The sequence below is a fragment of the Mycobacterium neumannii genome (assembly GCF_048452905.1).
GTDB lineage: Bacteria > Actinomycetota > Actinomycetes > Mycobacteriales > Mycobacteriaceae > Mycobacterium > Mycobacterium neumannii_B.
The window spans coordinates 321,829-377,364 of record NZ_JBCGVF010000003.1 but is presented as its reverse complement, the minus strand read 5'-3'; the positions used below and the strand labels follow the sequence as shown (position 1 = coordinate 377,364).

Genomic DNA, 55,536 nt, shown 5'->3' with positions numbered 1-55,536 from the left:
CATCCATTCGGTGATTGTGTATGGCGGCCACGAGATCTTCTCCGCCGGCGACGACGTCCCCGAACTGCGCACCCTCAACGCCGAGGAAGCCGACACCGCCACCCAGACGTGCCGCGCAGCCGTCGACGCCCTGGCCGCCATCCCCAAACCCACGGTCGCGGCGATCACCGGTTACGCGTTGGGTGGTGGGCTGACGCTGGCGCTGGCGGCCGACTGGCGGGTCTGCGGCGACAATGTCAAGTTCGGTGTGACGGAGATCCTGGCCGGGCTCGTGCCCGCGGGCGGCACGGCCCGACTGGCCCGCACCGTCGGCCTCAGCAAGGCCAAGGAGCTGGTCTTCAGCGGCCGGTTCGTCGACGCCAGGGAGGCGCGCGCGCTGGGTCTCGTCGACCAGATGGTGGCGCCCGACGGCGTCTACGACGCCGCGCTGGCCTGGGCGCAACGGTTCGTCGAGCATCCGCCCCAGGTACTGGCTGCGGCCAAGGCGACGTTTGACCTCTAGGCTGCCCTGTTATGAGCTTTGAGGAAACCGACACTGTTTCTGATGTCGCCGGCTCCGCGGCTCCGGTGTCCGATGTCGCCCGCTCCGCGGCTCCGGTGCCGAACCCGCACGCCACCGCCGAACAGGTAGAAGCCGCCCGCCACGACTCCAAACTGGCCCAGGTGCTGTATCACGACTGGGAAGCCGAGAGTTACGACGAGAAGTGGTCAATCTCCTACGACAAGCGCTGCGTTGACTACGCCCGCGACCTGTTCGACGCCACCGTTCCGTTCGACGAGCAGCGCAAGCTGCCCTACGACCGGGCGTTGGAGCTCGGGTGCGGCAGCGGGTTCTTTCTGCTCAACCTGATCCAGGCGGGCGTGGCACGGCGCGGTTCGGTCACCGACCTGTCCCCGGGCATGGTCAAGGTCGCCACTCGCAACGGCGAGAACCTCGGCCTCGAGATCGACGGCCGGGTGGCCGATGCCGAGGGCATTCCGTACGACGACGACACCTTCGACCTCGTGGTCGGCCACGCGGTGTTGCATCATATCCCCGACGTCGAACTGTCGCTGCGCGAAGTGGTGCGGGTGCTCAAGCCCGGCGGAAGGTTCATCTTCGCCGGCGAGCCGACGAACGCGGGGGAGAACTATGCCCGCCCGCTGTCGACGCTGACCTGGCGGGCGGTGACCAACGTGACGAAGCTGCCCGGGCTCTCGGGTTGGCGTCGGCCTCAGGCCGAACTCGACGAGTCCTCACGCGCGGCCGCATTGGAGGCCGTCGTCGACCTGCACACCTTCTCTCCAGCTGACCTCGAGCGCATGGCAAGCAACGCCGGCGCCGTCGAGGTCTCGACCGCCACCACCGAGTTCACCGCCGCGATGCTGGGCTGGCCGCTGCGCACCTTCGAGGCCGCCGTCCCACCCGGCCGATTGGGTTGGGGTTACGCGAAATTCGCGTTCCACAGCTGGATCACGTTGAGCTGGGTCGACGCCAACCTCTGGAGCCGTGTGGTGCCGAAGTCCTGGTACTACAACGTGATGATCACAGGGGTCAAGCCAGCCGCGTGACGGTGGCGTTCGGCGTCGAGGACGTCGACTATCTCCGCAGCCCGGCAGGCATCGACGCTCTGCGGGAAACCGCCACGCTGCGGTTGACCGGTAAGACGCTCGTCGCCGACATCGCTTCGGCGCGTGAGAGATTCGGTAATCGCGCCGCCGTGCTGGTCGAGACCACGCTGCTGCGTCGCAAGGCGGCGGCCAAACTCTCGCATCCCGATGGCTGGTTGTTCACCGACGAGGCCCTACAGCAGGCCACCGCCGAACCGGTCGCCCGGCACCGCGCCCGTCGACTCAGCGGCGCCCGGGTACACGACGCGACGTGCTCGATCGGCACCGAGTTGGCCGCGCTCCGCGAATCGGCAGACCTCGTGATCGGCAGCGATATCGATCCGGTGCGCCTGGCGATGGCGCGCAACAACGTCGACGGTGTCGACCTCTGCCGCGCCGACGCGCTTCGGCCCGTCACGCACGACACGGTGGTCGTGCTCGACCCGGCGCGGCGCAGCGCCGGACGCCGCCGGTTCGACCCGCGCGACTACGCACCCCCGCTCGACGAGCTGCTCGATGTCTACCGCCGATACGACACTGTCGTGAAGTGTGCTCCCGGAATCGATTTCGACGCGGTGAGGCGGTTGGGCTTCGACGGTGAGATCGAGGTGACGTCGCTCGCGGGCAGCGTGCGTGAAGCGTGCCTGTGGTCGGGTGAACTCACCGAGCGTGGGGTCAGGCGTCGAGCTTCGTTGTTGGACACCGGCGAACAGGTCACCGACGACGAACCCGACGACTGCGCGGTGGCACCCGTCGGGAAGTGGATCGTCGACCCTGACGGTGCCGTCGTGCGCGCAGGACTGGTCCGCCACTACGCGGCACGGCACGGACTGTGGCAGCTCGATCCCGACATCGCTTACCTCTCGGGCGACCGACTCCCACCCGCTGTACGCGGCTTCGAGGTGCTCGACGAAGTGGCCTTCAGCGAACGGCGGTTGCGGCAGGTGCTTTCGGCGCGTGACGTCGGGGCGGTCGAGATCCTCGTGCGCGGCGTCGACGTCGACCCCGACGCGCTGCGGCCGCGGCTTCGCCTGCGCGGCTCACAGCAAGCTTCGGTGGTGATCACCCGTCTCGGCACCGGAGGCGCAAGCCGGGCAACGGCATTCATTTGTCGTCCGTCTCGCTGAGCGTCCACGTATCCTTGCGGAGATGCGCCGGTATCCAGACCGGCGCCGGCTGCGAGGACGTCGATGCGCAATTTCAGGTGGACCGCTCTGGTTGCGGTGGCCGCCGTCACCGGTGCCCTCGCCATCCCCGCGGCAGCCGCCCAGCCCGGGTGCGCCGACCTGCAGGGAACGGTTGGGCCGGATCAAATATGCCGGGTGTACGTCGAAAAGCCGAACTACACCTACGAATTGAGTTTCCCCGACGACTATCCCGACCAGGCGCCGCTGGTGGCCTACCTGACGCAGGCGCGCGACGGTTTCGTCAACGTCGCCGAGAACCCGGGCGCGGACGGGATGCGGTATGAACTTGACGCCGAAGGCGCCGGCTACCGCTCGGGGCCGCCGACCACCGGCACCCGCAGCGTGGTGTTCACCGTCTGGCAGAACGTCGGCGGGGTGCGTCCGCAGACCTTCTACCAGTCGTTTAACTGGAACCTCGCCACGAATACGCCGATCACCTTCGAAACCTTGTTCAAGCCCGGCTCCGAGCCGATGGATGTGATCTACCGCGAGGTCGACCGGTACCTGGAAAGGCAGGGCATCATGGCCCCGGTTCCGCCGGGCCAAGGCACCGATCCCGCGAACTACCAGAACTTTGCGCTGACCGACGATTCGCTGATCTTCTTCTTCAGTCAGGGCGGACTGTTCCCCGAATCAGCAGGCCCGGTTCAAGCGACGGTTCCGCGCGCGGCGGTGGCGCCGATGCTCGCGCTGTAAGGCTCAGGTCCGCGCCGATTCCCGCTCCTTGCCGGCGAGCGGGTCGTAGTTCTCCCAGAACGTCGCACCGGTGATCGCCAGCGCGTCGGGGTCGAATACGGGATCGAGTCCGGCCTTCTTCTGCTTCTCGTAATCCCACAGCGCCCGGTACGCGGGCTGCTGGAGAATGATGATGCCGACGATGTTGAGCCAGGCCATCAGGCCGACACCGATGTCGCCGAGCACCCACGCCTCGGTCGCGGTCGACACCGCTCCGAGGACCACCGACACCAGGATCAACGCCTGAAGCAGCATCGTCGCGTTGGATCCCACCGTGCCCCGGATGACCGGCATCGAGGCAGGAGAGAACCGGCCGAGGATGAAGCGCAGGTTGGTCTCGGCCATGTAGTAATAGGCGATGATCGTCGTGAAGCAGAAGAACGCCAGCGACACCGCGATGAAGCTCGATCCGGCACCGCTCCAGAGGCTGTCGAATCCGGCTTGCGCATAGGCGGGGCCGACCTCCACGTCTCCGGAGAGCAGGCCACCCTCGACGATCACGGCGCCGGTCGCGCTTTCCCCTTCGAAGACCCGGTAGGCGCCCGTCGTCAGGATCAGGAAGCCTGTGGACGAGCAGATGAACAGTGTGTCGACGTAGACGGCGAACGCCTGCACGAGGCCCTGCTTGGCGGGATGGGAGACCTCGGCGGCCGCGGCCGCGTGCGGACCGGTGCCCTGCCCGGCCTCGTTGGAGTAGATGCCGCGCTTGACGCCCCACATCACCGCGGATCCGATGATCGCCCCGAACGCGGAATCCAGGCCGAACGCGCTGGCGAAGATCATTTCCAACACCCCGGGGACCCGTTCGGCGTTCAACAACACCACCACCAGCGCGAGCGCGATGTAGACGACCGCCATGAACGGCACGACGATCGAGGCGAATGCCGCGATGCGCTTGACGCCCCCGATGATCACGAAGGCCAGCACAATGACCGTCCCGACGGCCACCCACCATTTCGAGAATCCCCAGGCCGAGTTCATCGCCGACGCCATCGAGTTCGACTGGACGCTGGGCAACAGCAGGCCACAGGCCAGCACGGTCACGGCGGCGAACACGAAGCCGTAGACCTTGAAGGCGCCCGCGGCCTTGGTGTGCGCGAGCGCCCGGCTGAGGTAATAGGCGGGCCCACCGCGGTATTCGCCGGTCAGCGGGTCGCGTGTCTTGTAGACCTGGCCCAGCGTGCACTCCACGAACGACGTCGACGCGCCAAGGAACGCCACCGCCCACATCCAGAACAGCGCGCCCGGGCCGCCGAAGGCGATCGCGGTCGCGACGCCGGCGATGTTGCCCGTGCCGACGCGCCCCGCCAGCGACATCGTCAAGGCCTGGAACGAGGACACTCCCGACGGCGACTTCTCGCCCTTGAGCATCAGCCGGACCATCTCCCGTACCTGGCGTACCTGGACGAACCGGGAGCGAGCAGAGAAGTACACGCCTGCGGCTAGGCACAGGTAGACGAGCGCGTCGCTCCATACGTAACCGTTGACTGCGTCGAGGAACTCGGACAATCCGTCTCCTTAGCTCGGGTGCGCCCGTCGGCGCTCGCTGGGGTTACACGCGCACGGTGGCATGCTGGCATGCTCGCGCACTTCGTGTGTTTCGTTGCGGTGACGAATACGATTCGCGACCGGTGTCGTGCACTACGCCGGTGCGAAGCCGTACACCATGCCGTCGCTGGTGGCGGTGACCACGCGGCGGTCTTTTCCGATGGAGACGCCGACCGGCCAACCCGTCGCTCTTGGCAGCTGGTAGCTGTTGAGGGTGCGCCCCTCGGCGGGGTCGAACACCAGCAGTGCCTGACCGGCGTCCTCCCCGTCGCCGTCGCGGACGACGGTGTAGGCGAGATCGGCGCCGGATCGGCTCGAGGTCGACAGCGGCGTGACGTCGTCGCGGGTCCACTGCACCTCGCCGCGGTCGCCTTCATCTTTGATGCCGGTCAGCTTGGCGCCCGGCCCGCCGCCGGCGATGATCAGCCCGTCGGGCGATACGGACGGTGGGGTTTGGCCGAGGTAGTCGAGCGGCACCGACCACTTGGCCTTGCCGTCGGCGGCGTTGAGCGCCCACAGGTGATTGTCGCGGCCGTTGACGTAGACGGTCGACCCGTCGGCCGAGAACACCGGGCTGGCAAGGGGACCGCCGCCGACGACGTCGCTGGTCCACTCGCGGGTCAGAAACGGTGACTGCCCAGGCCGGTAGCGCAGGCCGACGAGGATGGGCGCGTCGGCACCCGGCTCCCACAATGAGAGGACGACGGTCCCGGTGGCGGAGGCGAACGCCGGCGCGGCGGCCACCGGGCAGCGCGGGCGGGCGGGCCGGCAGTCGGCGAGGCCGCGCTCGGAGTCCTTGGGGTCGACACCGGCGACCAGGTCGATCGGGCTGCCTTCGACCGTCCCGCGGTGGGCGTCGAAAACCAGCACCTGACCCAGGTGCGTCACGACCAGCAGGTGGCCCGGGCTCAGAATCCGCGCCGTGGTCGGCATCCCGATGACCGGTTGACGCCAGCGGATCCACTGCGTCGGGGGAAACGACAGCATGGCGCCGGGCTGTCCGACATACAGGTTGTCGAAGCCGTCGAAAAGAGGACTGGACGCACCCCCGCCCTGTACGAGGCGCGTGCACCAACGCTGCCGCGCCTTATTGTCGGCCTCCCAGACCATCAGCGAGCATCCGTCGGGGGTCTGCGCGTTGACGGCCAGATAGCTGCCGGTGCCGAGTGCCACCGCGGCGGCGAGGTCACCCTTGACCGACCTCATCCATTCGAGGCGCAGCGTGTCAGCACCCGCCACCGGTTGGTAGCTGCTGTTAGCGGCATCGCCGTATTGGGCGGCCCAGCCGTCAGCGGCCTTGGCGTCGACCCAGGAGGTGGTGTCCTGGCAGCCTGCCAGTGTGGCCGTGATCAGCGCTGTCAGTAAGGACACTGCCAGCACGGTCAATCGCCGGAACACTCGATCCTTCCCGTTCCTCGTCATCGGTCCACGTGAGGGTAACCGTTGCCGATTCGGTCGCTCGCGTAGGCTTTCCGGCCATGACGACCATGTGGGGCGCGCCGCTGCACAAGCGCTGGCGAGGGTCGCGACTGCGTGACCCGCGGCAGGCGAAGTTCCTGACGCTGGCGTCGGTGAAATGGGTGCTGGCCAACCGCGCTTACACCCCGTGGTATCTGGTGCGGTACTGGAGATTGCTGAAGTTCAAGCTGCGCAATCCGCACATCATCACCCGAGGCATGGTCTTCCTCGGTAAGGGCGTCGAAATCGAGGCGACGCCGGAGTTGTCGACGATGGAGATCGGCCGCTGGGTGCACATCGGCGACAAGAACACGATCCGCTGCCACGAGGGGTCGCTGCGGTTCGGCGACAAGGTGGTGCTCGGCCGCGACAACGTCATCAACACCTACCTCGATATCGAGTTGGGTGATTCGGTGCTGATGGCCGACTGGTGCTACATCTGTGATTTCGACCATCGCATGGACGACATCAACGTGCCGATCAAGGACCAGGGAATCGTCAAAGGGCCGGTGCGAATCGGGCCGGACACCTGGGTCGGCGTCAAGGTCACGGTGTTGCGCAACACTACGATCGGGCGTGGTTGCGTGCTCGGGTCGCATGCGGTTGTGCGCGGCGACGTGCCCGACTTCTCGATCGCCGTCGGTGCGCCCGCGAAAGTGGTCAAGAACCGCCAACTCGCATGGGAGACATCGGCGGCGCAACGCGCGGAACTGGCCGCGGCCCTCGCCGACATCGAGCGCAAGAAGGCCTCCCGCTAGCACGCACTCTGTTTTGCGCGAGCGCGCACTCTGGTTGCGCGAGCGCGCGTGTCGGCAGACGACACGCCGCTGAAATTCAACAGTTTGCGCATGCTCGTCGCCGTTCGGCGACCACGAACTGCTCACGACGAACCGCCCCTATCCCCCTAACAGGGGCTTGAGTCAGCCCTGTATCCGTACGCCGGAGGGAGGGGGCTTCGACCCGTTTTGGGGATGTCCGCGGATTCGTAACGTTCGCATCAGTTCGCCGGAGGTCGGCGACCAGACATCCGAAAGGACCACTGAGATGAACGTAATCGACTGGATTCTGAACCTGTTCCGTGACGAGGTCTCGGCTCAGGCCTTCGTCGACGATCCAGAACGGGCCATGTGCGGTGCCGGCGTGCAGAACGCGTCTGCAGCCCAACTGCAGCAGGCCGCCGCGGCGGTCGCGCCCGCGGCGGTGATGCATGGTGGTGGTGATCCGGTGGTGGGTTTGCAGCAGGCGGTGGCCCAGACGCACGGGATCGCGTTCGCCCCGCAGCGGCAGACCGAGGTGTTGTCCAACAACGACACCCTCAGCCATAACGACACCCGGTTCTTGAGCCCGGAGACCAACACGCTCAACCACGCCGGTGAGGACCAGCAGCAGGGCATCGGCAACTTCGGGCTGGAGTTCGGTGACATCACCTTCGGTGACAAGACCACCAACACCGCCACCGACGGTGGGGTGGTCAACACCGGCACCGCAGGCGATATCGATGCCACCAACGTCGAGGGCGACGGCAACGTCGTCGGCGATGACAACGAGAACGTCAACACCGGCGACATCGAGGACTCCAACGTCAACATCGGCGAGGACAACGAGATCGACGACAGCGGAGACCAGACCGCCGGCGGGGACATCATCTCCGACAACGAGGGCCCGGTCATCAACGACGTCGATATGAGCGGTGGCAGCGGCGGCAGCGCCTCAGGCGGAGACGGCGGCGGCGGCCTGATCGGGGTCGGCAACGACGGCGGCAACGCCACCGGCGTTGCGGGCGGCTCGGGTGGAGGCATCGTGATCAACGACAACGACACGACCACCACCACCGTCGGGGGCAACCAGACCACCGTCGGCGACATCGACGGCAGCGTGTCCGGTGGGATCTCCGGCGGCACGAGCATCGAGGACAATTCGGTGGACAACTCGATCGACAACTCGGTCGACAACTCCGGGCAAGACAACTCGACTGACAACTCCGGTCAGGTCAACACCGACGTCGATGTGGACACCACCGTCGACACCGGCCTGTTCTGAGCCCAACCACACAACGCCACTGGCGGGGATCAATCACGATCCCCGCCAGTCGGCACGTCTAATCAGCGACCGGGCAGGGCGTGTTCGATGATGGGGCGGCGCCGATGTGGTTCGCGCTCACGGCGTTTGACGGCCAGGTACACCTGGGCGGTTTCGTCTGCGATCGCGTGCCATTCGAACTGCGAGGTGAGCCGCTCGCGCGCGGCGATCGCGCGTTGTTGGGCGGCGTGCGGGTCGTCGAGAACCGAGCGGACGGCCGCCGCCAGGCGACCGGTATCGCGTGGCGGAAAGGACATTCCGGTTTCACCGTCGATAACCGCCTCGCCCAACCCTCCGACGTTCGAGGTCACCAAGGGGATCCCGGTCGCCGCAGCTTCCAGTGCGACGATGCCGAACGGCTCGTAGTGGCTGGGCAATACGGCTGCGTCGGCAGTGTGCAGCAGATTCACCAACGCGTCGTGGTCGAGGTGTCCGGCGAACGCGGTCGCCTTGAGCACCTTGTGCTTTCGCGCCTGCTCGACGAGCCAATCGAGCTGGGTGCCCTCGCCGGCGATCGTCAGCGTGGTACCGGGGTGGGTGCGCCTGATTCGGGGTAGTGCGGCGATTGCGTCGTGGATACCTTTCTCGTACTCGAGCCGACCCAGGTACAGCAACCGGGCAGGTCCGGTCCGGGGCTTGCGTTTAGCAAACGGCCAACGACCGCAGTCGATTCCGTTGCGGATAACGTACGACTCGGCCAGCCCCGGCCCGAAGAGCTCCGAGACCTCATCGCGCATCGAGGCCGAACAGGTGATCAGCGAATCGGATTCGCGCACCAACCACGATTCCACCGCGTGGACCTGTCTGCTGATACGGCCCGACACCCATCCGGAATGTCTGCCGGCTTCGGTGGCATGGATCGTGGATACCACTGGTACATCGAAGAATTCGGCCAGGGCGATCGCGGGATGTGCGACCAGCCAGTCGTGTGCGTGTACGACGTCGGGGCGCCAGGGGCGGCCGCGTCGAGACTTCAGCGTCAAACCGGTTCTGACCATCGCGTGGCCCATCGCCAACGTCCAGGCCATCATGTCCTTGCCGAAATCGAACTCGTGCGGATCATGCGCCGCCGCGACCACGCGCACGCCGTCGGCGATCTCGTCGGTGGTCGGATGCGTGCTCGGGTCGGTGTTCGACGGTCGCCGGCTCAGCACGACGATCTCGTGGCCCGCTTCGGCCAGCGCGGTGGCGAGATGATGGACGTGCCTGCCGAGTCCGCCGACCACGACCGGCGGATACTCCCACGACACCATGAGGATCTTCACGGTCGCTGACTCCTGCGCGAGTGACCGGGAAATGTACGCGCGGAGCGGCGTGTCGGCGTACTGGGCCCACTGCTTGCGAGGGGAACGCGGTCGCTCGAAGAAGTGAAGGTTGCGAGTGGAGTCATCGCGGTAACCGCCGGGCGTCCAGCGCGCCGAACAGACCGTCGGCGCGGTTCCAGCCGGCGGCGAGACGCTGTGCATGCTCATGGCGACCGGACGCCGCGGCGTCGGCGATCTCGCGGGTGGCGTGGGCGTGCAGATGCGCACGGTAGCGGGCATAGTCGGCCGCTGAGTCCTTGCTGACCATGAACGGCCAGTCGCTCGACACGGTCAGCAGCGTCTCGCGCAGGATCTGGTCGGCGACGAAGTTGCGTGCAGGCGGAGCGTCGGTCTCGCCGAGCGCCTTGTCGACGGTCGCCAGCGCGGTGTCGACTACCTCGGTGTTCAACTGGACCAGATCGGCGACCTGCTCACCGGCCCACACCTGCCAATCCTTGCCGGAACCCCATGAGCTGGGCGGTAATTCGACAGGTGGGCCGACGAAGCCGTCGGCCTTGGCGTCGCTCAGCGTGCCGACGCGCACACCGGCCTCGGGTAGCGCGCGCAGCACCCGCTCGAGCCACACGGGGCCCTCATACCACCAGTGGCCGAACAACTCGGTGTCGAATGCGGCGATGACGTGTGCGGGGCGCCCGATGCGTTCGCTCTCGTCGCACAGACGCTGCCGGACCACCGCGACGAAATCGGCGACGTGCGCGTCGATCGCACGGTCGGCGCGCTCCGGGTCGTACGGCGCCTTGGCCTCCGACGGCACATTGCGGCCCGTCACCCGGGCCGGCTTGAGTCCGGTTGTGTGATCGTAGGTGTGGAAGTCGCGGTAGGCGACGTGCCCGGGGTAGCCGGACTTCGGCGACCACACCCGATAGCTGACGTGCAGGTCCCGGCCGAAAGCCACCACGTCGGACGATCCGACGGGACGGCCGAGCGCGGTGTCGCCGTGCAGGGACGGTCCGTCGACCATGAAGTGGCCGACACCTGCTGCGGCGTAGTCGGTTTCCATGCCTGGCGCGTAGGCGCATTCCGGGGCCCAGATGCCGACTGGTGTGTGCGCGAACCGCAAGCGGGCATCGGCGAGCCCCTCGTGCAGCGCGAATTCCCGCAGCCTCGGGTTGAGTAGCGGCTGGAACGGATGCGCGAGCGGACCGCCGAGCAGTTCGATGGTTTCGGCGTCGATCACCTCGCGCAGCAAGGGACTGCCGCCGTGCGCCCACAGCGTGGCGAAGTCCTCGATGGCCTGCTCGGCCTCGGTATGCTCGCGAACACCGAACTGGCGCAACGGATCACCGAGAGTTGTCGCCTCGAGCGCGCGCAGCTGCCAGTTCGCCAGCCAGTGGTGCATGCCCGTCAGGCAGTACGGGTCGTCGAGTTGTGCGGTGACTACCGGCGTCATGCCCAGCGTCAACTGGTGGCGACGGCCTTCGGCCGCCAACGTGCGCAGCACCCGCATCAGCGGGAGGTAGCACGCCGACCACGACTGGTAGAGCCACTCCTCACCGACGGGCCACCGGCCGTGATGAGCCAGCCAGGGCAGGTGGGTGTGCAGAACGAGCGTGAAGAGGCCCGGAGCCGGGTCGCCGGCGACATTGGACCGGGGAGCCGGGTCGCCGGCGACATTGGACCGGGGAGCCGGGTCGCCGGCGACATTGGACCGGGGAGCCGGGTCGCCGGCGACATTCAGCCCCGGGGGGTCGGCGGATGTCACGGCCGCACCGCGATCGCGACCAGATCGAGGCTGTCGTCGATGTTCCGATCGCGCGCGTCGACCAGATCGAAGTCGTCGCTGCGCACGGAGGCCACGTCGGCGAGCAGGTCCGCGGGCCACGGCGCATCGGCCAATGCCCGCGCGATCTGGGCGTCGATGATCGAGCCACCGTGTCGGGCGTCGAGTTCGACGAGCCGCGGCCCGTGAAAGACCCCGTACACGCACTCGACCTCGAAACCTTCGGTGGTGAGCAGTTCGGTCAGCTCGGCGGCGTTGAGTTCGCGGGTGTGGAACGGGTTGATCGGGGTGTCCCGGCCCGGGGAGAACGTGATCCGGTTCGGCGTCGACATCAGCAGACACCCACCCGGACGCAGCACGCGCAGGCATTCGCGCACGAATTGGCCCTGATCCCAGAGGTGTTCGATGACCTGGAAGTTCACGACGACATCAACCGAGCCGTCAGCGAGCGGCAACTCGGCCAGGTTGCAGTGGCGCATGTCCACGCGCGGATACCGCGCACGGACGTGGGCGACCGCTGTCTCGTCGTAGTCCAGGCCGATCACGCGGCGGGCGACGTCGGCGATCAGGTTGGCCCCATAGCCCTCACCGCAGCCGGCCTCGAGCACGTCGCGATCGGCGCAGCGGTCGGCCATCTGCTCGTAGACGACCTCGTGGCGGCGGAACCAGTAGTTCTCCTCCGCGAGGTCCGGAACCGTGCGTTCCCCGGTAAGGGGGAGGTCGGGTCCATCAGTAACAAAAGCGCTCATTGGAAGGCAGGCTAACGTGAAACGGCCCACAGACGAATGGTTCACCCCCTACGTGCTGCTAGAACACGAACTTCGACCCGCTACAGTGTTCCTGCGAACCGCCACAAGTTACCCGCGAGTAACATGGTGGTTGTTGCTCAAAGCGTGCTATGCGGGCCGATCATCGGCCCCTTCGAGGAGGACGAACCACACTCATGACGAACATCGTGGTCCTGATCAAACAGGTCCCTGACACCTGGTCGGAGCGCAAGCTCACCGACGGCGACTTCACTCTCGACCGCGAGGCGGCCGACGCGGTGCTCGACGAGATCAACGAGCGCGCGGTCGAGGAAGCGCTGCTCATCAAGGAGAGGGAAGGCGGCGACAGCACTGTGACGGTGCTGACGGCCGGCCCCGAGCGCGCGACCGAAGCGATCCGCAAGGCGCTTTCGATGGGTGCCGACAAGGCCGTGCACCTCGTCGACGAGGGCATGCACGGCTCGGACATGGTCCAGACCGGTTGGGCCCTGGCACGTGCGCTGGGGACCATCGAGGGCACCGAGCTGGTCATCGCCGGCAACGAGGCCACCGACGGCACCGGCGGCGCGGTCCCCGCGATCATCGCCGAGTACCTGGGCCTGCCGCAGCTGACGCATCTGCGCAAGGTGACCGTCGAGGACGGCAAGGTCAGCGGCGAGCGGGAGACCGACGACGGCGTGTTCTTCGTCGAGGCTCCGCTGCCCGCCGTGGTCAGCGTCAACGAGAAGATCAACGAGCCTCGCTTCCCGTCCTTCAAGGGCATCATGGCCGCCAAGAAGAAGGAAGTCACCAAGCTCACGCTCGGCGAGATCGGTGTCGAGGCCGATGAGGTCGGTCTCGCCAACGCCGGGTCCAAGGTGCTGTCGTCGACGCCGAAGCCGCCGAAGACCGCCGGCGAGAAGGTCACCGACGAAGGCGACGGTGGAACCAAGATCGCCGAGTACCTGGTCGCCCAAAAAATCATCTAAGCCCGAGACCGAGACTGCGAAGAACAAGAGACGAGAGAAGAACTCATGGCTGAAGTACTCGTGCTCGTTGAGCACGCCGAAGGTGCACTGAAGAAGGTCACCTCGGAGTTGATCACCGCGGCTCGCAAGCTCGGCGAGCCCTCGGCCGTCGTCGTCGGCGCGCCGGGTACCGCAGAACCGCTCACCGACGGCCTGAAGGCCGCGGGCGCGGCCAAGATCTACGTCGCCGAGTCCGACGACGCGGAGAACTACCTGATCACCCCGCAGGTCGACGTGCTGGCATCGCTGGTCGAGTCGGCGTCGCCCGCCGGTGTTCTGCTGTCGGCCAACGCCGACGGCAAGGAGATCGCCGGCCGGCTGGCCGCCCGCACCGGTTCCGGTGTGCTCACCGACGTCGTCGACGTCAACGAGGGCGGCAAGGCCGTGCACTCGATCTTCGGTGGTGCGTTCACCGTCGAGGCCGAGTCCACCGGTGAGGTTCCGGTCATCACGCTGCGCGCCGGATCGGTCGACGCCGAACCCGCCGACGGTGCGGGCGAGGTCGTCAACGTCGAGGTGCCCGGCCAGGCCGAGAACGCGACGAAGATCACCAAGCGCGAGCCCGCGGTCGCGGGTGACCGTCCGGAGCTGACCGAGGCGACGGTTGTCGTCTCGGGCGGCCGCGGTGTGGGCAGCGCGGAGAACTTCAATGTGGTCGAGGAGCTCGCGGACTCGCTCGGCGGCGCCGTCGGCGCGTCCCGTGCCGCCGTCGACTCCGGCTACTACCCGGGCCAGTTCCAGGTGGGCCAAACCGGTAAGACGGTGTCGCCGCAGCTCTACATCGCCCTGGGCATCTCCGGCGCCATTCAGCACCGCGCGGGCATGCAGACGTCCAAGACGATCATCGCGGTGAACAAGGACGAAGAGGCGCCGATCTTCGAGATCGCCGACCTCGGCATCGTCGGCGACCTGTTCAAGGTCACACCGCAGCTGACCGAGGCGGTCAAGGCTCGCAAGGGCTGATTCTTCCGCGCGAAGGGCCCCCGGACACTGTTCGGGGGCCTTTTGCATGCCACAAGCGCGCAGGTATGTACAGATTCGGGGCCCCGTAGGTGTACAAGGGTGGACGCTCGGCGGCTCCGGACTACGGACTTTCAAGGGCTCGATCACAGCCACCGGCGTGCCAGTCTTTTCGTGACAGGCACGACGAAAGGTTTCGAGATGAAGATCACCGTGTTCGGTGCGACCGGCCTCATCGGCTCGAAGGTGGTTTCGATCCTCACCGCGGACGGCCACGAGGTGGTCGCCGCGGCGCGCTCCACCGGTTTGGACGTTTTGACCGGCGCCGGGGTGGCCGAAGCGGTCGCCGGCGCGGATGTGGTGATCGACGTGACCAACTCGCCGTCGTTCGAGGACGACGCGGTCATGGACTTCTTCATGAGGTCGACGACGAATCTGGTGGGCGCCGCGACGGCCGCGCGGGTGGGTCACGTCGTGGCGCTGTCGATCGTCGGCGCCGACGGGCTTCCCGAAAGCGGTTATCTGCGTGCGAAGGTCGCGCAGGAACGCATCATCAAAGACTCCGGACTGCCGTTCAGCATCGTGCGCGCCACGCAGTTCCACGAATTCGCCGAGGCGATCACCGAATCGCTGAGCAGCAACGGCGAAGTGCGGGCGCCCGATGCGCTGATCCAGCCGATCGCAGCCGATGAGGTCGCCGCCGAGGTGGCCCGGACAGCCGTGGCGACCCCGAGCAATGGTCACGTCGATATCGGCGGGCCCGACAAGATGCCGTTCGCCGAGCTCGCAGGTGCGGTGCTGGCCGCACGCGGCGACGAGCGGCCGGTCGTGGTCACCACCGAGGCGACGTACTTCGGCACTCCGCTCGACGAGCGGAGCCTGGTCACCGGCGACGGCGCCGTCATCGCGGCGACCCACTTCACGGATTGGCTGGCACAACGATGACCTTAGCGGCGCCCGAGAGCGACCTGGACCGGACTATTAGCGAGCGGCACTGCACACGGAAGTTCCTGCCCGACAAGCCCGTACCGCGCGTACTGCTCGACGAGGCGCTGGAGCTGGCGATGCGTGCACCGTCGAACTCCAATATCCAACCCTGGCGGCTGTTCCTGGCCACCGGCGCGCGCCGCGACAAACTCGTCGAATCATTGCTGCACCGCGCGTCCGCCGGTTTTCCCGCGATCATGGGGATTCCGGAGAGCTTCGCACCGCTGCGGCAGGAGTTGGGGGCGTTGGTCTACGGCTCGATGGGTGTGGCCCGTCACGACGCCGAGGGGCGACGTCTCGCACAGCTGCGCAACTTCGAGTTCTTCGGTGCCCCGGTGGCGGGAGTTGTCTGCATGCACCGCGATCTCGGACACGCGGACAGCCTCGCGGTCGGGATGTTCCTGCAGACGCTGGTGCTTGCGCTGACCGAACGCGGTCTCGACACGTGTGTGCAGGTTTCGGTTGCACACTTCCCAGAGGTGCTGCGCGAACAGCTGGACATCCCCGCCGAACTGCGGGTGTTGTGCGGACTCGCGATCGGGTACGCCGACCCGAACTTCCCGGCCAACCACGTGCGCACACCCCGCAACGCGGTAGCCGACAACGTCGTGCTGCTCGGCGACTGACGTTTCGCCGGGGCAATTCGTCACCTGGCGCTCATCGACACGTCACGCCTCCGATGCCGTCCGGAGATGCGGCTGGGCGAGCGTGCAGCCATGAGCACTGATTCTGTACTCATCGCCCCCGAAGAGATCGACCGCAGCCGGACCGGGTCCGCACGACCCGCACCGCGCTACACCCTGCTGCTGACGACGAATGCCACGCTCGTCGAAGCGGCGCAACGGTTGCGCTACGAGGTGTTCACCGCCGAGCCCGGATTCACGCTGACCGGTTCCGCCGACGGCCTGGACGCCGACCGCTTCGACGAGCACTGCGATCACCTGCTGGTACGCGAGGACATCACCGGCGAACTCGTCGGCTGCTATCGAATGCTGCCACCCGCGGGCGCCGTCGCTGCCGGAAGCCTCTACAGCGCAACCGAATTCGATGTGCGTGCGCTCGATCCCCTGCGGCCGGGCCTGGTCGAGATGGGCCGGGCCGTGGTGCGAGCGGATCACCGCAGCGGAGCTGTCGTGCTGCTGATGTGGGCCGGGATCCTGGCGTACCTCGACCGCTGCGGGTATGACTACGTCACCGGCTGCGTGTCGGTGCCCGTCCACGGCCCCGACGGTTACCCGCCGGGCGCACAGATCCGCGGAGTCCGCGATTTCGTCCGTCGTCGCCACGCCGCACCGGCGCTCTACACCGTGCACCCGTACCGGCCGGTGACTGTTGAAGGCAAGGGCGTCGACGACATCGAGCCGCCGGAGAGGCTCGTCGTACCACCGTTGATGCGCGGCTACCTGCGGCTCGGCGCGCAGGTGTGCGGCGAACCCGCCCACGATCCCGATTTCGGCGTTGGCGATTTCCCGGCGTTGCTCGACAAACGCCGGGCCGACACGCGCTACCTGCGCAGGCTGAGGTCCGTCGAGGGCGCCGCCCTGGCCGGCGGAATCGCGCCGTGAGCACCCTCGGCACCTGGATACCGAAGGCGTCGTGCGATGCGAGCTGCGTCGGCCCAGGCGCCGCGCGGTCCGGGCCACGGGTGATCGTGACCTGCCGTGCCGCGGTACGGGTCACCTCGGCCCTGCTGCTCCTGCTGCTCGCGCCGATGCTGGCCGTCCCCGCCCCCGGCCGATCACATCTGCAGCGCGGCTACTGCCGGTTGCTGCTGTACTGCCTGGGTGTGCGGACCAGGGTGTCGGGGGGCCCGATCCGCAACCTGAGCGGCGTTCTGGTGGTCAGCGGCCACATTTCCTGGGTGGACGTCTTCGTGGTCGGTTCGGTGCTGCCAGGCCGGTTCGTCGCCAAGTCCGAGCTCGTCAGCTGGCCGGGCCTCGGACTGCTGGCCCGACTGCTGAAGGTGATCCCTATCGAGCGGTCGAATCTGCGGCGCCTGCCCGACGTGGTGGGCGCCGTCACCCGCAACCTGAGTGCGGGCCGTACCGTGATCGCCTTTCCGGAGGGCACCACCTACTGCGGACTGGCGTACGGCCGCTTTCACCCCGCCATGTTCCAGGCCGCTATCGACGCCGGCAGGCCGGTCCAGCCGCTGCGTTTGGCGTACCACCACCCCGACGGCGCCGCCTCGACCGTCGCGGCCTATGTGGGCGAAGACACACTGGTCGACTCGATCCGGCGACTGGTCACCACGAAGCGCACGGTCGCGCGGGTGCACGTGGAGTCGCTGCAGCTACCCGGAACCGAGCGTCGCGACCTGGCCTATCGCTGTGAGACGGCGGTGCGGGGCGACACCACCAAACACCCGTCCGGTCACGCGCTCGTGGCCTGAGCGAATCGGGGGAGCCCCGGGTCGACGGCTATTCTGGACTGGTTATGACCTCGGATCAGCCGGTCTACCTCGATCATGCCGCCACCACCCCGATGCACCCCGCTGCCATCGAGGCGATGACGGCCGCGATGGCGACGGTCGGCAACGCGTCGTCGTTGCACGGCACGGGCCGCACGGCCCGGCGGCGAATGGAGGAGTCGCGCGAGACGTTGGCCCAGTTGCTGGGCGCCCGCCCGTCGGAGGTGATCTTCACCGCGGGTGGCACCGAGAGCGACAACCTCGCGCTCAAAGGCATCTTCTGGGCCCGCCGTGATGCCGATCCGCGCCGCAGGCGGATCGTGACCACGCCGGTCGAGCACCACGCCGTGCTCGATTCGGTCGAGTGGTGCGTCGAGCACGAGGGCGCCGAGGTTACCTGGCTGCCCGTCGAGAAGGACGGTTCGGTCACGCCTGCGGCACTGCGACAGGCGCTGCAGGACCACGACGACGTGGCTCTGGTGTCGGTGATGTGGGCCAACAACGAGGTCGGGACGATCATGCCGATCGCCGAGCTCGCCGCTGTGGCAGCAGAATTCGACGTGCCGATGCACAGCGATGCCGTTCAGGCCGCCGGCCACATTCCGGTCGACTTCGCCGCGAGTGGGCTTTCGGCGATGAGCATCGCGGCGCACAAGTTCGGCGGCCCCACCGGGATCGGTGCGCTGCTGCTGCGCCGCGACACGGCCTGCGTCCCGCTGTTGCACGGCGGAGGCCAGGAGCGCGACGTCCGCTCCGGCACACCGTATGTGGCGGGAGCCGTCGCGATGGCCGCAGCGGCGATAGCCGCGGTCGACGGGCTCGAGGCCAACGGTGCGCGGGTGTCGGCGCTTCGTGACCGCTTGATCGAAGGCGTGTTGGCCGCCATCGACGACGTCGAGGTGAACGGCGCGACGGGTGCCGCTCGGCTGCCCGGCAACTGCCACTTCACCTTCCGCGGCTGTGAGGGCGACTCGCTGCTGATGTTGTTGGACGCCAAGGGTATCGAATGCTCGACCGGTTCGGCCTGCACGGCAGGCGTCGCGCAGCCCTCACACGTGTTGATCGCGATGGGTGCGGACCCGGCGAGTGCGCGGGGTTCTCTGCGACTCTCGTTGGGGCACACCAGCAGTGAGGTCGACGTCGATGCCGCGCTCGCGGTGCTGCCCGCCGCGGTCGAACGGGCCCGGCAGGCGGCGCTGGCAAGTTCGGGAGTGGTCGAGTAGTGCGGGTACTCGTGGCGATGAGCGGCGGCGTGGACTCTTCGGTCGCCGCCGCCAGGATGGTCGACGCCGGTCACGACGTCGTGGGTGTTCACCTGGCGCTGTCACCGTCTCCTGGCACGCTGCGCACCGGTTCGCGCGGCTGTTGTTCGAAAGAGGACGCAGGCGACGCGCGTCGGGTCGCCGACATCCTCGACATCCCGTTCTACGTCTGGGATTTCGCCGACCGGTTCAAAGAGGACGTCATCGACGACTTCGTGTCGTCATACGCCCGCGGGGAGACCCCGAACCCGTGTGTGCGCTGCAATGAACGGATCAAGTTCTCCGCATTGGCCGCCCGCGCGCTGGCGTTGGGATTCGACGCCGTGGCGACCGGACACTATGCCCGGCTGTCGGACGGTCGACTGCGCCGCGCGGTCGACGCCGCCAAAGACCAGTCCTACGTGCTCGCGGTGCTGACAGCCGAGCAACTGCGGCACGCGGTGTTCCCGGTCGGCGACACCCCGAAGCCGCAGATCCGCGAGGAGGCTGCGCGTCGCGGGCTCGCGGTCGCCGAGAAACCCGACAGTCACGACATCTGCTTCATTCCCTCCGGTGACACCCGCGCGTTCCTCGGCGCCAAGATCGGCGTGCGACGCGGTTCGGTCGTCGACGCCGCAGGGACGGTGCTGGCCGAACACGACGGCGTGCACGGGTTCACGGTGGGTCAGCGCAAGGGTCTGGGTATCGCCGGGCCGGACCCGGACGGACAGCCGCGCTATGTGACGGCTATCGACCCGCAGACCGCGACCGTGCGGGTCGGCGGCGCCGAGGACCTCGACGTGTGGACCGTGACCGGAGAGCGGCCGATCTTCACCTCCGGTGTCGCGCCTGCGGGCCCGATCGAATGTCAGGTGCAGGTCCGCGCGCACGGCGGTGTCGGAGACGGCGTGGTCGAAGTGCGCGACGGCCGGCTCGTCGTCGAGCTGCGTGCACCCCTGCGCGGCGTGGCTCCCGGCCAGACGATGGTGCTGTACCGCCCCGACCCGGCCGGCGACGAGGTGCTGGGCAGCGCGACGATCACCCGGTAGCTATCCGGGTACGTTGGCCAGGATGTTGGACATGACGATCTCGGGCACCGACTCGGGGAACCGGCACGCGGTCACCTCCACCAGCACGACCGACTTGACGCGGTAGTCGCGACCGCAGGCACCCGAGGGCCGGGTCTGCAGGGTGTCCGCGCCCACCCTCCACTCGCCGACGAACATCGGCCCCAAAGGCGTTGCACTGCAACCGTCGACGAGACTGACGAGCGAGTCGAACGCCCGCCGGGCGGTCGCGGCGTCGCGATAGGCCGCCGCACCCTCGGAGATCAACCCGCCTTCGGGCGGGTGTTGAAACGTGGTCTTGCGGAACTCCTCGACGTCGGGTCCGAAGGTCTGGGTCTCGGCGAAGATCCATTGGCACGGCAGGGGAGTGGTGTCGGCGAGCGGCTCGATGTCGACCGGGATCTTGCCGTCCATGGTCGGGATGATCGTGAGATCCTCGCCGGCTCCGGTGATCGCGCGCATCTGCGACTGGTCGAGCATGATCGGCTCCACATCGACCGGCGACAGCGACCCGTCGTCGATGCCCGGTGCCGCCCGCATCGCGTGTCCGTCGATGACCTGAGTACAGCCCGAGGTGATCGCGACCGCCACGCACCACAGCACGATCGACCGGAGCGCTGCGGGCATGACCTGTCCTTCCCCAACCCTTTCGGGATGAGGTTAGCCCCATCGAATACTGTCAAACGAGTGAGTGCTTTCGCCGCAGCCACCGGCATCGGGTCCTGGCCCGGAACGTCGGCGCGCGAGGCCGCCGAGGTCGTCGTCGGCGAACTGCACACCTTGCCGCATCTGGTGGAACTGCCGGGCCGTGGCGTGGGTGCGGACATGATCGGTCGGGCCGGCGCGATCCTGGTGGACATCGGTATGGACACCGTGCCCCGCGGATATCGGATCGCCGCGGGCCGCACAGCAGTGCTCAGGCGGGCGAGGAGCCTGCTCGAGGAGGACCTCGACGCGCTCGAAGAAGCTTGGGAGAGAGCAGGTTTGCGCGGCGGTGGGCGCACAGTCAAGGTTCAGGCGCCGGGGCCGGTCACGTTGGCGGCGCAACTGGAGCTTCCCAACGGCCATCGCGCCCTGACCGATCGAGGCGCGGTGCGGGACCTCACTGCCTCGCTGGCTGAAGGGATCGCAGCGCACCGCGCGACTGTCGCTCGGAGGCTGGACGCGGCGGTCGTCGTTCAATTCGACGAACCGCTGTTGTTCTCCGCGCTCGGAGGCCGGCTGACCGGAGTCACCAGTTTGACACCCGTGCACCCCGTCGACGAGGCGGAGGCCATCGGTTTGCTCGACGAATGTGTCATCGCGGCGGACGTCCCGGTGGGCGTGCACGGCTGCGCCGCGGGTGTGCCGTGGAATGTGTTGCAGCGCAGTTCGATCGACGCGATCTCTGTCGACGTGTCCGCGCTGGTGGCTGACGACCTCGACGGTATCGGGGAGTTCGTCGACTCGGGTCGCACGGTGGTGTTCGGCGTCGTGCCCTCGACAGCGCCGGAGACGCGTCCCTCGGTCGAAGAGATCGCCAAGGCCGTGGTGTCGCTGACCGACCGCCTCGGTTTTTCCCGATCGCTGCTCAGGGAGCGGACCGGCATCTCGCCCGCGTGCGGTCTGGCGGGCGCCACCCCCGAATGGGCGCGCATCGCGATCGGGTTGGCGCAGAAGGCGGCCGACGCCTTCGCCGAGGACCCCGACGCGATCTAGCTGGACCCCCGGCGAATTCTGCGTCAGGGTCGTGGCCGACCGAAAACCACGACCCTGCCGAAGAATTCGACGCGTCCACAGAAAGAGCAACCAAAAAGTTGCGTTAGACGCTGGCGCCCGCTACATTGAGGCGCAACCAGGAGGTTGCATATGAGTAGCGATCGGATCGAGAAGCAGGCTGTGCTGAAGGCACCGCTCGACCGCGTCTGGCGGGCGATCAGCGACGCCGACGAGTTCGGGCAATGGTTCGGGGTGCGCTTCGACGGGCCGTTCGTCGCGGGCACTTCGTTGACCGGTGTCCTCACCCCGACGGCGGTCGACGCCGACGTGGCGAAGGACCAGGAATCGTTCGCAGGCATGGCCGACGTGTGGCATGTCGAAGCGGTCGAACCGCAACGCCGGCTGGCGTTCCGCTGGCATCCCTACGGCGTCGAAGAGGGTGTCGACGCTGCCGACGAACCGACCACGCTGGTCGAGTTCACGCTCGAAGAGGTCGCCGAGGGTGTGCTGCTGCGCATCGTCGAGTCCGGATTCGACGCACTTCCCGCACACCGCCGGGCGTCGGCGTTCGATGCCAACAGTCAGGGCTGGGCCACACAGACCGAACTGGTGTGCAAGTACCTCGCCGTCAGCGAGGCCGTATGAGCACATCGACGGCGGATGTGCCGCTGTCGTCGTTCTTCAACGCCTTGGGCGATCCGAACCGCCTGCGCATCGTCACCCGGTTGTGCGATGGAGGGCCGTGTTCGACCAGCGAAGTCGCCGAGGTGATACCGGTCAGCCGGCAGGCAACGACCAAACACCTGCTGCTGTTGGAGTCGGTGGGTCTGGTGAGCAGCGAGCGCAGTGGCCGTGAGCGCATCTGGCGGATGCGGCCCGCATCTCTTGTCGACGCCGGCGAGTATCTGGCGAAGATGTCGCAGCGGTGGGACCGTGCCATCGACCGACTGCGGGCGCACGTCGAGGATCGGTGATGAGCCGCTTCGCTGGACAATTTGCGGCGTTCCTGTCGGACACCTCGTATTGCGCGCCTACCCATGCGAGAATGCTTCGCAGGCGGCGTCGATCGCCTTTGCCGAGAAGGGAATGGTGTCCGGATGAACGCGCGCCTCGCCGCAGGTGCCGGCGTGGTGTCCGTATTTCTCCTGGTGAGCGGATCGGGTGCAGCAGTCGCATACGCCCACCCCGGAGATTCGCGCGGCTCGGACCGGGGACACAGCGCCGACCGCGGCGGCCACCACAGCCGTGGGTCCGGCAACGGCAAGCACGACAACGACCGTCGCGACGGCAAGCGCCCCACCGGCAGCAAACGGGGCGGGGACACTAACGGGCCCGGCGCGGCCCCGAAGTCGCGGGTCGGATCCGGCCGAGATGGGCTCACGCAGCCGTCGCCGGATAACCGGCCTGGCGCTGTTTTCGGCCCGGAATCGGTCGGCCGCACAGCGTCGCCCGGCGCATCGGTCGGCCGCACAGCGTCGCCCGGCGCATCGGCCGGCCGTGCGGCTGCGCCCGACGTGTCGGCCGGCCGTGCGGCTGCGCCCGACGTGTCGGCCGGCCGTGCGGCTGCGCCCGACGTGTCGGCCGGCCGGTCGGCCGTCGCCGGCGCGACGCCCCCAGTCGAAGCACCCGTGAACACCGCGTCGTCGGACGCCCCGGTTGCCTCTGGCGGATCCGGCGCTGCGAGTGCGCCGGCCCCCGCCTTCGAGCCGCCGCAGGTGGCGTTCGGCAACGGGCGCGCGCCGCAGAGCCGCGATTCCCAACCCGAAACCCATTGGCAGCCACCAGCACTGGCGTCGCCCTCAGCGCCGGTCGCCGCGCAACCGGTCCTGACGCCGCCGCGCTCACCGGCACCGCCTGCTCCGGCTCCGTTGGACCCGCTGGCGACCCCGCCCGCGGTGGTGCGCCAGTTCGTCGTCGCGCCCGGCGCCGGGACCAGCGACCCGCTGTGGGGCCTGGCCGGGTTGCTGCTCATCCCCGTGGCGGGTGCCGCGCTGGGCTATCGGCAGGCCCGAGCGGCGCAGGCCGCCGAACGGATCGGCCGGCCCCGATCAGCCGCGTAGGTCCTTGCGCAGGATCTTGCCGGACGCCGACTTCGGCACCGCGTCGATGAACGCCACCTGGCGGACCTTCTTGTAGGGAGCCACTTCGCCCGCGACGAACTCGATCACCTGCTCCTCGCTCAGCTCCGCTCCGGATCGCTTGACCACGAACGCCTTAGGCACCTCTTCGCCGTCGGCGTCGAGCACTCCGACCACGGCTGCGTCGGCGATGTCGGGATGAGTCAGCAGCACGGCCTCCAGCTCGGCGGGCGGCACCTGATAACCCTTGTACTTGATCAGCTCCTTGAGCCGGTCGACGATGTAGACACACCCGTCGGCGTCGACCTGTGCGAGGTCACCGGTGTGCAACCAACCCTGGTCGTCGATGGTCTCCTCGGTGGCCTTCTCGTTGCCGAGGTAGCCCGCCATCACGTTGGGACCCTTGAACAAGAGTTCGCCGGTTTCGCTGAGACCCTCTGTGGGCGGGTCGATCTCGTCACCGGTCTCGGGGTCGACGATCTTCGACGCGGCGTTCGACACCGTCCAGCCGACCGAGCTGAGCGGGGCCACCATGTTCATCTCGTGTTGGCCGCCGTCGAACGGCGTGATGTGGCTGACCGGGCTGAGCTCGCTCATGCCGTAACCCTGGACCACACGGCAGCCCAACCGCTCGGCGACGGCGTGGCCGAGGTCGGCGTCCAAGGGGGCCGCACCCGACATCACGACATTCAGCGACGACAGGTCGTACTCGTCGACCAGCGGATGTTTGGCCAGCGCAACCGCGACGGGCGGGGCGATGAACGCGATGGTGCATGCATGGTCGGCGATGTTGCCCAGGAAGTCGCCGAGATCGAAGCTCGGCATGATGACCAGCCGGGCCCTGGCGTGCAGTGCCGCGTTGAGCAGCACGGTCATCCCGTAGATGTGGAAGAACGGGAGAACGGCCAACACGGTGTCGTCGGCGACCATGCCGTGCAGCGGCCGGATCTGGGCGACGTTGGCCACCAGGTTGCGGTGGGTGAGCATGACGCCCTTCGGGTTTCCGGTCGTCCCCGAACTGTAGGGCAGCACCGCCAAGTGCGACGAAGGCGCGAAGCTGACCTCAGGCGGTGGATGGCCCGGCCCCATGAGGTCGGCGGCGTTGGGATGCCCGTCGGAGGACAAGCCGGGTCCGTCGAGCACGATGAGCCCGTCGTCGGGAATGCCGACCGCCGCGGCCGCTTCCTCGGCTTGGGCCAGCAGTGGCGACACCGTCACGAGCATCTTGGCGTTCGAGTCGGTCAACTGCTTGGCGATGTCCTTGGCGGTGAACAACGCGTTGACGGTCGTGGCCGTCGCGCCCGCACGCAGGATGCCGTGGAATGCGACCGCGAATCCCGAGCTGTTCGGCGAGAGCAGGCCGACCACATCGCCGACGCCGATCCCGCGCCCGGCGAGCGCACCGGCGAACGCGTCGACGCGCGCGATCGTTTCGCGGTAGGTGGTTTCGCGCCCCGATTTCGCATCGACAAGCGCCACGCGGTCGAGGTCGTCTTCTGCGATATCACCGAACAGGTAGTCGTAGACACTGGTGGACGGGATGTCGACCTCGGGGAAGGGGCTCGCGAAACTCATGGCGTCTCCGATCGAATCATGGCCTGCCTGCTACCTGTTCAGCCTTCGTCGAGCTGTTTGACGAGTTTTCCGGGCGCGGTCAACCGAAACGACGCATCGATCAGCTCGCGGACCTCATCCCAGTCGATCTTCTTGCGTGCCGACAGGTCGAGCCCGAGCCACCCCGACGGTCCAAGGTATGCGGGCGAGAAGAATCGGGCGTCCTGCTGCAGCGCCTGGCGTTCACTGTCGTCGACCTTGACCAGGATCGACTGCGGGTACTGGATGTAGTCGCCCCTGGTTGCCGGTTTGACGCTGCCGCCGTACATGGCGAACATCTTGGCGACGAAGAACGCGGGCCGTCCGTGCGAGACCTTCTCGTAAGCCTCGGGGAACGCCAGCGCCACCGTCCGTACCCGGGCCAGCACCGGGTCGTCGTCGCGGAACATGATCGGGTGCGGCATGGGGCCAGGGTAACGGTGCGGTGCTGTCGGGCCGCTCGGTTAGCCTGCGAAGGTGACCTCCAAGGGTGCGAAAGACGCGCTGGCCGCACAGGCCGACGACGCCCCCGACGCCGACGTGCGTCGTCGCTGGCAAGAGCTCGCTGACGAGGTGCGTGAGCACCAGTTCCGCTACTACGTGCGGGACTCGCCGATCATCACCGACGCCGAGTTCGACACGCTGCTTCGCGAACTGCAGGCCCTCGAGGACGACCACCCCGAACTGCGGACCCCGGACTCGCCGACGCAGTTGGTCGGAGGGGCCGGCTTCTCCACCGACTTCGCCTCCGCCGAACACCTCGAGCGGATGTTGAGCCTGGACAACGTATTCACGCCCGACGAGCTCTCGGCATGGGTGGGCCGGCTCAAGAGCGAGCTCGGCCCCAACGTGCTGCAGGAGGCGAACTTCCTGTGCGAACTCAAGATCGACGGGGTGGCGCTGGCCCTGGTGTACCGCGACGGCCGGTTGGAGCGCGCGGCCACCCGCGGGGACGGCCGCACCGGTGAGGACGTCACGCTGAACGCCCGCACCATCGGCGATGTGCCCGAAAAGCTCGCGCAGAGCGACGAATTCCCCTTGCCGAAGGTCCTCGAAGTACGCGGCGAGGTGTTCTTCCGAGTGGCCGACTTCGAGGACCTCAATGCCGGCCTGGTCGCAGACGGTAAGCCACCGTTCGCCAATCCACGCAACAGCGCCGCGGGCTCGCTCCGGCAGAAGAACCCCGCCGTCACCGCGCGTCGCAAGCTGCGGATGATCTGCCACGGCGTGGGGCGCGCCGAGGGTTTTCGGCCCAAAACCCTGCACGACGCCTATCGCGCGCTGGCGGCCTGGGGATTGCCGGTTTCCGAGCACACCGCCCAGGTGACTGGAATCGACGCGGTCACCGAACGCATCGCGTACTGGGGCGAGCACCGCCACGACGTCGAACACGAAATCGACGGTGTGGTGGTCAAAGTCGACGATGTCGCGTTGCAGCGCAGGCTCGGCTCGACATCGCGGGCGCCGCGGTGGGCCATCGCCTACAAGTTCCCGCCCGAGGAGGCGCAGACCAAACTGCTCGACATCAGGGTCAACGTCGGACGTACCGGCCGGGTCACGCCGTTCGCGTGGATGGAACCGGTCAAGGTGGCCGGCTCGACGGTCAGCCAGGCCACGCTGCACAACGCCTCGGAGGTCAAGCGCAAGGGCGTACTCATCGGCGACACGGTGGTCATCCGCAAGGCCGGTGACGTGATTCCCGAGGTGCTCGGCCCGGTCGTCGATCTGCGCGACGGCTCCGAACGCGAGTTCGTGATGCCGACCCACTGCCCCGAGTGCGCAACCTTGCTCGCCCCCGCGAAGGAGGGTGACGCCGACATCCGCTGCCCCAACACCCGGTCCTGTCCGGCGCAGTTGCGCGAGCGCGTGTTTCACGTCGCCGGCCGCGGCGCGTTCGACATCGAGGGTCTGGGCTATGAGGCGGGAACCGCTCTTTTGCAGGCCGGTGTCATCACCGACGAGGGCGACCTGTTCACGCTGACCGAAGAGGACCTGCTGCGCACCGACCTGTTCACCACCAAGAACGGACAGCTCTCGGCGAACGGTAAACGCCTGCTGGCCAAGCTGGACAACGCGAAATCCCAACCGCTGTGGCGGGTGCTCGTCGCATTGTCGATCCGGCATGTCGGGCCGACGGCGGCGCGCGCACTGGCCACCGAGTACGGCAGTCTCGACGCCGTCATGGCTGCTTCGGAGGAGGAGCTGTCGGTCGTCGAAGGCGTGGGCCCGACGATCGCGGCCGCGGTGACCGAATGGTTCACCGTCGACTGGCACCGGGCGATCGTGGACAAATGGCGTGCCGCGGGCGTGCGGATGGCCGACGAACGCGACGCGAGCATCGAACGGACCTTGGAGGGGTTGTCGATCGTGGTCACCGGGTCGCTGGCCGGTTACTCACGTGACGAGGCCAAGGAGGCGATCGTCGCGCGCGGTGGCAAGGCGGCCGGCTCCGTGTCGAAGAAGACGGCGTACGTGGTCGCCGGTGATTCGCCGGGCTCGAAGTACGACAAGGCCGTCGAGCTGGGCGTGCCGATCCTCGACGAGGACGGGTTCGCCCGGTTGTTGCAGAACGGGCCCGACGGCGTCTGAGTCGCTGCCTTTGGCTGCTGCCGCGTTTGTCGGCACCGCTCACCGGGCACTCGACTGGGTGAATCGACAAGGAGTTGTGATGGCGATCTGCGATACCTGTGGCAACGACTACGACAAGGCGTTCACCGTGACGTGGCCCGACGGCCGCGGCGCGACGTTCGACAGCGTCGAGTGCGCGGCGGTCCAGCTGGCCCCGGAGTGCGCGCACTGCGGGTGCCGAATCCTCGGTCACGGCATCGAGACAGAAGAAGCGATCTTCTGTTGCGCGCACTGTGCCCGCAAGGACACCAACGCCGACGTCAACGACCGCTGGCCGGTGCCTGCGGGCGGCTGACGGGTCAGCGGTATCCACGCCGCACGTCGTCGACGACGCGCGGGTGGTCGAGCGTCGAGGGCTCCAATGACTGGGGCCGAATGTCGCCACCGAACACAGTGGCGGCATCCAGCGTCCGCTGATCGAGGTAGCGCAGCGGCGGGGCGTCGGCCGGGATCGTCGGCTTCGGCGCAATCGGGCCCCGGCGCGCCAGTACGAATCCCCAGTCACCGAATGTCGGCACGTGCACGTGATACGGGGTCACCGAGTAGCCGGCGGCACTGATCGTCGACACCGTGCGCCAGAACGCGGCCGGGGTGGAGAAGGGACTACCCGCCTGCACGGCCAGCAGACCGTCCGGCGCCAACACGCGGGCGATCGATGCATAGAACTCCACCGAGTACAACCGCCCCAGCGCCGGGCTGTCGGGGTCGGGCAGGTCGGCGATCACCGCGCCAAAGCCGCCCGGCTCGACGGTGCCCCCGGCGTCGCGCAGCCACGTCATCGCGTCGTCGATGACCACCTGCATCCGCGGATCGTCCAGGGCACCGGCGTTTGCGTCGCGCAACGTGGTACGCCCCACCTCGACCACCGCGGGGTCCAACTCCACCTGCACGATCGTCTCGATGTCCCCGTCTCGCAACACTTCACGTGCCACCAGGCCGTCACCGCCGCCGAGGATCAATACCGAGCGCGGGTCGCCACCGAGTGCCGGGTAGACCAGGCTCTCGGTGTAGCGGTACTCGTCGCGGGTAGAAAACTGCAGGCCGCCATCGAGATACAGCCGAACGTCGTCACCGCGCCGGGTGACGACGATCTCCTGGTACGCCGACTGCTCGTAGGTGATGATCGGATCGGCGTAGAGGCGCTGCCGGGTCGAAGCCTGAATGCCGTCCGCGCGCACCAGAAGCGTGACAAGCACCGCCAGCGCAGCGGCCAGCACCGCCAGCGACACCGCCAGTTCGCGCGTACTGACGATGCGTCGCAGCAGGAGCACCGCCACGACGGCCGCCGCGGCGAGGTTGACGATCCCGGTGGCGGCCGCACCCCGGATCATGCCCAGCTGCGGCAGGAGGAGAAACGGCCAGACCAGCCCGCCGATGAGCGCGCCCAGGTAGTCGGCGGCGTTCAGGTTGGCCAGCACCCGACCGGTATCGGTGGCGCCCGCGGTGCGTCCGCGCTGCAGCAGGGTCATCAGCAACGGCACCTCGGCGCCGACCAGGCAGCCGATCACGGCGGTGCCGATTGCGAGCACCCACAGCGAGCCTCCCACGAAGGCGAACGCGACATACAGTGCGGCCGCAGACAATCCGCCGACGATCGCCAGCGTCGTCTCGACGGCGATGAACGTGACCGCCGCGCGATGCAGCAGCGGCTTCACCAGGAGCGCACCGACGCCCAACGCGGCGACGTAGCCGGCGACGATCAGTGACATCGCCACGACGCCCCCGCCGTGCAGGCTGGTCGACAGGGTCAGCAGCGCCAGTTCGTAGATGATGCCGCACGCCGCGCACGCCGCCACGGCGGCGAACAACACCGCGCGCCAACGCCTGACCGATCCGGCCAGCCGCGGTGCCGGTGCGGGTGCGTCGTGTTCGGTCGCCGTCATGACAGCGCGGCGGCGTTCACCCCTCCCACGGCGAGCAGCGTCACGGCGGTGGCGATGGCGGCCGGGTGCAGCCGCTCCTCGGTGATCAGGTCGCGGAAACGCCCGGGCACCGCCACTTCCAGCACGATCAGCGCCAGTCCTTGCAGCACAACGCCGACGAGGCCGTACACCGCCGCGTCGACGAGCCCCTGGCCCAGTTCGTTGGAACTGGCCACGATCGCCGAGATCACCACGATGGCCAGGGCTGCATACATTCCCGATGCGACCGCGACGGCGTTGGGCCGCCGCTCGACGAACACCAACCGACGCAGATTCCCCGGGGTAAGCAAGTCGGCCATGGCGAATCCGGCTGCCAGGACGCCGACCCCGACCAGGAAGTACAAGATCGCTGCGACCACATTCTGGGCGAGGCTCTCGCCGCTGATGGTGCCGAATTCGATCGTCAGATTCATGGGGTTCTCCTTACCTGATTGGCTCTGGTGCGCGCGTCATTTCGTTCCACCCGGGCCGCCGGAGCTACCGCCCGCGCCGCCGGCCGGTGCACCGGGGAAGAACCCGGGCCCGAGGAAGATGAACGCGCCCCCGCTGTATCTGCTGCCGCGAACGTCCTCGACCCGGATGGTGCATGGTCGGTTGCCGTCCGGCCCGATGATCACGATGTCGTCGTCGTAGCGCAGGTACTCGATGCCGCGGTCGGTGGCCCGCGCCTCGGGAGCCTGATAGTCGGCAAGACGGTCGGCCACTTCGCTGGGCGACCCGCTGCACTCGTAGCTGCTGGCCTCCGAACCGTGCGAGTACGCGGCGTAGTTCTCGGCCACGTACGTACGAATGTCGCGGTTCTGCAACGAGATACCGAGAACCAGGCATGCGATCCCCGCCACGGCCAACCCGCCCGCCAGCCAGAACAACCCGGTTCGGCTCACGCTCGCCACCGACTGCGGGTGTAGACGACGGTTCCGCCCGCGGCTTGGTCGGGGTACAGATGCCATGTCCGCCAGCGCCATCCGGGCCCGTCCGGTTCGGCGGCCAGCGCGGTCAGTGCGGCGTCGTCGCCTGGGAACGCACCACCGAGCCAGCCGTCCTCGCGCTCACAACTGACCCGCAGCATCTGCGCGAACCTGCGAAACTCCGCTTCGCCAAACGTTTCCGTCCAGGACTCGATCCGGTATCCGGGCGCTTCGGCGCGGCCCGGAAGCGCGGTGTCCGTGCGCGCGGTGCACGAAACCTCTTCGGAGAAGGTGTGTTCGGCTTGCTCGACGGCGACCGCGTGCGACGCGCCGAGCACGCCGAGCACCAGCGTGCCGCCGCCGGGGTGGGGCAGTGAGTACGCCGCCAGCGGTGTCGGTACGCATGCATTCAGCGCCAGCCGAAGCCCCGCTCCGGACACGTCGGCCGGATCTACTACCAGTCGGTGAAAGGGCACCCGGTTTCCTATTCGGTGGGCGGTGGCGCGGGGTAGACCGTCAACTCGCCGGCCCGCACGGGCTTGCCGGTCGACACTTCCCACGGCATGTCGGGCGCCCAGCGTTCAAACCCGAGAAGCGCCGTCTCGTCGGCGTTCGCGTAGTCGACGAACTCCATCTCCCCACCCGCGGGGAGTCCGGTGGTGCCTTCGGTGGTGAACGAGGCGCTGCCGCGTTCGGTCTCGCGGTAGGCAACCCCGTCGACGGCGAGTTCGCCGCCCGGCTGCAGCGCCGCATCCTTGCGCCGTGTCCACATCACCAACTCGAGTCGGCCCTCGTCCTCCTCGACGCTGAACCACAGCGGCTCCGAATCGGAATCGCCTTCGAGCAGGTGCTCCCACCACACGAACGGGCCCTGCCGCAACGTCACCGTGCCGCGGACCACGTAGTCGATACCACCGTGGGAGACGATCGCGCCGGGTCCGAGTTGGCGGGGACCGAACTGCGGCATGGTGGCGGCGAACTTGAGCGGGTCTTCGCGCCTGGTCGGGGTCTTCGGCTTCTTCGGCCGCTGAAGGGCCTTCACCAGCACGACGATCGCCGCGATGAGCAGGATGGCGGCCAGCACGATCAGCAGCGTTTCCACGCGAAACCTTCCGGTCGACGTTGAGCGGTGCGGTTGATGGGATTGCCGCCCACCGTAACAGCCGCCCGGCCGCGTGAACTCAGCGCAGAATCGTGGCGACGATGCCCGCCAGGTAACCCAGTCTGGCGACCTCGGAGGGCCGGAACTGCGGCCCGCCGGGGCGGCCCAGCACCACCGCGGTGCGCGGATCGCCGAGCGGGGCGGCGGCCAGGGTCGTCGCCATGTCGCGCCAGACCTGCGGCACCCACGTGGCCTCGCCGTCTAGGGCCTCGGCCTGGCTGAGTGGCAGCCACGGGATCTCGGCCGCTTGCGTCTCGGGCGCCCCGGAGCTGCCGACGACACGTTGCGGCCCGCCGTCGGTCAGGTGCATCACGGTGGCCCAACCCACCCGCAGCACCCGAGGCGCTTCGTCGGCCAGGACCTGCAACTTGTCCTTGCGGTCCGCCGCCGCGATGTGGTCGATGAGCTCGAGTTCGCGATGTGCCTCGAGCAGGCCGGTGTGCGGCCGGACCGAGTCGACGTAGACACCCTTGATTTGTTCGGCGGCGGTGATCAGCATGTCCGGCATCGCGCCGGCGGGCAGTTCGACCACGAGATCGTCGACGGCGTAGCCGACCGAACGTTCCACCACGTCGAGCGAGAGAATGTCGGCGCCCACCGACCCGAGCGCCACGGCAAGAGAGCCGAGGCTGCCGGGCCGGTCCTCTAGCTGGACCCGCAGCAGGTACGTAGGCACGCGCAACACTTTTGCACAGCGGGAGGGCGCGGGCATTCCGGCCTCGGCGGCCGCAACGGCGATGACTAGGCTTGCGTGTCGTGTCGCAGATCTCCCGAGACGAGGTAGCCCATCTGGCGCGTCTGGCCCGCCTCGCCCTGACCGAAGACGAGCTGGACAGCTATGCCGGGCAGTTGGACGCCATCCTCGGTCACGTCAGCCGAATCCAGTCCGTCGACGTTGAAGGGGTCAAACCGACCGGAAACCCGCTCACCGACGTCAACGTGTTCCGGCCGGACACGGTCGAGCCGTGCCTGACGCAGGAGGAGGCGCTAAACCAGGCGCCCAAGGCGGCCGAGGGCCGGTTCGCGGTGCCGCGGATCCTGGGGGAGGCGCAGTGAGCGATCTCACCCGGATGGACGCCGCGACGCTGGGGCGACAGATCGCCGCCAAGGAGGTGTCGTCGACGGAGGTCACCCAGGCGCACCTGGACCAGATCGCCGCTACCGACGACCGTTACCACGCGTTCCTGCACGTCGCGGAGGAGCGTGCGCTGGAGGCCGCGGCGCGCGTCGATGCGGCCGTCGCGGCCGGAGAAGATCTGCCCTCGCCGCTGGCCGGGGTGCCGGTGGCGCTCAAGGACGTGTTCACCACCACCGACATGCCGACGACCTGCGGATCGAAGATCCTCGAGGGCTGGACATCGCCCTATGACGCGACCGTCACCATGCGGCTACGCGCGGCAGGCTTGCCCATCCTCGGCAAGACCAACATGGACGAGTTCGCGATGGGTTCGTCCACGGAGAACTCCGCATACGGGCCGACGCGCAACCCGTGGGACGTCGAGCGCGTACCCGGCGGCTCCGGCGGCGGGAGCGCCGCGGCGCTGGCGGCGTTTCAGGCGCCGTTGGCCATCGGCACCGACACCGGCGGCTCGATCCGCCAGCCGGCCGCGCTGACCGCCACGGTCGGCGTGAAACCGACTTACGGAACCGTCTCGCGCTACGGGCTGGTCGCCTGCGCGTCCTCGCTCGACCAGGGCGGCCCGTGCGCGCGCACCGTGCTCGACACCGCACTGCTGCACCAGGTGATCGCCGGGCACGACGCGAAGGACTCCACGTCGGTCCGCGCGACGGCGCCCGACGTTGTCGGCGCCGCACGGGCGGGGGCGGCCGGTGACCTGGCGGGCGTGCGGATCGGTGTGGTCAAGCAGTTGCGCGGCGACGGGTATCAGCCCGGTGTGCTGGAGTCGTTCAACGCCGCCGTCGAACAACTGACCGCGCTGGGCGCCGAGGTCAGCGAGGTGGACTGTCCGCACTTCGACTACTCGCTGCCGGCCTACTACCTGATCCTTCCATCGGAGGTCTCGAGCAACCTCGCGCGCTTTGACGCCATGCGCTTCGGGATGCGCGTCGGCGACGACGGTACGCACAGCGCCGAGGAAGTCATGGCGTTGACCCGCGCCGTCGGCTTCGGCCCGGAAGTCAAGCGCCGCATCATGATTGGCACCTATGCGCTGTCGGCGGGGTACTACGACGCGTATTACAACCAGGCGCAGAAGGTGCGCACGCTGATCGCGCGCGATCTCGACGAGGCATACGAGAAGGTCGACGTGCTGATCTCGCCGACGACGCCGACCACGGCATTCCCATTGGGGGAGAAGGTCGACGACCCGCTGGCGATGTACCTGTTCGACCTGTGCACGCTGCCGTTGAACCTGGCGGGCCACTGCGGAATGTCGGTGCCTTCGGCGCTGTCACCCGACGACAAGTTGCCCGTCGGACTGCAGATCATGGCGCCCGCGCTGGCCGACGACCGGTTGTACCGCGTCGGTGCGGCCTATGAGGCGGCGCGCGGGCCGCTGTCGACGGCGGTTTAGGCGCCGCGAGCGCACGTTTGTTGGACGCAAACGCCGACAGAGGGCGCAAACATCCGCGCGCTCGGGGAGGATGTAGCCATGCGGATCGGAGTGCTGACCGGTGGCGGTGACTGTCCGGGACTGAACGCGGTCATTCGGGCCGTGGTGCGCACGTGCGACGTGCGCTACGGCTCGTCGGTCGTCGGATTCCAGGACGGCTGGCGCGGTCTGCTGGAGAACCGTCGCATCCAACTGGCCAACGACGATCGCAACGACCGGTTGCTGGCCAAGGGCGGCACGATGCTCGGCACCGCCCGCGTGCATCCGGAGAAACTGCGGGCCGGGCTCGACCAGATCAAGCAGACGCTCGACGACAACGGCATCGACGTGTTGATCCCGATCGGCGGCGAGGGCACACTCACGGCAGCGCACTGGCTCTCCGAGGAGAACGTTCCCGTCGTCGGCGTGCCGAAGACCATCGACAACGACATCGACTGCACCGATGTCACGTTCGGACATGACACCGCGCTCGGGGTGGCCAGCGAGGCCATCGACCGCTTGCACAGCACTGCGGAGTCACACCAGCGCGTGATGCTCGTCGAGGTGATGGGCCGCCACGCGGGCTGGATCGCGTTGAATGCGGGGTTGGCGTCCGGTGCGCACATGACGCTGATCCCCGAACAGCCCTTCGACGTCGAAGAGGTTTGCCGACTGATCAAACAGCGCTTCGTGCGCGGTGATTCGCACTTCATCTGCGTGGTGGCAGAAGGCGCGAAGCCGGCCGAGGGGTCGATGCAACTGCGGCAGGGCGGAGTCGACGAGTTCGGCCACGAGCGTTTCACCGGCGTCGCACAGCAGCTCGCCTTCGAGGTGGAGAAGCGAATCAACAAAGAGGTGCGGGTGACGGTTCTGGGCCACGTGCAGCGCGGCGGCACGCCGACGCCCTTCGACCGCGTGCTGGCCACCCGCTTCGGCGTCAACGCCGCCGACGCCGCACACGCGGGCGAGTACGGGATGATGGTGTCGCTTCGCGGCCAGGAGATCGGCCGCGTCTCGCTCGCCGATGCCACCCGCCAGCTGAAGCTCGTCCCGCAGAGCCGGTACGACGACGCCGCGGAGTTCTTCGGCTAAGCCCCCTTACTAGGATCGGGGTCATGACTGCTGCGACCGCCGAGCTGCTCGACTACGACGACGTCGTCGCGCGCTACGAGCCCGTGCTCGGATTGGAAGTCCACGTCGAACTGTCCACCGCCACCAAGATGTTCTGCGGTTGCGCCAATAGGTTCGGCGCCGAACCCAACACTCAGGTGTGCCCCGTCTGCCTGGGACTGCCCGGGTCGCTGCCCGTGCTCAACGAGAAGGCCGTCGAGTCCGCGATCCGGATCGGGCTCGCGCTGAACTGCGAGATCGTGCCGTGGTGCCGGTTCGCCCGCAAGAACTACTTCTATCCGGACATGCCGAAGAACTACCAGATCTCGCAGTACGACGAGCCGATCGCGATCAACGGTTACCTCGACGTGCCGCTCGACGACGGTTCGACCTGGCGGGTCGAGATTGAGCGCGCCCACATGGAGGAGGACACCGGCAAGCTGACCCACCTCGGTAGCGAGACGGGCCGCATCGAAGGCGCCACGACCTCGCTGATCGACTACAACCGATCGGGTGTGCCTCTGATCGAGATCGTCACCAAGCCCATCGAAGGCGCCGGCGAGCGCGCCCCCGAGATCGCCCGTGCCTACGTGACGGCGCTGCGAGATCTGCTGCGCGGCCTCGGCGTCTCCGATGTCCGCATGGACCAGGGATCGATGCGCTGTGACTCCAACGTCTCGCTCAAACCGACAGGGCGGAAGGAGTTCGGCACCCGCACCGAAACCAAGAACGTCAACTCGCTCAAGAGCGTCGAGGTCGCCGTCCGTTACGAGATGCGCCGCCAGGCAGCGGTTCTCGAGTCCGGTGGTCGAATCACCCAGGAGACCAGGCACTTTCACGAAGACGGGTACACCTCACCGGGACGCAGCAAGGAGACCGCCGAGGATTACCGGTATTTCCCCGAGCCCGACCTCGAGCCGGTGGCACCCGATGCGGAGTGGATCGAGCGGTTGCGGGCGACGATTCCCGAGCTTCCGTGGCTGTCCCGCAAGCGAGTTCAGGAAGAATGGGGAATATCCGACGAGGTGATGCGCGACCTCGTCAACATCGGTGCGCTCGACCTGATTGCCGCCACCGTCGAACAGGGCGCATCCAGCGACGCGGCCCGGGCGTGGTGGGGAAACTTCCTGGTGCAGAAGGCCAACGAAGCTGGTGTGGAGCTCGACGCGCTCCCGATCACGCCGGCGCAGGTGGCCGCGGTCGTCAAGCTCGTCGACGGCGGCAAGCTGTCCAACAAGCTCGCCCGGCAGGTCGTCGAGGGTGTGTTGGCCGGCGACGGCGAACCCGAGCAGGTGATGAAGGATCGCGGACTGGAGGTCGTGCGCGACGATTCGGCGTTGCAGGCCGCCGTCGACGAGGCGCTGGCGGCCAATCCCGGCATCGTCGAGAAGATCCGGGGCGGCAAGGTTCAGGCCGCGGGCGCGATCGTCGGTGCCGTCATGAAGGCCACCAAGGGTCAGGCCGACGCGGCACGGGTGCGCGAGCTGGTCTTGGCGGCCTGCAGCTAGCGCCGTAACTGCACACAGGGTCGTGCGCGACGCGGCGGATTCACAGCCCTGGCACTTCGTCAGTTGCCCGCAGGCACCGGCTATGCGGTCTGGGTGGGCATCGGCGCCGTGGGCGTCGCGGTCGCGGGAGTGTTCCTGCTCGGTGAGCCGGCAGGCGCGGCGCGCATGGCGTTTCTCGCCGTGATCGTCGTGGGCATCATCGGCCTGCGCATCGTTGAGAGCTGAAGATCCCTGCCGCGCGGTCGATCAGGTGTTGTCCGCCGGGTTGCGCGGGAAGCCGCCGCCCTGCGGGAACAGCGGGAACACCACGTCGTCGAGTTTTCCCGCGTCGCCGGCCGTCTTGTTGATGGTGGCGCCCCAGATGTTGCCGTCGGGCGACATCGCCAACGCCCAAGCGTGGCCGTGCTGGTCTTGGCGCACCACCTCGGGATCGCCGGTCACCGCGCCGGTCTCGGGCGCGAGCCGCACGGCGACGGTCTGCTTGGTGTTGACCAGATTGACCAGTACCGACCCGTCGAGGGCGGCGCAGCCCGCAACGCCTGGCCGGTCGGGCCACGTCCACACCGTCGAGATCTTGGAATCCTTGGTGATGCGCTGCAGCCGGTCTCCCGAGGGGGCGCGGTCGGTGACGTACAGCGACCCGTCCGAATGGTCGAGGCACATACCGCCCGCAGCGCCCAGGCCCGACAGCGCCGTGGTGGTCGGGGCCTGATCGACCGTGGTGGGCTGCTCGATCCGCAACGCCTTACCGGCCAGCGACCCCGGGTTGGCGGCATCGGCGGGATTGCCCGCGTCGCCGGTCTGCACGAGCAGCGTCGTCGGGCTGGTGAAGATCAACGCGCCCGTGTTGCCGGTGGCGCCCTTCGGGATGCCGGTCAGGATCGGCTTGGGGATGTCGCCGTCGGCGATCCGGATGACGCGGTTGTCGGTCGGGGTGCTGACGTAGGCATACATCAACCGGTCCTGTTGATAAGTCGGCGACAGCACGATGTCCAACAAACCGCCGTCACCCGACCCGTCGACCGGCAGCGTGGTCTTGACCTTGGGCTCCGCCCGCACCGAAACCTCTTTGACCACACCGGTCGTGCGCTCGGCGACAAGGGCCGACTGGCTGTCGGGCAGCATGATCAGGCCGCTGGTGCTTTCCAGACAACCCTGCATGACGCCGGGCGCCGGGCACTCCTTCGGAAAGGGCGTCGGGGGCAGCGGCGGCGGTGGCGGCGGTGACGACGTCGGACCGGGCTCGAGCTGGGGCTCAGTGGTGAACGGTTGCGACTGCAGATCGTCGAATCGCGCACAGCCCGACCCGACGAGCAACGCCGCGCACGCCACGGCGAGCGCACCCCGCATCGGCCGGCGCAGTTTCATGCGAGCCAGGTTACGGATCATTCGGATGGGTTCGCCACGCACACCCACTGGGTCGCGCCGCGAACCGTCGGCGAATTAAGGCCCCGAAAGCACCGCGCCAATACCCGGCTACCGGGTGACAAGCACTTACGCTGGCATGGTGACCAGTCATTCCAATGACCCACGCGCGTGGCAGCGGCCCGACGACGCGGCCGGGCGGCCCACGTCGGCCAGCCTGGTCGACCCCGAAGATGATCTCCCGTCGGCCAACTACGCCGGCGACTTCGAGACCACCGCGATCCCGCACTACGACTCGAACAGCGGCGCGCCAGTCTCCACCGGTTTCGGACTGCTCAACGATCCCGAGCCGCTGCCGTACGTGCAGCCCGGCGGCCGGCACGCACTCGACTACTCGGCCGAACCAGCGGAGATCGGCCCCGATCCGTTCCGCGCCGCACCGGAGCGCCGCGGCACGCTCGACCTCGGCCTTCTACTGTTGCGGCTCGCAGTCGGTGCCCTGTTCATCGGCCACGGCCTGCAGAAGGCGTTCGGCCTGTGGGGCGGGCCCGGGCTGGGCGGATGGGAAGCCCAGCTGTCCGATATGGGCTTCCGCTATGCCGACATCCTGACCTACGTCGGTGCCTTCGGGCAGATCGCCGCAGGCGTGCTGCTCATCCTGGGTCTCTTCACCCCGGTAGCCGCCGCCGGCGCGCTGGCCTATCTGGTGACCGGCGTGCTGGCTGAGGCGATGGTCGCCCACGAAGAGGCGCGGCTCTCGGACTTCCTCACCGACGGACACGAGTACAAGGTGTTCTTGACCTGCGCGGTGGCCGCGCTGGTGTTGACGGGCCCCGGCCGGTACGGATTCGACGCCGGGCGCGGTTGGGCACGTCGACCCTTCCTCGGATCGCTTGGCGCGCTGGTGCTCGGCGCGGGCGGGGGTGTGGCGATCTGGGTGCTGCTCAACGGCGGCAACCCGTTCGCTTAATCCTTCGAGTACGGATTCGGCACACGCCCGTCGCTGGCCTCGGCCAACAGCGGCAACGTCGCGAACGTCACCGCGGGCAACCGCAGGTCCCTGCCGTCCTTCAAATGGGCGTAGGCCGATGACCCCTTGCCGAACCGCAGGCCGTCAATGTCACCCCAGCCGACGGTCTCGGTGCCCAACAGCGTGCGCGCGGTCACCTGATCGCGGTCGGCGACGGTGCGGTAGCGCGCGACGAACACCGACAACACGATGGGAATGATCAGCAGGGCCGCCACCCAGGTGAGGCCCGCCAGAACCAGGCAGAGCATGCTGAACGCCAGGAAGGCGACGGCGAAATGCGCCATGGGAGAGATCCGGATGACCACGGGAGCGGGTGCGGCGTTCGAACTCACCCCGCCATCTTCGCACCGTGCCGCAATTTGACCTGTGACCAGTGCAGAGGCTACCGTCGACGGTTATGCAGGCCCAGGGGTTGCTCGTAGTAATCGGGAAGCGCGTTGATGCCGCGCTCGCCCTTACTCGGGCATAACTCCGGCATCAGCGCGCGACCCTCGTACAGCAATCCAGCTGACGGGGGTTTTTTCTTGCCCGACCACCGAATTTGAGACCCTAGAGACGGATCCGAAGAAGGATTTAGGAGAACGAACACCGTGAGCGCACCAACAACCCGACCGCTGGAGCAGGTGGCGGCAACCGTGCCCGACGACGGACATGCCACCCAACAGACTGCCAAGTCTGCGCCCGCACCGGCCAAACGCGCTGAGCCGCAACAGATGACCGGCGCACAGGCGGTCATCCGGTCGCTGGAGGAACTCGACGTCGACACCATTTTCGGGATCCCCGGCGGCGCGGTGCTGCCGGTGTACGACCCGCTGTTCGACTCCAAGAAGTTGCGCCACGTCCTGGTCCGTCACGAGCAGGGCGCCGGGCATGCCGCGAGCGGTTACGCCCACGCGACCGGCAAGGTCGGCGTGATGATGGCCACGTCGGGGCCCGGTGCTACCAACCTGGTGACGCCGTTGGCCGACGCGCATATGGACTCGATTCCGGTGGTGGCGATCACCGGTCAGGTCGGGCGCGGCCTGATCGGCACCGATGCGTTCCAGGAGGCCGACATCTCCGGCATCACGATGCCCATCACCAAGCACAACTTCCTGGTGCGCAGCGGCGACGAGATCCCGCAGGCGATCGCCGAGGCGTTCCACATCGCGGCTTCAGGCCGCCCCGGGCCTGTGCTGGTCGACATCCCCAAGGACGTTCTGCAGGGTCAGTGCACCTTCAGCTGGCCACCGCGCATCGACCTGCCGGGCTACAAGCCCAACACCAAGCCGCACAACCGCCAGATCCGCGAGGCCGCCAAACTGATCGCCGCCGCGCGCAAGCCGGTGTTCTACGTCGGCGGCGGGGTGATCCGCGGTGAGGCCAGCGAAGAACTTCTGGAACTGGCCGAGCTGACCGGTATACCGGTCGTCACCACGCTGATGGCGCGCGGTGCGTTCCCCGACAGCCACCCGCAGAACATGGGCATGCCGGGAATGCACGGCACGGTGTCCGCGGTGGCCGCCCTGCAGCGCAGCGACCTGTTGATCGCGCTGGGCACCCGCTTCGACGACCGGGTGACCGGACGGCTGGACTCCTTCGCGCCGGAGGCCAAGGTCATCCATGCCGACATCGACCCCGCCGAGATCGGCAAGAACCGCCACGCCGACGTGCCGATCGTCGGTGACGTCAAGGCCGTCATCGCAGACCTGGTCGTGGCGCTGCGTCGCGATGGCGCCGCCGACGCGATCACGATCGACAACTGGACGGAGTATCTGCGCGGTGTGCAGGCGACCTATCCGTTGAGCTACGGACCGCAGAGCGACGGCAGCCTCTCGCCCGAGTACGTCATCGAGACACTGGGCAGAATGGCCGGACCCGAGGCGGTGTACGTCGCCGGCGTCGGCCAGCACCAGATGTGGGCCGCACAGTTCATCTCCTACGAGAACCCGAAGACATGGCTGAACTCCGGCGGCCTGGGCACCATGGGCTACGCCGTGCCCGCGGCGATGGGGGCCAAGTTCGGCCGCCCGGAGGCCGAGGTGTGGGCCATCGACGGCGACGGCTGTTTTCAGATGACCAACCAGGAGTTGGCCACCTGTGCCGTTGAGGGTGCGCCGATCAAGGTGGCGCTGATCAACAACGGCAACCTCGGCATGGTGCGTCAGTGGCAGACGCTGTTCTACGAAGAGCGGTACAGCCAAACGGATCTGGCCACGCACTCGCGTCGTATCCCTGATTTCGTCAAGCTGGCCGAGGCGCTCGGATGCGTCGGATTACGTTGCGAGCGAGCCGAAGACGTCGAGGACGTGATCCGGCAGGCCCGTGAGATCAACGACCGTCCCGTGGTGATCGACTTCATCGTCGGCGCGGATGCCCAGGTGTGGCCCATGGTCGCGGCGGGCACGAGCAACGACGAGATCCAGGCCGCGCGCGGCATCCGCCCGCTGTTCGACGATCCGGAAGAAGGCCACGCCTGATGGGTGCCAACGCTACGCAGACGTTGTCGGTTCTGGTCGAGGACAAACCGGGTGTACTGGCGCGCGTCGCGTCGCTGTTCTCTCGGCGCGGCTTCAACATCCAGTCCCTGGCGGTCGGTGCGACCGAGCAGAAGAACATGTCGCGGATGACGATCGTGGTCAGTGTGGACGAAGCGCCGCTGGAGCAGATCACCAAACAGCTCAACAAGCTGGTGAATGTGATCAAGATCGTCGAGCAGGAAGAAGGGAATTCGGTTTCGCGTGAGCTTGCGCTGATCAAGGTGCGCACCGACGCGTCGACCCGCGGTCAGGTCATCGAGGCGGTGAACCTGTTCCGCGCCAAGGTCGTCGACGTGTCGACCGAGTCGCTGACGGTCGAGGCGACCGGTACGCCCGAGAAGCTCGAGGCGCTGCTGCGGGTGTTGGAGCCCTTCGGAATCCGCGAGATCGTGCAGTCCGGCGTGGTGTCGCTGTCGCGCGGCCCGCGCAGCATCGGAACGAGCAAGTAAACGCAAGTAGCCCCAAATCAATCGAGTAGATAAGGAAATTCAGTGGCAGTAGAGATGTTCTATGACGACGACGCGGACCTGTCGATCATCCAGGGACGCAAGGTCGGCGTCATCGGCTACGGCAGCCAGGGTCACGCGCACTCGCTGAGCCTTCGCGACTCCGGCGTCGAGGTGAAGGTCGGCCTCAAAGAGGGGTCGAAGTCTCGTGAGAAGGTCACCGAGCAGGGCCTCGAGGTCGACACACCCGCCGAAGTCGCCAAGTGGGCCGACGTCATCATGTTGCTGGCCCCCGACACCGCACAGGCCGAGATCTTTTCCAACGACATCGAACCCAACCTCGAGGATGGCAACGCGCTGTTCTTCGGCCACGGCCTCAACATTCACTTCGACCTGATCAAGCCGCCTGCCAACGTCACAATCGGCATGGTCGCCCCGAAGGGTCCGGGCCACCTGGTGCGCAGGCAGTTCGTCGACGGCAAGGGCGTGCCGTGTCTGATCGCGATCGATCAGGACCCCAAGGGTGAGGGGCAGGCGCTTGCGCTGTCGTACGCCAAGGGTATCGGCGGCACCCGCGCGGGCGTCATCAAGACCACCTTCAAGGACGAGACCGAGACCGACTTGTTCGGTGAACAGGCCGTGTTGTGCGGCGGCACAGAGGAACTCGTCAAAACCGGGTTCGACGTGATGGTCGAGGCCGGTTACGCGCCGGAGCTGGCGTACTTCGAGGTGCTGCACGAGCTCAAGCTGATCGTCGACCTGATGTACGAGGGCGGCATCGCGCGGATGAACTATTCGGTGTCCGACACCGCGGAGTTCGGCGGCTACCTCTCCGGGCCGCGGGTGATCGACGCCGACACCAAGGAGCGGATGCGCACCATTCTCTCCGAGATTCAGGACGGCACCTTCGTCAAGAAGCTCGTCGCCAACGTCGAGGGCGGCAACAGGGAGCTCGAGGGCCTGCGCAAGAAGAACGCGGAGCATCCGATCGAGGTGACCGGCAAGAAGCTGCGCGACCTGATGAGCTGGGTGGACCGGCCCATCACCGAGACGGCTTAACTTCGGCGATTTCGGTGTAGTTGGTTGCGCTCAGCGCCACCGACGACACCGAAATCACAAGTTTCAGGGGCGGTGCTCGTGCCCGGGGCGACCTTGGGTGCGGCGCCGCTCCTTCATTTCGGACTCGAACACGTGCCTGCGGCCCTGCTGTAGCTCGTCGCGCACTTGGCGTTCGTGGTCGCGGAACACCGACCAGTAGCTGTCGTCGAAGTCCTCGACGATCTGGAACGTCCAGCGGCCGTACAGCACGTTGCGGCCGACGAGTTCGGACTCCAGACGCTCGGCGACACCGTCGTGGCCGACGTCGCGCAACTTGTGACACGCCTCGCCCAGCAGCAGGTCTGCGCGACCCATCAGCTGGTGGAACGAATACAGATGTCCGCGTGCGCGTTCGACCCACTCCAACGCCTCCGAGACTCCGCCGACCGCCTCGACGGTCGCGTCGTCGAGTCCCTCAGGGCGGCTGTGTTGTTCGTCCTTCTGCTGATCGGTCATGGGGTTACAAGTACCCGCTTCGAGCCACAGCCATGTCCACATAACGAACGGATGCATCGCTTTCGCATTGATGGTTTGCTCGCCGCGCGATCGGTGAACCCTCGCTAGGCCGAGACCCCAGTGAGCAGGCCCCATGGATGACGCTGACACACCGCGGTACACCGTCCGCGTGGTGGCCGAACGCGTCGGGGTGCCGACTGCGACCCTGCGCAGCTGGAGCCAGCGCTATGGGGTCGGGCCATCGCAGCACCGTGCCGGACGCCACCGGCTCTACAGCGACAACGACATCGCCGTCGTGCAGCACATGCACCAGCTCATCGGACAGGGCACCAGCGCGCGCAGCGCAGCCCGACTCGCGTCCGGGTCCGTCGCTCCCCGGCGCGGCGACGTCGAGGCGCTGCTGTCGGCGGCATTCGAACTGGACCTCGCCGCGTTGGGTCGGCTCCTGGAAGCCCACCTGCGTCACTTCGGGGTTGTCGACACATGGGACCTGATGGTGCGGCCGGCGTTTGCGGCCATCGTGACCAGGCAGGACGAGGACGGCGGCTGCGTCGACGTCGAACACGCGCTGTCGTGGGCGGTGTCGCGCTCACTGCACGCAGCGCCGCTCATGCGCATCGACGCGTCGACAGCGGTCATCCTGGCGTGCACCGCGCGAGAAGCGCATGTCCTGCCGCTCGAAGCGCTTCGGGCCGCCCTCGCCGAACGCGGGCGCGGTGCGCTGATGCTCGGCGCCGACGTCCCGGTGGCGGCGCTGACTGAGGCGATCGGCCGGGTAGCGCCGTCGCCCAGGGTGCTGCTGTGGTCACACACCGCCGATACGGCCGACATGGATATGGTCGCAGCGGCCAGCGCGGATACCGACGTCGCGCTCGGCGGCACCGGGTGGGACGCGGCCGGCGGCGTCGCCCCGGCCGCGCGCGTGCACAGCTTGCGTGAGGCCGTCGAATGGTGCGGTTGTACCTCATGACCGGGTTGCATCGTCTATGCGTCGGTTAGCCCGACGGATTTGGGTACACACATGAGGTGTCTGCAGTGACCACGCCGACGACCACGGCCACGACGGGCGAGTGCGTCGTCCTTCTGGACGAAGAGGGGCGGCAGATCGGCAGCGCCGCCAAAACGACCGTGCACCACACCGCGACCCCACTTCACCTGGGGTTTTCGTGCTATCTGTTCGATGCTGACGGTCGGGTGCTGTTGACTCGTCGCGCGCTGAACAAAACAACGTGGCCGGGGGTGTGGTCGAACTCATTCTGCGGGCACCCGGCACCGGGGGAGCAGGTCGAGGATGCGGTGTGCCGCCGCGCCGGCCAGGAGTTGGGCATATCGATCCAATCCCCGGTGTGTGTGCTGCCCGACTTCCGGTACCGCGCGGTCGCGGCCGACGGCACGGTCGAGAACGAGATCTGTCCGGTGTTCTTCGCCCGCTGCGACGGGCGGTTGCGGCCCGATCCGGGTGAGGTCATGGAGTGGATGTGGGTCTCCTGGGATCAGCTGCGCTCGGCGGTCGGGTTGCCCTGGTCGATCAGCCCGTGGGCCATGGAGCAGATACCGCTTCTCGACGAGCCCTACTTGCAGGGATCGTGGCCCCAGTTCATCAACGAGTAGCGCCACGCCGAGCTCTCGATGTCGCCGTTCGGCCGCTGGGCCAGGTGGCGATGCGCATATCCGACGACCTTGCGCATGTGGGTGTAATCATCGTCGTTCAGCTCTGATTTCTTCTTACGCAGCAACTCGACGATGCGCCTGCCGCTCGCGTGACCGGTCGACTCCCCGCCGTCGGACTTCTGGCCGACATTCTTGGATTCCGCTGCCCCGAGCCACTTCTCGAGTTCACCGGCGGTCATGTTGACGGTGTCGGTGAACTCGGCGTAGGTCGCGTCGCGATCGTCGGTGGCGTGGGCCACGACGCTACTTCTTCTTCAGCGATTCCGGCTTGTGCACCGCGTCGCGGCCGCTCTTGTCGCTGCGCACCCGGTACTGCGGGTTATCGGAGTCGGCGCGCACCGTGCGACCCGCGGCCTCGGTGTCCGAGGTGATCTTCTCTTCGACCGTCCCGGTGACGGTGGTGCCGTGACTCTTCCACTGCACCTTGTCGCCTTTGCGGATGTCCTTGCTCATCTCGGCGGTATACCCGGGCGACCCCACGCAAAACGGGCTCAAGCCCGCGAGCGCTGCCGGTAAAGCCGTTCGGCGTAAGCCAGGTCGTCACGCCACAAGCGGGTGGCCGCATATCGCACGAACGGGGTGATCATCGGCGCGCCCCGAAGCGCGTGCGCGAATCCTGGACGGTCGGAATGGGCGATGACCGCCTCGATGACGGCGGTGCGGGGCGCGCCGTCGCGGTCGCGACCAAGCGGGGTCGCGTGCGTCTCGACCACGCTTCCCGCGCCTTCTCCGTCGATGATGCGCATGGTGATGGTGCGCGGCTCCGGTGTGGTGAACTCCGCGATCACCGGGACGCCGAGCCGACCGATGCGGAAGGTGACCGCGACCAGGAAGCGGTCGGCGTCTTCGGGGAGATCATCGTCGGACGCCGGCGCCGAGAGCACCTCGAGGCGTGTGAACGAATACGGGTGGAACCACGCCCCGTGCCACGGATCGAGCCGGTTGGCGATCACGTCGCCGGGTTCGCAGGTGCCGACCAACCGCGTCACCGCCGACAGCCGCGGCCCGTCGGGTCGCATCGGCAATATCGGTGCCTCCGTGGGGGTCTCGCCGCCGATCGCGTCCAGCCGCACCCAGGCGAGCACACCGTCGTCGTGCCCGGGGTAGGGCCGCCAGCTCCAGGTTCGGCCGCCGTCGAAGCGCAGGCCGTGCCACGGGCAGATCAACGTGCCGCACTCGACGGTGCCGGTGGACAGGTCCGCGCCGAGGTGCGGGCAGGACGCCGGGCCAACCGCGAGCCTGCCGTCGGTGCCGCGCCAGGCGACCAGTTCGATCCCGCCGACCGTGGCGCTGACCGGTCGCTTACCGATGGCCTCGCTGGCCGCGAACGCATACCAGTTTCCGCTCGGCCTGCGCTGTGAGCGGCGCAGTGCGCTGTGGATCAGCGACGGCTTGGCATCGTCGTACGTCGGCCGCTGGCCGGACCACGTGGTGCGCGGAAGCAGTTGAAACGGCGTGGTTTTCGCCAACCGTGCCTTGAGTTCGGCGAGCATGGTCATGCGTACTGCCTCTCGGCCAGTCGCCGCAGGGGGGCGAAGCGACCCTGGGTGGGTACCGTCTGGAGGTCGTGGCCGGTGAGGCCGAAGCGCTTCAGCAGCAGGTTGGCCGCCGACCATCCGGTGGTGGCGGCCCGCTCCATCAGCGCGACCGGCAGGTCGATACGGATACCGTCACCGGCGAGTGCCAGGCCGGGGTGCGGCGTCGAAACCGTGGGGCGGCGTTCGAAGTCACCAGGGGCGAAGCGCGGGCAGTCCTGACGGCACAGCACCCGTTCGCCGACGATCTTCGCGTCGGCGGTTTCGGGATACAGTTCGGCCATCCGCAGCGGTAGCCGCTCGAGAACGTGGTCCTTCCCGTCGGTCACCGCGTATGCGTGCAGCTCCACCACCGAGCCGCCGGTTCGGTGCGACCACGTCGCCGCCTCCCGTTCGTACCTGTCCAGCACGCTCACATTGTCCAGCGGCGGTCGACCGCCCGTCCCGAGAAATGCCGCACGGTCCGGATCGACGGGCCGGTCCAACCACAGTCGCTGCACCACGAACGGTGCGGCCGTGCCCATCGCGGCGATCCGGGACCGCCATTCGTCGTCGCCGAGCGAGGCCGATTCACCGACGATGCGCTGCAGGCCGGAGACATCGGTGGCCAGCACCACCCCGTCGGCCTCGAGCGGGTCGCCGCCGTCGGAGTGCACCGCGAACCGGTCACCGGTGCGTATCTTGGTCACCGACACACCGGTGTGGATGCGGACTCCCAGCGACTGCAGATAAGTGCGCAGTGGCTCCCACAGCGCCGTGTCGAAGTTCGCACCTGCGACGTCGAACACCAGGCCCTCGCTGGAGCCCAGGAAGTAGATGTGGAACATCGTTGCCAACTCGGCGGCCGAGAGGTCGGTCGGCTCGGCGAAGAAGCTCCTCGAGAAGACCTCGAATGCCAGGTGGCGAGCGGGTTCGGGAAAGTTGATGTCGCGCAGGAAGGTATCTGCGTCGACATGGTCCAGACGGTCATAGATCTCGGGGACCGACACCGCGGCCAAGGGCGCCGCGGCGCGGGCGTTGAGCCGCACCAGATCGCGAAGCCGGAAGGTGGGGCTGCGCAGCGCGAAGGCCAACGCATTCCAGGGTGGCGTCTGCGGCAGCCCCCGGAATGTGTCGCGTCTACCGTACGCGTCGACCAGGGGGTAGTCGGAGACGGCGGTGAGCATGCCCAACGCTGGATCGATGCGGCGCAACAGGTTTCGAAGGTTGTAGTACTGGCGGAAGAAGGCGTGGAAGCCGCGGTTCATGGCGACCGGAGAGCCGTCGTCGAGCGAATCGGTCCACCCACCGACACGACCCCCGAGGTACGTCTCGCGTTCGAGGACATCGACGCTCACACCGCGTTCGGCGAGACCAGTGGCCGCCGCCAGGCCCGCGATGCCCCCGCCGACGACGACCACGTGCGGTTTGTCGAGAGGCACCCCCGCGTCGGGCGGTGGTGCGGGGTGGGTGGTGCGTTGCGGGTCGGTCATCGGGGCGCCTCGGCGAGGAACGTGTGCACGATGTTGCGTTGCCAGCCCGGCATCGTCTCGCTGTGCACGGCCGTGAAGCCGTTGCGGCGCAGGCGATCCCGAAAGCCGGCGGCACCGTCGAAGCGGTTCACGCTGCGCCGCAGGTACCGGTACAGCGAGGCGTCACCGCTGCGGAGACGCCCGCTCGGAATGATGATGGTGGCGCACACGGCGTTCCACACCGCGGTCGCCAGCCGCGAGTCGCGCACGGAGTACTCGTGAACCGCCAGCGTCGCTCCCGGGCGCAGCAGCGTTCGGAACTCGCGCAGTTGCGCGTCGGGGTCGGGCAGGTTGCGGATGAGGTAGGCAGCGAAGATGCCGTCGAAGGGACCGCTGACGCCGGCGGCGGCGAGGTCCTCGATGCGGCTGTGGACGAACCGCACCGAATCGGGCCACTGTTTGGCCCGCGCCTCGGCCAGCATGCCTTCAGAGCCGTCGACGCCGACTATCTCGGCGTGAGGCGCCACCGACAGCAGCGCTGCGGTCGACGCGCCGGTGCCGCAGCCGGCGTCCAGCAACCGCACCCCGCGACCGTCCTCGGGCAACCGCATCCGCTGCGCCGAAATACGAAGGTGCTCGTGGTATCCGGGATTGGAGTCGACCAGCGTGTCGTAGGCCGGTGCCCCGTCGTCGAAGGCGGCGGGGACGTCCGCGGGGTCGGCGTCACGGCCCGAATTGACTTTCACGACGCGTTCCTCCTCTGTGTGCGCAGCCGCTGCCGTTCCCACAGCAATAGCACCGCGGTGACCAGCGCCCAGCCGAAAAGGAAGTCCTCGACCGGGATGTCGAACGGGAACCGGATACCGCTGGTGTGCTGTTCGTCGTAGATGACGATCGGTGCGCTGAGCTTGGTGAGCCAACCGTCGACCGGTATCTGGAAACCGAGCACGATCGCCATCGAGATCCAGTACGCGGGCTTGCGGAACAGACCCGTACGAAGTACGCCTAATTCCAGGGCGCACACGGCGATCACCGCGAGCACGGCGGGCACTGTGTATCCCAGTCCGGTCATTTGGTTTGCTCCACACGATCCCGGGTCCGCTGCAGCCAGGTCAGGATCGTCGTGACGGCGTTGTAGGTCAACAACCCGCACAGCGGGATCACGATGAAGAACAGCAGTTCCTCGATCGGCATCACGCCGGGGATGTCGATGCCCGTGACGTACTTCGAGTTGTATGTCCACACGTCGGCGAAGATGGCGATCACGTCCCAGATCACGAACGCCGCGGCCACGGGCAGAATCGCGGTCGCGGCTCGGCGCGCCTGCCGGTAAACGCCGTCGCCGAAGATCTCCAACGGCGCGGTGATCACCAGGCAGGCGGCCAGAACCAGCAGGTAATGCCAGTTGTCCATCGTCACGCCTTGGGATCCTGTCGACGCGCCCTCCACGCCTTGACCAGCCCGGCGCACCCGACGCGGATGCGGCGACCGGTGCCGACGGTGGCACGCTGGCTGAACACGGCGAAGTCGATTTGTTCGATACGGTCGAGGATTTCGGAGTACAAGGTGAGGGCCACGGACACGCAGGGGCGCGACCGCGGGCTCAGATGAGCGATGCCGCGCCGCGCGAAGTCGTACACGCGCCGGTTGATGGCGTGTTGTTCCACCAGCGCCCGGCGCACCTTCGCGTCGGTGCGACGGTTCTCGTGGCACCAGGTCAGCACATCCCGGTCGACCCCGTGTGCGGCCAGTTCGTCGGCGGGCAGATAGACTCGGCCGCGCTCGAGATCCTCGTCGATGTCACGCAGGAAATTGGTGAGCTGGAACGCCTTTCCGAGTGCGGCCGCATACGGCGCGGCCTCCTCGCGTGGGCCGACGGTGCCGAGTACGGGCAAAAGCTGTAAACCGATCACCTCCGCCGAGCCGTACATGTAGCGATCGAGGGCGGCCCGGTCGGGATAGTCGGTGACACTCAGGTCCATGCGCATGGAGCCGAGGAAGTCGTCGAACAGCTCCCACGGGATGCCGTACCGACGCGCGCAGTGCACCACCGCGGCCAGCGACGGATCCCCGTCGTCGCAGCTGCCCTGCGCGAGCCGGTTGAACAGCTGGGTCGCCAGGCGCTGCAACTGATCGGCGCGCTCGCTCATGCTGATGACGGGATCGAAGTCGTCGAGGATGTCGTCGGCGCGGCGGGCGAAGCCGTACAGCGCGTGCACGGCAGGACGCTGTTCGGGCGCCAGCAGCCGGGTGGCCAGGAAGAAGGTGCGGCCGTGTTCGGCGTTGATCGTGCGGCAACGGCGATAGGCCTCGCGCAGTGCCGGGTCGCGTACGCCCGCGGCGTCGAGTTCGGAACCGATCATGCTTGCACCACCTGGCTACGGGCCCGCCGGACTGGCAGGCCGGTGATTCGGTCGGCCGCCAGCCGCCCGGACAGCAGCGCCGTCGGCACGCCGACTCCCGGGACGGTCGACGACCCCGCCAACACCACGTTGGCGATGCCGCGAACGGAGTTGGCGGGACGGAAGGGGCCGGTCTGGCTGAACGTGTGGGCCAACGCGAACGGGGTTCCCGCGGCCATCCCCTGACGTGCCCAGTCCGCGGGATCCACGACGTGCAGCACCTCAGGGTCGACCCCCACCTGCGGGAGCCGTGAGCTCACCACGTCCATCATCTGGCGCACGTAATCATCACGCGCTGATGCCCAATCAATATGTCCCACTGTGAGATTGGGTGCGGGAGCGAGGACGTACAGCAGGTCCCTACCGGCGGGCGCCAGCGACGGGTCCCCGGCGGTGGGGCGGGTCACCAACAGCGATGGATCCGACATCACGCGCCCATCGTCGATGATGTCGGTGAACGTCTTGCGCCACTCGTCGCCGAAAACGATCGTGTGGTGTCCGACGTCCGGGCCCACGGTGCGACAGCCGATGTGGGCCACCACCGCCGACGGGGCGGGCCGCAGCGGCAGCGCACGCCGCGGCGTGCGACCGAGCAGCCGGTATGTGTCGGGCAGTTCGGTGGTCAGCACCACCGCGTCGGCCGTGATCCGGTCACTGCCCTCGGTGTGCACCGCGACCACCCGGTCGCCTGTGCGCTCCAACGCCGAAACCGCTGAACCGTAACGGAACTCGACGCCGGCGTCGGCTGCGGCCGCGGCCAGCGCGTCGGGCAATGCCCGCACACCGCCGCGGGGGAAGTACACGCCGGAGATCGTGTCCATGTAGGCGATCACGGCGTACACCGCCAGCGCCCGGTGCGGCGGCACACCGGCGTACAGCGCCTGAAAGGTGAACACCCGCTGCAGTCGCTCATCGCTGATGAAGCGGCGCACCATCCTGTCCCAGCGCCGGAAGCCGCCGATGGCGGTCAATCGGGCAAGCTGCGGTGTCAACAGCGACAACGGTGAGTCGAAGTTCGCGGCGATGAACCCGTTGAACTCGACGCGGTACAGCTTGGCCAGCCAATCGCGAAGGCGCAGATAGCCCTCTGCCTGGTCGCGGCCGGCGAAGCCCTCGATCTCGGCGGCCATCGCGTCGGCTTCGGCGCGGACGTGCAGCGAGCTGCCGTCGGCGAATGACGCGCGGTAGGCGGGGTCGACGTTGATCAGGTCCAGTCGGTCTGCGGTGTTCTCGCCGACGGCGGCGAACGCGTCGTCGATGATGTCGGGCATCGTCAGCACGGTCGGCCCGGTGTCGAGGCGGTAGCCGTTGATGTCGGCGCGGCCGACGCGCCCACCCGGATGGTGTCCTCGTTCGAGGACTGTAACGGTGCGGCCGCGCCCGGCGAGCTGTAGCGCCGCCGACAGCCCCGACAGTCCTGCACCGACCACGACGACGTGGTCGGTGCGGCCCGCGACGGTGCGCATCACGCGGCCCGTTCTGTGCAGGCGGCGGCCATGTCGGTCAGCGCGGTGCGGATCAACGGATCCAGTTGCCTTGTGTCGATCAGCTCGAGCGCGCGGTTGAGCCGCGAATCGATCAGCTGCTCAACCCATTCCAGTGCGCCGGTCGCGACGATCAGCTCGCGCCACCGGCGGATGTCCTCGTCGTCCAGATCTGAGGCGCTCATCAGACGGGTGAGGTCGCGGCGAAGGGTCGCGTCGGCGAGGTGGTAGGCGGCCACCACGACGCTGGTCGCCTTGTGCTCAAAGAGGTCACTGCCTGCCGGCTTACCGGTGATCTCGGGAGACCCGAAGATGCCGAGGACGTCGTCACGCAACTGGAAGGCCTCGCCGACCGCTTCGCCGTACTGGCCGAGCAACATCAGCACACCGGGCGGGCATCCGGCCATGTCGGCGCCGATCTCGAGCGGTCTGCGCACGGTGTAGTTGCCGGACTTGCGCCGCATCACGTCAAGAACTCGTTCCCACTCAGGGAATTCGGCGGCGTCGTTGACCAGGTCGGCGAACTGGCCGACGGCGAGTTCGGTGCGCATCGCGTCGTATCTGTGCCAGCCGCGCGCCAGCGCAGCCTCGCCGACACCGCTTTCCCGCAGCATCTGTGCAGCCCACACCAGGCACAGATCACCGAGAAGGACGGCAGCGGCCTCGCCGAAACGTTCGGATGAACCCGACATCGCCCGATCGCGATGCCACTGCGCGAACCTGATATGAGCAGAGGGGCGCCCGCGGCGCAGCGCGGAGCCGTCCATAACGTCGTCCTGCAACAGGGCGAACGCATGCAGCAACTCGAAGCTCGCGGCCGCCCGCAGCGCACCGGGATCGTCGTCGGCGTTGGACAACCAGCCCAGGTAGACGAAAGTCGAGCGGACGCACTTTCCGCCGTCGACGAAATCCTGCAGGACGTCGGCGGCGATATCGACTCCGGCCGACTTGAGGTCGTCGGCGCAGCGCGCCTTGACGAAATCGGCCAGTGACCGAAGCACCTCACTGCGTATGGCGTCGCGCCATACCGGAAATGCCGTGGTCATCAGCCCTCTGGGTGGAGCGGTGAGGTCTGACACCGACAGGAGCGGGGTCTGCGTGTTTCCATTGATCCCGCGCAAGCAGCGTCCCCTTCACTCGATGCGATGACAGGTACCCGAATCGGTCGAACTCAATCGGGGTACCCCTTCTCACCGCAGATACGCATCGAATTTGCATCGATACGTACCGGGTTCCGGGCTCAGGGAGACAGCGCAGGCATCGTTTTGATGTCGAACTCGCGTCGCAGTACCGTGCGCGCGGCGAAGTAACCGGCCATGCCGTGCACCCCGCCCCCGGGCGGCGTGGCCGACGAGCACAGGTACGCCTTGGGGATGGGTGTGGTCCAGGGGTTGAGTCGAGGGGTCGGACCCGTAAGCGCATGAACGAGTGTGTTGCCGCCGACGCCGATGTCGCCGCCGACCAGGTTGGCGTTGTGGTCGGCCAGGCGTGCGGCGGGAACGGATCGCACGGCCACCACGATGTCGCGGAAGCCGGGCGCGAAGCGCTCGAAGATGTCGGTGACCCGCTCGGTCTGGTCGACGGCCGATCCGTTCGGGACGTGCGCGTAGCTCCACAACGGCCGGCGGCCCTGGGCGTCGATGCGGCTGGGATCCTCCAGGTGCGGCTGCGCGGCGAGCACCATCGGCCACTCGGGGTGCCGCCCTGCGGCGATCTCGCGTTCGGCGTGTGCCATCTGTTCGCGGGTGCCGCCCATGTGCAGCGTGGGCGCTTGTCGTAAGCGCTCGTCGGTGAACGGCACATCCTCGGAGAGCACGAAGTCGACCTTGGCCACGCCGGGACCGAATCGGTATCGGTGCAACGCTTTTGCGTAGCAGCGGGGCAGCTTGTCGCCGTAGATGCGGGCCAGCGCGGTGGGTGCGGTGTCGAAGAGTGCGACACCCTCGGGTGGTTCGGTGACTTCGTGGTCGGCCGTGATCACACCTCCGTGAGCACGGAGGTCGGAGATCAGCGCATCGACGATGGCCTGGCTTCCGCCGACGGGGATGGGCCAGCCGACGGTGTGTGCGAGCGTAGCCAACATGAGGCCCCCACCGGCCGACACCAGCGACGGCATTTGCGAGATCACATGCGCAGCAACGCCACTGAACAATGCGCGCGCATCGTCACCCTTGAGTGCGCCCCACGCGAACGTGCCCTGTTCGAGGAGCCTGCTCGCGACCTGGACCGCGGCGATCGGGTTGCTCGGCACCGAGCGTTTGTCGCCGAGCAACAGGTTGAGAACGGCGTCGTCGCGTTCGACCATGGGGCCGAACAACCTGCGCCATGAGTGCCCGTGCCCGAGCTCCGCGACGGTCCGGTCGAGGTCGTGGTAACCGATCGCGGCGCGCGCACCGGGAAGTGGATTGGCGTAGGAGACCTCGGGCACCCGCAAGGCCACGCCGCGGGCGGGCAGGTCGAATTCGGCCAGGAACGGCGACGCCAGCGCGAGCGGATGAACGGCCGAACAGATGTCGTGGGCCACGCCGGGAAACTCCGGGTCGGCAAGTGTGCGGGCGCCGCCTCCGAGGGTCGGCTGCGCCTCGAGCACCTGCACCGACAAACCGGCCCTGGCGCAGACGACGGCCGCCGCCAGACCGTTGGGTCCGCTGCCGACGACGGTGACATCCACGCTTGCGGTTCTCCCACCCACCACCTCAACATTCAAGCCCATTAGGCTGACCGCGTGAGTCTGCCCGTTGTATTGATCGCCGACAAATTGGCCGAATCGACGGTCGCCGCCCTCGGTGACCAGGTGGAAGTCCGTTGGGTTGACGGTCCGGACCGGCCGAAGCTGCTG

The 55,536-nt window shown here is 67.8% G+C and carries 59 protein-coding genes and 1 pseudogene (2 of these 60 cut by a window edge); 32 read left to right on the top strand and 28 right to left on the bottom strand.

Going from position 1 to position 55,536, the window contains the following annotated elements:
• The 4 genes from AAHH99_RS08070 to AAHH99_RS08055 form a co-directional block, all read left to right on the top strand.
• A protein-coding gene (locus tag AAHH99_RS08070; RefSeq protein ID WP_418768193.1) for an enoyl-CoA hydratase crosses the window boundary here: on the top strand, window positions 1-502 show its 3' portion. 146 nt of this gene lie to the left of the window's left edge; only the last 502 of its 648 coding nucleotides appear in the window; its start codon lies off the left edge, out of view; the stop codon is at window positions 500-502.
• Between the two features lie 11 nt (window positions 503-513).
• The gene (locus AAHH99_RS08065) at window positions 514-1,551 is read left to right on the top strand and encodes a class I SAM-dependent methyltransferase (RefSeq protein WP_418768192.1); all 1,038 of its coding nucleotides are present in this window, start codon (window positions 514-516) and stop codon (window positions 1,549-1,551) included.
• Window positions 1,548-2,717, top strand: coding sequence for a THUMP-like domain-containing protein (locus tag AAHH99_RS08060; RefSeq protein ID WP_418768191.1), 1,170 nt, complete (start codon window positions 1,548-1,550; stop codon window positions 2,715-2,717). Before AAHH99_RS08065 ends, AAHH99_RS08060 begins: the two co-directional genes overlap by 4 nt.
• A 63-nt stretch (window positions 2,718-2,780) precedes the next feature.
• Entirely contained in the window at window positions 2,781-3,473 is a 693-nt protein-coding gene (locus AAHH99_RS08055; protein ID WP_418768190.1) for an esterase, read from the top strand.
• Between the two features lie 3 nt (window positions 3,474-3,476).
• Here the strand turns inward: AAHH99_RS08055 and AAHH99_RS08050 are convergent, their stop codons facing one another.
• Window positions 3,477-5,021: an alanine/glycine:cation symporter family protein gene (locus AAHH99_RS08050; RefSeq protein WP_418768189.1), complete on the bottom strand. Its 1,545-nt coding sequence runs from the start codon at window positions 5,019-5,021 to the stop codon at window positions 3,477-3,479.
• A 132-nt stretch (window positions 5,022-5,153) separates the two neighbouring features.
• The gene (locus AAHH99_RS08045; protein WP_418769556.1) at window positions 5,154-6,458 is read right to left on the bottom strand and encodes a PQQ-binding-like beta-propeller repeat protein; all 1,305 of its coding nucleotides are present in this window, start codon (window positions 6,456-6,458) and stop codon (window positions 5,154-5,156) included.
• Window positions 6,459-6,538: 80 nt separating this feature from the next.
• Here AAHH99_RS08045 and AAHH99_RS08040 point away from each other — a divergent pair, with 80 nt between their 5' ends.
• Entirely contained in the window at window positions 6,539-7,276 is a 738-nt protein-coding gene (locus AAHH99_RS08040; RefSeq protein WP_418768188.1) for an acyltransferase, read from the top strand.
• Between the two features lie 286 nt (window positions 7,277-7,562).
• The gene (locus AAHH99_RS08035) at window positions 7,563-8,558 is read left to right on the top strand and encodes an IniB N-terminal domain-containing protein (RefSeq protein ID WP_418768187.1); all 996 of its coding nucleotides are present in this window, start codon (window positions 7,563-7,565) and stop codon (window positions 8,556-8,558) included.
• Between the two features lie 62 nt (window positions 8,559-8,620).
• Here AAHH99_RS08035 and AAHH99_RS08030 read toward each other — a convergent pair whose 3' ends face one another.
• The 3 genes from AAHH99_RS08030 to AAHH99_RS08020 form a co-directional block, all read right to left on the bottom strand.
• Window positions 8,621-9,862 carry a glycosyltransferase family 4 protein gene (locus tag AAHH99_RS08030; protein WP_418768186.1) on the bottom strand — a complete coding sequence of 414 codons (1,242 nt, stop codon included), beginning with the start codon at window positions 9,860-9,862 and terminating at the stop codon, window positions 8,621-8,623.
• A 121-nt stretch (window positions 9,863-9,983) separates the two neighbouring features.
• Window positions 9,984-11,465 (bottom strand): 1,4-alpha-glucan branching protein domain-containing protein, encoded by a 1,482-nt coding sequence (locus AAHH99_RS08025; protein ID WP_418769555.1) that lies wholly within the window; start codon window positions 11,463-11,465, stop codon window positions 9,984-9,986.
• Window positions 11,466-11,620: 155 nt separating this feature from the next.
• Complete coding sequence (locus AAHH99_RS08020) at window positions 11,621-12,391, bottom strand: class I SAM-dependent methyltransferase (RefSeq protein WP_418768185.1); 771 nt, start codon at window positions 12,389-12,391, stop codon at window positions 11,621-11,623.
• 194 nt (window positions 12,392-12,585) lie between these two features.
• Here AAHH99_RS08020 and AAHH99_RS08015 point away from each other — a divergent pair, with 194 nt between their 5' ends.
• The 8 genes from AAHH99_RS08015 (at window position 12,586) to mnmA (ending at window position 20,063) form a co-directional block, all read left to right on the top strand.
• The gene (locus AAHH99_RS08015) at window positions 12,586-13,377 is read left to right on the top strand and encodes an electron transfer flavoprotein subunit beta/FixA family protein (RefSeq protein WP_418768184.1); all 792 of its coding nucleotides are present in this window, start codon (window positions 12,586-12,588) and stop codon (window positions 13,375-13,377) included.
• Between the two features lie 45 nt (window positions 13,378-13,422).
• Window positions 13,423-14,379, top strand: a complete 957-nt coding sequence (locus AAHH99_RS08010; RefSeq protein WP_418768183.1) for an electron transfer flavoprotein subunit alpha/FixB family protein — start codon at window positions 13,423-13,425, stop codon at window positions 14,377-14,379.
• Between the two features lie 198 nt (window positions 14,380-14,577).
• Window positions 14,578-15,321: an SDR family oxidoreductase gene (locus tag AAHH99_RS08005; protein ID WP_418768182.1), complete on the top strand. Its 744-nt coding sequence runs from the start codon at window positions 14,578-14,580 to the stop codon at window positions 15,319-15,321.
• Window positions 15,318-15,989, top strand: coding sequence for a nitroreductase (locus AAHH99_RS08000; RefSeq protein WP_418768181.1), 672 nt, complete (start codon window positions 15,318-15,320; stop codon window positions 15,987-15,989). The genes AAHH99_RS08005 and AAHH99_RS08000 overlap by 4 nt, the downstream gene beginning before the upstream one ends.
• A 90-nt stretch (window positions 15,990-16,079) precedes the next feature.
• Window positions 16,080-16,928: a GNAT family N-acetyltransferase gene (locus AAHH99_RS07995; protein WP_418768180.1), complete on the top strand. Its 849-nt coding sequence runs from the start codon at window positions 16,080-16,082 to the stop codon at window positions 16,926-16,928.
• A complete protein-coding gene (locus tag AAHH99_RS07990) occupies window positions 16,925-17,755 on the top strand; it encodes a lysophospholipid acyltransferase family protein (protein ID WP_418768179.1) in 831 nt (276 codons plus the stop codon). The genes AAHH99_RS07995 and AAHH99_RS07990 overlap by 4 nt, the downstream gene beginning before the upstream one ends.
• A gap of 44 nt (window positions 17,756-17,799) precedes the next feature.
• Window positions 17,800-18,996 (top strand): cysteine desulfurase family protein, encoded by a 1,197-nt coding sequence (locus AAHH99_RS07985; RefSeq protein WP_418768178.1) that lies wholly within the window; start codon window positions 17,800-17,802, stop codon window positions 18,994-18,996.
• Window positions 18,996-20,063: a tRNA 2-thiouridine(34) synthase MnmA gene (mnmA, locus tag AAHH99_RS07980; RefSeq protein WP_418768177.1), complete on the top strand. Its 1,068-nt coding sequence runs from the start codon at window positions 18,996-18,998 to the stop codon at window positions 20,061-20,063. The genes AAHH99_RS07985 and mnmA overlap by 1 nt, the downstream gene beginning before the upstream one ends.
• Here mnmA and AAHH99_RS07975 read toward each other — a convergent pair whose 3' ends face one another.
• Window positions 20,064-20,708 (bottom strand): sensor domain-containing protein, encoded by a 645-nt coding sequence (locus AAHH99_RS07975; RefSeq protein WP_418768176.1) that lies wholly within the window; start codon window positions 20,706-20,708, stop codon window positions 20,064-20,066.
• 60 nt (window positions 20,709-20,768) lie between these two features.
• Between AAHH99_RS07975 and AAHH99_RS07970 the strand changes: the two genes are divergently transcribed.
• The 4 genes from AAHH99_RS07970 (at window position 20,769) to AAHH99_RS07955 (ending at window position 23,839) form a co-directional block, all read left to right on the top strand.
• Window positions 20,769-21,779 carry a methionine synthase gene (locus AAHH99_RS07970; protein WP_418768175.1) on the top strand — a complete coding sequence of 337 codons (1,011 nt, stop codon included), beginning with the start codon at window positions 20,769-20,771 and terminating at the stop codon, window positions 21,777-21,779.
• A gap of 150 nt (window positions 21,780-21,929) precedes the next feature.
• Window positions 21,930-22,424, top strand: a complete 495-nt coding sequence (locus AAHH99_RS07965) for an SRPBCC family protein (protein ID WP_418768174.1) — start codon at window positions 21,930-21,932, stop codon at window positions 22,422-22,424.
• Window positions 22,421-22,753 carry an ArsR/SmtB family transcription factor gene (locus AAHH99_RS07960; protein WP_418768173.1) on the top strand — a complete coding sequence of 111 codons (333 nt, stop codon included), beginning with the start codon at window positions 22,421-22,423 and terminating at the stop codon, window positions 22,751-22,753. The genes AAHH99_RS07965 and AAHH99_RS07960 overlap by 4 nt, the downstream gene beginning before the upstream one ends.
• 123 nt (window positions 22,754-22,876) lie before the next feature.
• Window positions 22,877-23,839, top strand: coding sequence for a hypothetical protein (locus tag AAHH99_RS07955; protein WP_418768172.1), 963 nt, complete (start codon window positions 22,877-22,879; stop codon window positions 23,837-23,839).
• Here the strand turns inward: AAHH99_RS07955 and AAHH99_RS07950 are convergent.
• Both AAHH99_RS07950 and AAHH99_RS07945 read right to left on the bottom strand, forming a co-directional pair.
• The gene (locus AAHH99_RS07950) at window positions 23,828-25,432 is read right to left on the bottom strand and encodes a 4-coumarate--CoA ligase family protein (RefSeq protein WP_418768171.1); all 1,605 of its coding nucleotides are present in this window, start codon (window positions 25,430-25,432) and stop codon (window positions 23,828-23,830) included. The two genes, AAHH99_RS07955 and AAHH99_RS07950, sit on opposite strands and share 12 nt — an antisense overlap.
• A 38-nt stretch (window positions 25,433-25,470) precedes the next feature.
• Window positions 25,471-25,875 (bottom strand): MmcQ/YjbR family DNA-binding protein, encoded by a 405-nt coding sequence (locus tag AAHH99_RS07945; protein WP_418768170.1) that lies wholly within the window; start codon window positions 25,873-25,875, stop codon window positions 25,471-25,473.
• A gap of 79 nt (window positions 25,876-25,954) precedes the next feature.
• Here AAHH99_RS07945 and ligA point away from each other — a divergent pair, with 79 nt between their 5' ends.
• Both ligA and AAHH99_RS07935 read left to right on the top strand, forming a co-directional pair.
• Complete coding sequence (gene ligA / locus AAHH99_RS07940; RefSeq protein WP_418769554.1) at window positions 25,955-28,039, top strand: NAD-dependent DNA ligase LigA; 2,085 nt, start codon at window positions 25,955-25,957, stop codon at window positions 28,037-28,039.
• Between the two features lie 79 nt (window positions 28,040-28,118).
• Window positions 28,119-28,373, top strand: a complete 255-nt coding sequence (locus tag AAHH99_RS07935; RefSeq protein WP_418768169.1) for a hypothetical protein — start codon at window positions 28,119-28,121, stop codon at window positions 28,371-28,373.
• A 4-nt stretch (window positions 28,374-28,377) separates the two neighbouring features.
• Here AAHH99_RS07935 and AAHH99_RS07930 read toward each other — a convergent pair whose 3' ends face one another.
• The 6 genes from AAHH99_RS07930 to AAHH99_RS07905 all read right to left on the bottom strand — a co-directional run bounded on the left by AAHH99_RS07930 (window position 28,378) and on the right by AAHH99_RS07905 (window position 32,746).
• Window positions 28,378-29,961 (bottom strand): polyamine aminopropyltransferase, encoded by a 1,584-nt coding sequence (locus AAHH99_RS07930; protein WP_418768168.1) that lies wholly within the window; start codon window positions 29,959-29,961, stop codon window positions 28,378-28,380.
• Window positions 29,958-30,413 carry a DUF350 domain-containing protein gene (locus AAHH99_RS07925; protein ID WP_418768167.1) on the bottom strand — a complete coding sequence of 152 codons (456 nt, stop codon included), beginning with the start codon at window positions 30,411-30,413 and terminating at the stop codon, window positions 29,958-29,960. The genes AAHH99_RS07930 and AAHH99_RS07925 overlap by 4 nt, the downstream gene beginning before the upstream one ends.
• Window positions 30,414-30,449: 36 nt before the next feature.
• The gene (locus AAHH99_RS07920; protein ID WP_418768166.1) at window positions 30,450-30,884 is read right to left on the bottom strand and encodes a DUF4247 domain-containing protein; all 435 of its coding nucleotides are present in this window, start codon (window positions 30,882-30,884) and stop codon (window positions 30,450-30,452) included.
• A complete protein-coding gene (locus AAHH99_RS07915) occupies window positions 30,881-31,384 on the bottom strand; it encodes a DUF2617 family protein (protein ID WP_418768165.1) in 504 nt (167 codons plus the stop codon). Before AAHH99_RS07915 ends, AAHH99_RS07920 begins: the two co-directional genes overlap by 4 nt.
• A gap of 8 nt (window positions 31,385-31,392) precedes the next feature.
• Window positions 31,393-32,010: a DUF4178 domain-containing protein gene (locus AAHH99_RS07910; RefSeq protein WP_418768164.1), complete on the bottom strand. Its 618-nt coding sequence runs from the start codon at window positions 32,008-32,010 to the stop codon at window positions 31,393-31,395.
• A 79-nt stretch (window positions 32,011-32,089) separates the two neighbouring features.
• Window positions 32,090-32,746 (bottom strand): amino acid-binding protein, encoded by a 657-nt coding sequence (locus tag AAHH99_RS07905; protein ID WP_418768163.1) that lies wholly within the window; start codon window positions 32,744-32,746, stop codon window positions 32,090-32,092.
• 80 nt (window positions 32,747-32,826) lie between these two features.
• Here AAHH99_RS07905 and gatC point away from each other — a divergent pair, with 80 nt between their 5' ends.
• The 5 genes and pseudogenes from gatC to AAHH99_RS07880 form a co-directional block, all read left to right on the top strand.
• Window positions 32,827-33,126 (top strand): Asp-tRNA(Asn)/Glu-tRNA(Gln) amidotransferase subunit GatC, encoded by a 300-nt coding sequence (gene gatC, locus AAHH99_RS07900; RefSeq protein ID WP_418768162.1) that lies wholly within the window; start codon window positions 32,827-32,829, stop codon window positions 33,124-33,126.
• Window positions 33,127-33,140: 14 nt separating this feature from the next.
• Complete coding sequence (gatA, locus tag AAHH99_RS07895) at window positions 33,141-34,604, top strand: Asp-tRNA(Asn)/Glu-tRNA(Gln) amidotransferase subunit GatA (RefSeq protein ID WP_418769553.1); 1,464 nt, start codon at window positions 33,141-33,143, stop codon at window positions 34,602-34,604.
• A 78-nt stretch (window positions 34,605-34,682) separates the two neighbouring features.
• Entirely contained in the window at window positions 34,683-35,714 is a 1,032-nt protein-coding gene (locus AAHH99_RS07890; protein ID WP_064398530.1) for an ATP-dependent 6-phosphofructokinase, read from the top strand.
• A 23-nt stretch (window positions 35,715-35,737) separates the two neighbouring features.
• A complete protein-coding gene (gene gatB / locus AAHH99_RS07885; RefSeq protein WP_418768161.1) occupies window positions 35,738-37,240 on the top strand; it encodes an Asp-tRNA(Asn)/Glu-tRNA(Gln) amidotransferase subunit GatB in 1,503 nt (500 codons plus the stop codon).
• Window positions 37,241-37,291: 51 nt separating this feature from the next.
• Window positions 37,292-37,465, top strand: a pseudogene (locus AAHH99_RS07880) (SMR family transporter); the annotation flags it as partial.
• Between the two features lie 21 nt (window positions 37,466-37,486).
• Here the strand turns inward: AAHH99_RS07880 and AAHH99_RS07875 are convergent.
• Entirely contained in the window at window positions 37,487-38,608 is a 1,122-nt protein-coding gene (locus AAHH99_RS07875; RefSeq protein WP_418768160.1) for a PQQ-dependent sugar dehydrogenase, read from the bottom strand.
• A 139-nt stretch (window positions 38,609-38,747) separates the two neighbouring features.
• On the opposite strand from AAHH99_RS07875, the gene AAHH99_RS07870 reads away from it, so the two are divergent.
• Window positions 38,748-39,575: a DoxX family protein gene (locus AAHH99_RS07870; protein ID WP_418768159.1), complete on the top strand. Its 828-nt coding sequence runs from the start codon at window positions 38,748-38,750 to the stop codon at window positions 39,573-39,575.
• On the opposite strand, the gene AAHH99_RS07865 is transcribed toward AAHH99_RS07870, so the two are convergent.
• Window positions 39,572-39,919, bottom strand: a complete 348-nt coding sequence (locus AAHH99_RS07865; protein ID WP_418769552.1) for a PH domain-containing protein — start codon at window positions 39,917-39,919, stop codon at window positions 39,572-39,574. The two genes, AAHH99_RS07870 and AAHH99_RS07865, sit on opposite strands and share 4 nt — an antisense overlap.
• 306 nt (window positions 39,920-40,225) lie before the next feature.
• Between AAHH99_RS07865 and AAHH99_RS07860 the strand changes: the two genes are divergently transcribed.
• The 3 genes from AAHH99_RS07860 to ilvC are packed head-to-tail and all read left to right on the top strand — an operon-like array spanning window position 40,226 to window position 43,659.
• Complete coding sequence (locus AAHH99_RS07860) at window positions 40,226-42,094, top strand: acetolactate synthase large subunit (protein ID WP_418768158.1); 1,869 nt, start codon at window positions 40,226-40,228, stop codon at window positions 42,092-42,094.
• Window positions 42,094-42,603 (top strand): acetolactate synthase small subunit, encoded by a 510-nt coding sequence (ilvN, locus tag AAHH99_RS07855; RefSeq protein ID WP_418768157.1) that lies wholly within the window; start codon window positions 42,094-42,096, stop codon window positions 42,601-42,603. Before AAHH99_RS07860 ends, ilvN begins: the two co-directional genes overlap by 1 nt.
• A gap of 54 nt (window positions 42,604-42,657) precedes the next feature.
• Window positions 42,658-43,659, top strand: a complete 1,002-nt coding sequence (gene ilvC, locus AAHH99_RS07850; protein WP_418769551.1) for a ketol-acid reductoisomerase — start codon at window positions 42,658-42,660, stop codon at window positions 43,657-43,659.
• Window positions 43,660-43,722: 63 nt separating this feature from the next.
• On the opposite strand, the gene AAHH99_RS07845 is transcribed toward ilvC, so the two are convergent.
• Window positions 43,723-44,154, bottom strand: coding sequence for a hypothetical protein (locus tag AAHH99_RS07845; protein WP_418768156.1), 432 nt, complete (start codon window positions 44,152-44,154; stop codon window positions 43,723-43,725).
• A 133-nt stretch (window positions 44,155-44,287) separates the two neighbouring features.
• On the opposite strand from AAHH99_RS07845, the gene AAHH99_RS07840 reads away from it, so the two are divergent.
• Together AAHH99_RS07840 and idi are read left to right on the top strand one after the other, a co-directional pair.
• The gene (locus tag AAHH99_RS07840) at window positions 44,288-45,124 is read left to right on the top strand and encodes a MerR family transcriptional regulator (RefSeq protein WP_418768155.1); all 837 of its coding nucleotides are present in this window, start codon (window positions 44,288-44,290) and stop codon (window positions 45,122-45,124) included.
• 65 nt (window positions 45,125-45,189) lie between these two features.
• A complete protein-coding gene (gene idi / locus AAHH99_RS07835) occupies window positions 45,190-45,765 on the top strand; it encodes an isopentenyl-diphosphate Delta-isomerase (protein ID WP_418768154.1) in 576 nt (191 codons plus the stop codon).
• On the opposite strand, the gene AAHH99_RS07830 is transcribed toward idi, so the two are convergent.
• The 11 genes from AAHH99_RS07830 to AAHH99_RS07780 all read right to left on the bottom strand — a co-directional run bounded on the left by AAHH99_RS07830 (window position 45,726) and on the right by AAHH99_RS07780 (window position 55,368).
• A complete protein-coding gene (locus tag AAHH99_RS07830; RefSeq protein WP_418768153.1) occupies window positions 45,726-46,064 on the bottom strand; it encodes a DUF3140 domain-containing protein in 339 nt (112 codons plus the stop codon). The two genes, idi and AAHH99_RS07830, sit on opposite strands and share 40 nt — an antisense overlap.
• A 4-nt stretch (window positions 46,065-46,068) precedes the next feature.
• Window positions 46,069-46,278 carry a DUF2945 domain-containing protein gene (locus AAHH99_RS07825; protein WP_064398548.1) on the bottom strand — a complete coding sequence of 70 codons (210 nt, stop codon included), beginning with the start codon at window positions 46,276-46,278 and terminating at the stop codon, window positions 46,069-46,071.
• A 38-nt stretch (window positions 46,279-46,316) separates the two neighbouring features.
• Window positions 46,317-47,324, bottom strand: a complete 1,008-nt coding sequence (locus AAHH99_RS07820; protein WP_418768152.1) for a DUF5914 domain-containing protein — start codon at window positions 47,322-47,324, stop codon at window positions 46,317-46,319.
• Complete coding sequence (locus tag AAHH99_RS07815; RefSeq protein ID WP_418768151.1) at window positions 47,321-48,832, bottom strand: FAD-dependent oxidoreductase; 1,512 nt, start codon at window positions 48,830-48,832, stop codon at window positions 47,321-47,323. The genes AAHH99_RS07820 and AAHH99_RS07815 overlap by 4 nt, the downstream gene beginning before the upstream one ends.
• On the bottom strand, window positions 48,829-49,557 hold the full coding sequence (locus AAHH99_RS07810) for a class I SAM-dependent methyltransferase (RefSeq protein ID WP_418768150.1): 729 nt from the start codon (window positions 49,555-49,557) through the stop codon (window positions 48,829-48,831). The genes AAHH99_RS07815 and AAHH99_RS07810 overlap by 4 nt, the downstream gene beginning before the upstream one ends.
• Window positions 49,554-49,883 (bottom strand): lycopene cyclase domain-containing protein, encoded by a 330-nt coding sequence (locus AAHH99_RS07805; RefSeq protein ID WP_418768149.1) that lies wholly within the window; start codon window positions 49,881-49,883, stop codon window positions 49,554-49,556. The genes AAHH99_RS07810 and AAHH99_RS07805 overlap by 4 nt, the downstream gene beginning before the upstream one ends.
• Window positions 49,880-50,224: a lycopene cyclase domain-containing protein gene (locus AAHH99_RS07800; protein ID WP_418769550.1), complete on the bottom strand. Its 345-nt coding sequence runs from the start codon at window positions 50,222-50,224 to the stop codon at window positions 49,880-49,882. Before AAHH99_RS07800 ends, AAHH99_RS07805 begins: the two co-directional genes overlap by 4 nt.
• Before the next feature lie 2 nt (window positions 50,225-50,226).
• Entirely contained in the window at window positions 50,227-51,174 is a 948-nt protein-coding gene (locus tag AAHH99_RS07795; protein WP_418768148.1) for a phytoene/squalene synthase family protein, read from the bottom strand.
• Window positions 51,171-52,679, bottom strand: coding sequence for a phytoene desaturase family protein (crtI, locus tag AAHH99_RS07790; RefSeq protein WP_418768147.1), 1,509 nt, complete (start codon window positions 52,677-52,679; stop codon window positions 51,171-51,173). Before crtI ends, AAHH99_RS07795 begins: the two co-directional genes overlap by 4 nt.
• On the bottom strand, window positions 52,679-53,743 hold the full coding sequence (locus AAHH99_RS07785) for a polyprenyl synthetase family protein (RefSeq protein ID WP_418768146.1): 1,065 nt from the start codon (window positions 53,741-53,743) through the stop codon (window positions 52,679-52,681). The genes crtI and AAHH99_RS07785 overlap by 1 nt, the downstream gene beginning before the upstream one ends.
• A gap of 194 nt (window positions 53,744-53,937) precedes the next feature.
• A complete protein-coding gene (locus AAHH99_RS07780) occupies window positions 53,938-55,368 on the bottom strand; it encodes a phytoene desaturase family protein (protein WP_418768145.1) in 1,431 nt (476 codons plus the stop codon).
• A gap of 54 nt (window positions 55,369-55,422) precedes the next feature.
• Here AAHH99_RS07780 and serA point away from each other — a divergent pair, with 54 nt between their 5' ends.
• Window positions 55,423-55,536 carry the 5' end (the start) of a phosphoglycerate dehydrogenase gene (gene serA / locus AAHH99_RS07775; RefSeq protein ID WP_418768144.1) on the top strand. The gene runs 1,473 nt beyond the window's last position, so the window shows 114 of its 1,587 coding nt (coding positions 1-114); it begins with the start codon at window positions 55,423-55,425; the stop codon falls past the right edge of the window.

Bases quoted from the DNA above. Each gene is read 5' to 3' on its own strand.
- AAHH99_RS07820 (WP_418768152.1), bottom strand. From the start codon at position 47,324: ATGACCATGCTCGCCGAACTCAAGGCACGGTTGGCGAAAACCACGCCG.
- AAHH99_RS08035 (WP_418768187.1), top strand. From the start codon at position 7,563: ATGAACGTAATCGACTGGATTCTGAACCTGTTCCGTGACGAGGTCTCG.
- AAHH99_RS08055 (WP_418768190.1), top strand. From the start codon at position 2,781: ATGCGCAATTTCAGGTGGACCGCTCTGGTTGCGGTGGCCGCCGTCACC.
- gatB (WP_418768161.1), top strand. From the start codon at position 35,738: ATGACTGCTGCGACCGCCGAGCTGCTCGACTACGACGACGTCGTCGCG.
- AAHH99_RS07985 (WP_418768178.1), top strand. From the start codon at position 17,800: ATGACCTCGGATCAGCCGGTCTACCTCGATCATGCCGCCACCACCCCG.
- AAHH99_RS07840 (WP_418768155.1), top strand. From the start codon at position 44,288: ATGGATGACGCTGACACACCGCGGTACACCGTCCGCGTGGTGGCCGAA.
- AAHH99_RS07800 (WP_418769550.1), bottom strand. From the start codon at position 50,224: ATGGACAACTGGCATTACCTGCTGGTTCTGGCCGCCTGCCTGGTGATC.
- AAHH99_RS08020 (WP_418768185.1), bottom strand. From the start codon at position 12,391: ATGAGCGCTTTTGTTACTGATGGACCCGACCTCCCCCTTACCGGGGAA.
- AAHH99_RS07875 (WP_418768160.1), bottom strand. From the start codon at position 38,608: ATGAAACTGCGCCGGCCGATGCGGGGTGCGCTCGCCGTGGCGTGCGCG.
- AAHH99_RS07950 (WP_418768171.1), bottom strand. From the start codon at position 25,432: ATGAGTTTCGCGAGCCCCTTCCCCGAGGTCGACATCCCGTCCACCAGT.
- gatA (WP_418769553.1), top strand. From the start codon at position 33,141: ATGGACGCCGCGACGCTGGGGCGACAGATCGCCGCCAAGGAGGTGTCG.
- AAHH99_RS08010 (WP_418768183.1), top strand. From the start codon at position 13,423: ATGGCTGAAGTACTCGTGCTCGTTGAGCACGCCGAAGGTGCACTGAAG.
- AAHH99_RS08040 (WP_418768188.1), top strand. From the start codon at position 6,539: ATGACGACCATGTGGGGCGCGCCGCTGCACAAGCGCTGGCGAGGGTCG.
- AAHH99_RS07805 (WP_418768149.1), bottom strand. From the start codon at position 49,883: ATGACCGGACTGGGATACACAGTGCCCGCCGTGCTCGCGGTGATCGCC.
- AAHH99_RS07965 (WP_418768174.1), top strand. From the start codon at position 21,930: ATGAGTAGCGATCGGATCGAGAAGCAGGCTGTGCTGAAGGCACCGCTC.
- AAHH99_RS07845 (WP_418768156.1), bottom strand. From the start codon at position 44,154: ATGACCGATCAGCAGAAGGACGAACAACACAGCCGCCCTGAGGGACTC.
- AAHH99_RS07815 (WP_418768151.1), bottom strand. From the start codon at position 48,832: ATGACCGACCCGCAACGCACCACCCACCCCGCACCACCGCCCGACGCG.
- AAHH99_RS07975 (WP_418768176.1), bottom strand. From the start codon at position 20,708: ATGCCCGCAGCGCTCCGGTCGATCGTGCTGTGGTGCGTGGCGGTCGCG.
- AAHH99_RS07785 (WP_418768146.1), bottom strand. From the start codon at position 53,743: ATGACCACGGCATTTCCGGTATGGCGCGACGCCATACGCAGTGAGGTG.
- AAHH99_RS07960 (WP_418768173.1), top strand. From the start codon at position 22,421: ATGAGCACATCGACGGCGGATGTGCCGCTGTCGTCGTTCTTCAACGCC.
- AAHH99_RS08005 (WP_418768182.1), top strand. From the start codon at position 14,578: ATGAAGATCACCGTGTTCGGTGCGACCGGCCTCATCGGCTCGAAGGTG.
- crtI (WP_418768147.1), bottom strand. From the start codon at position 52,679: ATGCGCACCGTCGCGGGCCGCACCGACCACGTCGTCGTGGTCGGTGCA.
- ilvC (WP_418769551.1), top strand. From the start codon at position 42,658: ATGTTCTATGACGACGACGCGGACCTGTCGATCATCCAGGGACGCAAG.
- AAHH99_RS07955 (WP_418768172.1), top strand. From the start codon at position 22,877: ATGAACGCGCGCCTCGCCGCAGGTGCCGGCGTGGTGTCCGTATTTCTC.
- AAHH99_RS07930 (WP_418768168.1), bottom strand. From the start codon at position 29,961: ATGACGGCGACCGAACACGACGCACCCGCACCGGCACCGCGGCTGGCC.
- AAHH99_RS08000 (WP_418768181.1), top strand. From the start codon at position 15,318: ATGACCTTAGCGGCGCCCGAGAGCGACCTGGACCGGACTATTAGCGAG.
- AAHH99_RS07995 (WP_418768180.1), top strand. From the start codon at position 16,080: ATGAGCACTGATTCTGTACTCATCGCCCCCGAAGAGATCGACCGCAGC.
- ilvN (WP_418768157.1), top strand. From the start codon at position 42,094: ATGGGTGCCAACGCTACGCAGACGTTGTCGGTTCTGGTCGAGGACAAA.
- AAHH99_RS07935 (WP_418768169.1), top strand. From the start codon at position 28,119: ATGGCGATCTGCGATACCTGTGGCAACGACTACGACAAGGCGTTCACC.
- AAHH99_RS07890 (WP_064398530.1), top strand. From the start codon at position 34,683: ATGCGGATCGGAGTGCTGACCGGTGGCGGTGACTGTCCGGGACTGAAC.
- AAHH99_RS07865 (WP_418769552.1), bottom strand. From the start codon at position 39,919: ATGGCGCATTTCGCCGTCGCCTTCCTGGCGTTCAGCATGCTCTGCCTG.
- AAHH99_RS07825 (WP_064398548.1), bottom strand. From the start codon at position 46,278: ATGAGCAAGGACATCCGCAAAGGCGACAAGGTGCAGTGGAAGAGTCAC.
- AAHH99_RS07925 (WP_418768167.1), bottom strand. From the start codon at position 30,413: ATGAATCTGACGATCGAATTCGGCACCATCAGCGGCGAGAGCCTCGCC.
- AAHH99_RS08015 (WP_418768184.1), top strand. From the start codon at position 12,586: ATGACGAACATCGTGGTCCTGATCAAACAGGTCCCTGACACCTGGTCG.
- AAHH99_RS08065 (WP_418768192.1), top strand. From the start codon at position 514: ATGAGCTTTGAGGAAACCGACACTGTTTCTGATGTCGCCGGCTCCGCG.
- AAHH99_RS07945 (WP_418768170.1), bottom strand. From the start codon at position 25,875: ATGCCGCACCCGATCATGTTCCGCGACGACGACCCGGTGCTGGCCCGG.
- AAHH99_RS07795 (WP_418768148.1), bottom strand. From the start codon at position 51,174: ATGATCGGTTCCGAACTCGACGCCGCGGGCGTACGCGACCCGGCACTG.